General features: G+C 63.3%; 59 protein-coding genes, 2 tRNA genes, 2 pseudogenes and 1 CRISPR repeat array (1 of these 64 only partly in view). Of the genes and pseudogenes, 28 read left to right on the forward strand and 35 right to left on the reverse strand.

Going from position 1 to position 54,648, the window contains the following annotated elements:
* The first annotated feature begins 35 nt into the window (after positions 1-35).
* A CRISPR array of direct repeats spans positions 36-349; the repeat unit is 36 nt; unit sequence GTCTTAATCCCCTCGAAAGCGGGTCTCAATGCGGAC.
* A 297-nt stretch (positions 350-646) separates the two neighbouring features.
* The 11 genes from GJ668_RS09405 to GJ668_RS09455 all read right to left on the reverse strand — a co-directional run bounded on the left by GJ668_RS09405 (position 647) and on the right by GJ668_RS09455 (position 12,469).
* Positions 647-1,027: a hypothetical protein gene (locus GJ668_RS09405; RefSeq protein ID WP_155449906.1), complete on the reverse strand. Its 381-nt coding sequence runs from the start codon at positions 1,025-1,027 to the stop codon at positions 647-649.
* Positions 1,028-1,084: 57 nt separating this feature from the next.
* Complete coding sequence (gene csm6, locus GJ668_RS09410; RefSeq protein WP_155449907.1) at positions 1,085-2,200, reverse strand: CRISPR-associated ring nuclease Csm6; 1,116 nt, start codon at positions 2,198-2,200, stop codon at positions 1,085-1,087.
* A gap of 62 nt (positions 2,201-2,262) precedes the next feature.
* Positions 2,263-2,502, reverse strand: coding sequence for a hypothetical protein (locus GJ668_RS09415; RefSeq protein ID WP_155449908.1), 240 nt, complete (start codon positions 2,500-2,502; stop codon positions 2,263-2,265).
* A 100-nt stretch (positions 2,503-2,602) separates the two neighbouring features.
* The gene (locus GJ668_RS09420) at positions 2,603-3,787 is read right to left on the reverse strand and encodes a Card1-like endonuclease domain-containing protein (protein ID WP_186343003.1); all 1,185 of its coding nucleotides are present in this window, start codon (positions 3,785-3,787) and stop codon (positions 2,603-2,605) included.
* A gap of 24 nt (positions 3,788-3,811) precedes the next feature.
* On the reverse strand, positions 3,812-5,494 hold the full coding sequence (locus GJ668_RS09425; RefSeq protein ID WP_155449910.1) for an RAMP superfamily CRISPR-associated protein: 1,683 nt from the start codon (positions 5,492-5,494) through the stop codon (positions 3,812-3,814).
* Positions 5,491-6,471 (reverse strand): type III-A CRISPR-associated RAMP protein Csm4, encoded by a 981-nt coding sequence (gene csm4, locus GJ668_RS09430; protein WP_155449911.1) that lies wholly within the window; start codon positions 6,469-6,471, stop codon positions 5,491-5,493. The genes GJ668_RS09425 and csm4 overlap by 4 nt, the downstream gene beginning before the upstream one ends.
* A gap of 14 nt (positions 6,472-6,485) precedes the next feature.
* Entirely contained in the window at positions 6,486-7,202 is a 717-nt protein-coding gene (gene csm3 / locus GJ668_RS09435) for a type III-A CRISPR-associated RAMP protein Csm3 (protein ID WP_155449912.1), read from the reverse strand.
* Positions 7,203-7,242: 40 nt separating this feature from the next.
* Complete coding sequence (gene csm2 / locus GJ668_RS09440; protein WP_155449913.1) at positions 7,243-7,713, reverse strand: type III-A CRISPR-associated protein Csm2; 471 nt, start codon at positions 7,711-7,713, stop codon at positions 7,243-7,245.
* An 11-nt stretch (positions 7,714-7,724) separates the two neighbouring features.
* Positions 7,725-10,424 carry a type III-A CRISPR-associated protein Cas10/Csm1 gene (gene cas10, locus GJ668_RS09445; RefSeq protein ID WP_246194761.1) on the reverse strand — a complete coding sequence of 900 codons (2,700 nt, stop codon included), beginning with the start codon at positions 10,422-10,424 and terminating at the stop codon, positions 7,725-7,727.
* Between the two features lie 48 nt (positions 10,425-10,472).
* On the reverse strand, positions 10,473-11,522 hold the full coding sequence (gene cas6 / locus GJ668_RS09450) for a CRISPR system precrRNA processing endoribonuclease RAMP protein Cas6 (RefSeq protein WP_155449915.1): 1,050 nt from the start codon (positions 11,520-11,522) through the stop codon (positions 10,473-10,475).
* A 422-nt stretch (positions 11,523-11,944) separates the two neighbouring features.
* Positions 11,945-12,469: a P-loop NTPase family protein gene (locus GJ668_RS09455; protein WP_155449916.1), complete on the reverse strand. Its 525-nt coding sequence runs from the start codon at positions 12,467-12,469 to the stop codon at positions 11,945-11,947.
* Between GJ668_RS09455 and GJ668_RS09460 the strand changes: the two genes are divergently transcribed.
* Complete coding sequence (locus tag GJ668_RS09460; RefSeq protein WP_155449917.1) at positions 12,452-13,936, forward strand: transposase; 1,485 nt, start codon at positions 12,452-12,454, stop codon at positions 13,934-13,936. The genes GJ668_RS09455 and GJ668_RS09460 overlap by 18 nt on opposite strands.
* Before the next feature lie 83 nt (positions 13,937-14,019).
* Here the strand turns inward: GJ668_RS09460 and GJ668_RS09465 are convergent, their stop codons facing one another.
* Positions 14,020-14,340 carry a hypothetical protein gene (locus GJ668_RS09465; protein ID WP_186343004.1) on the reverse strand — a complete coding sequence of 107 codons (321 nt, stop codon included), beginning with the start codon at positions 14,338-14,340 and terminating at the stop codon, positions 14,020-14,022.
* Positions 14,341-14,457: 117 nt separating this feature from the next.
* Complete coding sequence (locus GJ668_RS09470) at positions 14,458-14,769, reverse strand: DUF134 domain-containing protein (protein WP_155449918.1); 312 nt, start codon at positions 14,767-14,769, stop codon at positions 14,458-14,460.
* A gap of 278 nt (positions 14,770-15,047) precedes the next feature.
* Between GJ668_RS09470 and GJ668_RS09475 the strand changes: the two genes are divergently transcribed.
* From GJ668_RS09475 to GJ668_RS09505, 7 genes are read left to right on the forward strand one after another with little or no spacing between them, the layout of a single operon-like run.
* Positions 15,048-15,290, forward strand: coding sequence for a hypothetical protein (locus GJ668_RS09475; RefSeq protein WP_186343005.1), 243 nt, complete (start codon positions 15,048-15,050; stop codon positions 15,288-15,290).
* Positions 15,287-15,661 carry a NifB/NifX family molybdenum-iron cluster-binding protein gene (locus tag GJ668_RS09480; protein ID WP_155449920.1) on the forward strand — a complete coding sequence of 125 codons (375 nt, stop codon included), beginning with the start codon at positions 15,287-15,289 and terminating at the stop codon, positions 15,659-15,661. Before GJ668_RS09475 ends, GJ668_RS09480 begins: the two co-directional genes overlap by 4 nt.
* 5 nt (positions 15,662-15,666) lie before the next feature.
* On the forward strand, positions 15,667-16,551 hold the full coding sequence (locus GJ668_RS09485) for a 4Fe-4S binding protein (protein WP_155449921.1): 885 nt from the start codon (positions 15,667-15,669) through the stop codon (positions 16,549-16,551).
* Positions 16,548-17,453, forward strand: a complete 906-nt coding sequence (locus GJ668_RS09490; RefSeq protein ID WP_155449922.1) for a nucleotide-binding protein — start codon at positions 16,548-16,550, stop codon at positions 17,451-17,453. Before GJ668_RS09485 ends, GJ668_RS09490 begins: the two co-directional genes overlap by 4 nt.
* A 32-nt stretch (positions 17,454-17,485) precedes the next feature.
* Positions 17,486-17,857 carry a NifB/NifX family molybdenum-iron cluster-binding protein gene (locus GJ668_RS09495; protein ID WP_155449923.1) on the forward strand — a complete coding sequence of 124 codons (372 nt, stop codon included), beginning with the start codon at positions 17,486-17,488 and terminating at the stop codon, positions 17,855-17,857.
* Complete coding sequence (locus GJ668_RS09500; RefSeq protein WP_246194762.1) at positions 17,850-18,260, forward strand: formylglycine-generating enzyme family protein; 411 nt, start codon at positions 17,850-17,852, stop codon at positions 18,258-18,260. The genes GJ668_RS09495 and GJ668_RS09500 overlap by 8 nt, the downstream gene beginning before the upstream one ends.
* Positions 18,261-18,279: 19 nt before the next feature.
* Positions 18,280-19,266 carry a hydrolase gene (locus GJ668_RS09505; protein ID WP_155449924.1) on the forward strand — a complete coding sequence of 329 codons (987 nt, stop codon included), beginning with the start codon at positions 18,280-18,282 and terminating at the stop codon, positions 19,264-19,266.
* Positions 19,267-19,382: 116 nt separating this feature from the next.
* Here the strand turns inward: GJ668_RS09505 and GJ668_RS09510 are convergent, their stop codons facing one another.
* The 3 genes and pseudogenes from GJ668_RS09510 to GJ668_RS09520 all read right to left on the reverse strand — a co-directional run bounded on the left by GJ668_RS09510 (position 19,383) and on the right by GJ668_RS09520 (position 21,063).
* Entirely contained in the window at positions 19,383-20,036 is a 654-nt protein-coding gene (locus tag GJ668_RS09510; RefSeq protein ID WP_155449925.1) for a peroxiredoxin, read from the reverse strand.
* 181 nt (positions 20,037-20,217) lie between these two features.
* Positions 20,218-20,621: pseudogene (locus GJ668_RS21235) on the reverse strand (hypothetical protein).
* Positions 20,622-20,625: 4 nt separating this feature from the next.
* Positions 20,626-21,063 (reverse strand): CoA-binding protein, encoded by a 438-nt coding sequence (locus GJ668_RS09520; protein WP_155449927.1) that lies wholly within the window; start codon positions 21,061-21,063, stop codon positions 20,626-20,628.
* Between the two features lie 465 nt (positions 21,064-21,528).
* Between GJ668_RS09520 and GJ668_RS21240 the strand changes: the two genes are divergently transcribed.
* The gene (locus GJ668_RS21240; RefSeq protein WP_222930770.1) at positions 21,529-21,681 is read left to right on the forward strand and encodes a hypothetical protein; all 153 of its coding nucleotides are present in this window, start codon (positions 21,529-21,531) and stop codon (positions 21,679-21,681) included.
* The gene (locus GJ668_RS21245; protein WP_425482484.1) at positions 21,627-21,767 is read left to right on the forward strand and encodes a PhnA domain-containing protein; all 141 of its coding nucleotides are present in this window, start codon (positions 21,627-21,629) and stop codon (positions 21,765-21,767) included. The genes GJ668_RS21240 and GJ668_RS21245 overlap by 55 nt, the downstream gene beginning before the upstream one ends.
* A gap of 64 nt (positions 21,768-21,831) precedes the next feature.
* On the opposite strand, the gene GJ668_RS09530 is transcribed toward GJ668_RS21245, so the two are convergent.
* The 7 genes and pseudogenes from GJ668_RS09530 to GJ668_RS09560 form a co-directional block, all read right to left on the reverse strand.
* Complete coding sequence (locus GJ668_RS09530) at positions 21,832-22,293, reverse strand: hypothetical protein (protein ID WP_155449928.1); 462 nt, start codon at positions 22,291-22,293, stop codon at positions 21,832-21,834.
* A gap of 73 nt (positions 22,294-22,366) precedes the next feature.
* A complete protein-coding gene (locus GJ668_RS20570) occupies positions 22,367-22,792 on the reverse strand; it encodes a M48 family metallopeptidase (RefSeq protein ID WP_155449929.1) in 426 nt (141 codons plus the stop codon).
* 65 nt (positions 22,793-22,857) lie between these two features.
* Positions 22,858-24,126 (reverse strand): annotated as a pseudogene (locus tag GJ668_RS09540) (type I restriction endonuclease); the annotation flags it as partial.
* Positions 24,023-24,949 carry an Abi family protein gene (locus GJ668_RS09545; protein ID WP_155449931.1) on the reverse strand — a complete coding sequence of 309 codons (927 nt, stop codon included), beginning with the start codon at positions 24,947-24,949 and terminating at the stop codon, positions 24,023-24,025. The gene GJ668_RS09545 and the pseudogene GJ668_RS09540, both read right to left, overlap by 104 nt.
* A 369-nt stretch (positions 24,950-25,318) precedes the next feature.
* Positions 25,319-25,789 (reverse strand): Fic family protein, encoded by a 471-nt coding sequence (locus tag GJ668_RS09550; protein WP_222930771.1) that lies wholly within the window; start codon positions 25,787-25,789, stop codon positions 25,319-25,321.
* A gap of 42 nt (positions 25,790-25,831) precedes the next feature.
* On the reverse strand, positions 25,832-26,161 hold the full coding sequence (locus GJ668_RS09555; protein ID WP_343032198.1) for a WGR domain-containing protein: 330 nt from the start codon (positions 26,159-26,161) through the stop codon (positions 25,832-25,834).
* Positions 26,151-26,948 (reverse strand): SDR family NAD(P)-dependent oxidoreductase, encoded by a 798-nt coding sequence (locus GJ668_RS09560; protein ID WP_155449932.1) that lies wholly within the window; start codon positions 26,946-26,948, stop codon positions 26,151-26,153. The genes GJ668_RS09555 and GJ668_RS09560 overlap by 11 nt, the downstream gene beginning before the upstream one ends.
* A 220-nt stretch (positions 26,949-27,168) precedes the next feature.
* Here GJ668_RS09560 and GJ668_RS09565 point away from each other — a divergent pair, with 220 nt between their 5' ends.
* Positions 27,169-27,942, forward strand: a complete 774-nt coding sequence (locus GJ668_RS09565; protein WP_155449933.1) for a M15 family metallopeptidase — start codon at positions 27,169-27,171, stop codon at positions 27,940-27,942.
* 77 nt (positions 27,943-28,019) lie between these two features.
* Here the strand turns inward: GJ668_RS09565 and GJ668_RS09570 are convergent, their stop codons facing one another.
* From GJ668_RS09570 to GJ668_RS09575, 3 genes are read right to left on the reverse strand one after another with little or no spacing between them, the layout of a single operon-like run.
* A complete protein-coding gene (locus GJ668_RS09570; protein ID WP_425482486.1) occupies positions 28,020-28,304 on the reverse strand; it encodes a YchJ family protein in 285 nt (94 codons plus the stop codon).
* A 24-nt stretch (positions 28,305-28,328) separates the two neighbouring features.
* Positions 28,329-28,418: an SEC-C metal-binding domain-containing protein gene (locus GJ668_RS21250; protein WP_425482485.1), complete on the reverse strand. Its 90-nt coding sequence runs from the start codon at positions 28,416-28,418 to the stop codon at positions 28,329-28,331.
* Complete coding sequence (locus GJ668_RS09575; protein ID WP_155449934.1) at positions 28,415-29,014, reverse strand: DUF938 domain-containing protein; 600 nt, start codon at positions 29,012-29,014, stop codon at positions 28,415-28,417. The genes GJ668_RS21250 and GJ668_RS09575 overlap by 4 nt, the downstream gene beginning before the upstream one ends.
* Positions 29,015-29,139: 125 nt before the next feature.
* Between GJ668_RS09575 and GJ668_RS09580 the strand changes: the two genes are divergently transcribed.
* The 3 genes from GJ668_RS09580 (at position 29,140) to GJ668_RS09590 (ending at position 31,522) form a co-directional block, all read left to right on the forward strand.
* Positions 29,140-30,222, forward strand: coding sequence for a replication-associated recombination protein A (locus GJ668_RS09580; RefSeq protein WP_246194763.1), 1,083 nt, complete (start codon positions 29,140-29,142; stop codon positions 30,220-30,222).
* Between the two features lie 29 nt (positions 30,223-30,251).
* A complete protein-coding gene (locus tag GJ668_RS09585) occupies positions 30,252-30,650 on the forward strand; it encodes an HIT domain-containing protein (RefSeq protein ID WP_155449935.1) in 399 nt (132 codons plus the stop codon).
* 152 nt (positions 30,651-30,802) lie between these two features.
* On the forward strand, positions 30,803-31,522 hold the full coding sequence (locus GJ668_RS09590) for a site-specific integrase (RefSeq protein WP_343032199.1): 720 nt from the start codon (positions 30,803-30,805) through the stop codon (positions 31,520-31,522).
* Positions 31,523-31,535: 13 nt separating this feature from the next.
* Here the strand turns inward: GJ668_RS09590 and GJ668_RS09595 are convergent.
* Both GJ668_RS09595 and GJ668_RS09600 read right to left on the reverse strand, forming a co-directional pair.
* Positions 31,536-31,611 (reverse strand) — tRNA-Lys (locus GJ668_RS09595).
* Positions 31,612-32,448: a cytochrome C assembly family protein gene (locus tag GJ668_RS09600; protein WP_155449937.1), complete on the reverse strand. Its 837-nt coding sequence runs from the start codon at positions 32,446-32,448 to the stop codon at positions 31,612-31,614.
* Positions 32,449-32,632: 184 nt separating this feature from the next.
* Here GJ668_RS09600 and ffh point away from each other — a divergent pair, with 184 nt between their 5' ends.
* From ffh to GJ668_RS09635, 7 genes are all read left to right on the forward strand, one after another.
* On the forward strand, positions 32,633-34,042 hold the full coding sequence (gene ffh, locus GJ668_RS09605; protein ID WP_155449938.1) for a signal recognition particle protein: 1,410 nt from the start codon (positions 32,633-32,635) through the stop codon (positions 34,040-34,042).
* A gap of 77 nt (positions 34,043-34,119) precedes the next feature.
* Positions 34,120-34,929, forward strand: a complete 810-nt coding sequence (gene mepA / locus GJ668_RS09610; RefSeq protein WP_343032201.1) for a penicillin-insensitive murein endopeptidase — start codon at positions 34,120-34,122, stop codon at positions 34,927-34,929.
* A gap of 39 nt (positions 34,930-34,968) precedes the next feature.
* The gene (locus GJ668_RS09615; RefSeq protein ID WP_186343007.1) at positions 34,969-37,578 is read left to right on the forward strand and encodes a PAS domain S-box protein; all 2,610 of its coding nucleotides are present in this window, start codon (positions 34,969-34,971) and stop codon (positions 37,576-37,578) included.
* Positions 37,578-38,519: a diguanylate cyclase domain-containing protein gene (locus GJ668_RS09620; protein WP_155449941.1), complete on the forward strand. Its 942-nt coding sequence runs from the start codon at positions 37,578-37,580 to the stop codon at positions 38,517-38,519. The genes GJ668_RS09615 and GJ668_RS09620 overlap by 1 nt, the downstream gene beginning before the upstream one ends.
* A gap of 4 nt (positions 38,520-38,523) precedes the next feature.
* A complete protein-coding gene (locus GJ668_RS09625) occupies positions 38,524-39,060 on the forward strand; it encodes a TRAP transporter small permease subunit (RefSeq protein ID WP_155449942.1) in 537 nt (178 codons plus the stop codon).
* A gap of 1 nt (position 39,061) precedes the next feature.
* Entirely contained in the window at positions 39,062-40,513 is a 1,452-nt protein-coding gene (locus tag GJ668_RS09630; RefSeq protein WP_186343008.1) for a TRAP transporter large permease subunit, read from the forward strand.
* A gap of 47 nt (positions 40,514-40,560) precedes the next feature.
* A complete protein-coding gene (locus tag GJ668_RS09635; RefSeq protein WP_155449943.1) occupies positions 40,561-41,460 on the forward strand; it encodes a CPBP family intramembrane glutamic endopeptidase in 900 nt (299 codons plus the stop codon).
* A 31-nt stretch (positions 41,461-41,491) separates the two neighbouring features.
* Here GJ668_RS09635 and GJ668_RS09640 read toward each other — a convergent pair whose 3' ends face one another.
* Both GJ668_RS09640 and GJ668_RS09645 read right to left on the reverse strand, forming a co-directional pair.
* Positions 41,492-41,968: a LytTR family DNA-binding domain-containing protein gene (locus GJ668_RS09640; RefSeq protein ID WP_155449944.1), complete on the reverse strand. Its 477-nt coding sequence runs from the start codon at positions 41,966-41,968 to the stop codon at positions 41,492-41,494.
* A 283-nt stretch (positions 41,969-42,251) separates the two neighbouring features.
* The gene (locus GJ668_RS09645) at positions 42,252-42,662 is read right to left on the reverse strand and encodes a hypothetical protein (RefSeq protein ID WP_155449945.1); all 411 of its coding nucleotides are present in this window, start codon (positions 42,660-42,662) and stop codon (positions 42,252-42,254) included.
* Between the two features lie 81 nt (positions 42,663-42,743).
* On the opposite strand from GJ668_RS09645, the gene GJ668_RS09650 reads away from it, so the two are divergent.
* Complete coding sequence (locus tag GJ668_RS09650) at positions 42,744-43,508, forward strand: lysophospholipid acyltransferase family protein (RefSeq protein WP_246194766.1); 765 nt, start codon at positions 42,744-42,746, stop codon at positions 43,506-43,508.
* A 3-nt stretch (positions 43,509-43,511) separates the two neighbouring features.
* Here GJ668_RS09650 and prmC read toward each other — a convergent pair whose 3' ends face one another.
* The 3 genes from prmC to hemA are packed head-to-tail and all read right to left on the reverse strand — an operon-like array spanning position 43,512 to position 46,724.
* Positions 43,512-44,381, reverse strand: coding sequence for a peptide chain release factor N(5)-glutamine methyltransferase (gene prmC / locus GJ668_RS09655; protein ID WP_155449947.1), 870 nt, complete (start codon positions 44,379-44,381; stop codon positions 43,512-43,514).
* A complete protein-coding gene (gene prfA / locus GJ668_RS09660) occupies positions 44,374-45,453 on the reverse strand; it encodes a peptide chain release factor 1 (protein ID WP_155449948.1) in 1,080 nt (359 codons plus the stop codon). Before prfA ends, prmC begins: the two co-directional genes overlap by 8 nt.
* On the reverse strand, positions 45,450-46,724 hold the full coding sequence (gene hemA / locus GJ668_RS09665; protein ID WP_155449949.1) for a glutamyl-tRNA reductase: 1,275 nt from the start codon (positions 46,722-46,724) through the stop codon (positions 45,450-45,452). Before hemA ends, prfA begins: the two co-directional genes overlap by 4 nt.
* A gap of 166 nt (positions 46,725-46,890) precedes the next feature.
* On the opposite strand from hemA, the gene GJ668_RS09670 reads away from it, so the two are divergent.
* From GJ668_RS09670 to pth, 6 genes are all read left to right on the forward strand, one after another.
* On the forward strand, positions 46,891-48,663 hold the full coding sequence (locus GJ668_RS09670; RefSeq protein ID WP_155449950.1) for a tetratricopeptide repeat protein: 1,773 nt from the start codon (positions 46,891-46,893) through the stop codon (positions 48,661-48,663).
* Between the two features lie 40 nt (positions 48,664-48,703).
* Positions 48,704-49,558, forward strand: coding sequence for a 4-(cytidine 5'-diphospho)-2-C-methyl-D-erythritol kinase (gene ispE / locus GJ668_RS09675; protein WP_155449951.1), 855 nt, complete (start codon positions 48,704-48,706; stop codon positions 49,556-49,558).
* 43 nt (positions 49,559-49,601) lie between these two features.
* A tRNA-Gln gene (locus GJ668_RS09680) sits at positions 49,602-49,676 on the forward strand.
* Positions 49,677-49,718: 42 nt separating this feature from the next.
* Positions 49,719-50,672, forward strand: a complete 954-nt coding sequence (locus GJ668_RS09685; protein ID WP_343032200.1) for a ribose-phosphate diphosphokinase — start codon at positions 49,719-49,721, stop codon at positions 50,670-50,672.
* 114 nt (positions 50,673-50,786) lie between these two features.
* Positions 50,787-51,398: a 50S ribosomal protein L25/general stress protein Ctc gene (locus tag GJ668_RS09690; protein WP_155449952.1), complete on the forward strand. Its 612-nt coding sequence runs from the start codon at positions 50,787-50,789 to the stop codon at positions 51,396-51,398.
* 78 nt (positions 51,399-51,476) lie between these two features.
* Positions 51,477-52,061 (forward strand): aminoacyl-tRNA hydrolase, encoded by a 585-nt coding sequence (gene pth / locus GJ668_RS09695; RefSeq protein ID WP_155449953.1) that lies wholly within the window; start codon positions 51,477-51,479, stop codon positions 52,059-52,061.
* An 88-nt stretch (positions 52,062-52,149) separates the two neighbouring features.
* Here pth and GJ668_RS09700 read toward each other — a convergent pair whose 3' ends face one another.
* Both GJ668_RS09700 and GJ668_RS09705 read right to left on the reverse strand, forming a co-directional pair.
* Positions 52,150-53,505 carry an OmpP1/FadL family transporter gene (locus GJ668_RS09700; protein ID WP_155449954.1) on the reverse strand — a complete coding sequence of 452 codons (1,356 nt, stop codon included), beginning with the start codon at positions 53,503-53,505 and terminating at the stop codon, positions 52,150-52,152.
* 195 nt (positions 53,506-53,700) lie between these two features.
* Positions 53,701-54,648, reverse strand: partial view of a UDP-glucose dehydrogenase family protein gene (locus tag GJ668_RS09705; protein ID WP_155449955.1) — the 3' portion only. The gene runs 390 nt beyond the window's last position; 948 of the gene's 1,338 nt are visible here — the last part of the coding sequence; its start codon lies beyond the right edge, outside the window; its stop codon occupies positions 53,701-53,703.

Here is a 54,648-nt window from a genome sequence, read left to right on the forward strand (position 1 = left end):
CCCACCCTCCACTCCGCCATCGATAAGCTCGCCATGTCTAAATCCCCTCTAAAGAGCGTCTCAATGCGGACCCACGCGCCCCGCCCTCATCTTAACGTTCCAGTTGTCTTAATCCCCTCGAAAGCGGGTCTCAATGCGGACAGTACTGGATCGACGGTCCATGGAGTGAATACTGGTCTTAATCCCCTCGAAAGCGGGTCTCAATGCGGACCCAGCAACCGGACTCACGAGGAAAGCACTGGCGTCTTAATCCCCTCGAAAGCGGGTCTCAATGCGGACTCGAGCGTCACTTGACAGCCCTCGTCGACGATCAGTCTTAATCCCCTCGAAAGCGGGTCTCAATGCGGACTCCCTGTGGATAACTTTTGCTTGAAAAATCAGTTTGATAGACAAGCTCTAGCATACACATAGAGTCAGCAAAAAAGTTAGGTCAAGTTTTGACCAAAAATACAACAGATTTCGGGATCAGAGTGGCCTTGTCAGCCAAGCTCGATAGTATCGAACTTGGCGCTTGGATCAAGTGCTTTTAACGCTGACATCCTGACGTCTCTTTCAGAACTCCAGGCTGAATTCATCGCCCTGGCTGCATTGGCTGGCCATGAGCGGCTTGAGGGGTCGCCCGATACGAGCGACCGTTGAGGGCGGGTTAGGCGAGGGACGTCCGGCGCGCACGCCGGGTCACGAGCGCGGTCTGACCGGCGCGCAGCGTATCGATGGACGCCTTGGTGACGACCGTGGCCGTACCCACGGCACCCACGGTGGTGGCCACCGATGCGGCGCTGGCCGTCGTGCCTGCCACAACGGCGGCAGCCGACCCGACCGCCCCCGTTGTGGCACCAATGGCCGCCCCCATCGTACCGGCGGCTGCCGCTCCAGTAGCGGCCCCCGCCGCCGCCGCACTGAGGACGGTGGTCGCCCCGCTGACGAGGCCGGACACGACCGGGGTGAGAAATGCAATCAGGAAAAGCATAGGATTTTTCCGCTGTTGGAAGGTGGATGTCATCAGGTCGGCGCAATGATCCGGCATTTCACTCCATCTCCGGGTTCTCACAAGCTTGTGAGAACCGGCCTGCTTGGAGGCGCGTTAGCCACCAAGAATCTCGATCTGCTCCGGAATCAGGGGAAAGGCATTGTCATTACCGCGGCCAATCACATAACGCTCCGCCGGGCGCGGACCCAGCAGCTTGAGGATTTTGTTGTTGATCGTGCATTTCTTCGGCTCGAAGTACTTGGCGACCTTCAGCGGAAAATAGTCATGAGACTCGAAGCTGGCCTTGATCCGATCATGTTCACCATCCATGGGATTGGAAAAAACCCGTTTCACGCGATCAAGAAACGCTTCCGCCATCGCCCGTGTTGACCAGTCGGTAACTGAAGCGCCGTTACGCGCCCGCTCGGCCAGCCACAGCAAGACCACAAACTCCGTTTTGGTTAACCCCAGTTCTTCATCATCGATCCAAACCCGACGTTGGGCGACATCCATGATCAAACGCGCCGGTTGTAGGCCACGGTTGGCTGTGAACACCGCGCGGGTGAAGCTCGCCTGCCCGGTGCGCAGCCGCTCCGGCAGACCGTCGCGCAGCAGCACGAAGGGGATATCCGCCAGATCCACGCGCGCGTTGTGCGCATCAACCGTGACTTCCTTGTCACCCCGACGGCTGTGGATCGGATGCTCATAGGGGGTCGGATAGTAGAAATCGCGGTTGGTCTCATAGGGGTCAGAGACCAGCACATGCGACAGCCGATCCTGGGGACGTCCGTAGAGCGAGAGCGCATAGCCCAGGTAATAGCCCATGGTCTTGCGCCCGCCGGCGATGGAGACATGGATCTCGGTGTCGGGATCTTCGGTCAAGCCGCGTAGGGTTTCGGTGATGAAGTCGGCGGCCAGGGTGTTGTCGGCCTGGGTGCGGATGTCATCGAGCGGGCGGCCCTCGGCGTCCTCGAGCACATGGATATACTCGGGATTGAAGGCGATCGGCGGCAGACCATAGTCGCCGCACAGCCGATGAAACCAGCGTTCACCGGCCAGCAGATTGAGCCGCGCGTTGTCGGCGCCGGTGGCGGTGGTGATCAGATGGACCTCGTGCGGAATCCAGGGATCTGAGCGGTTGCAGGCCAGCGCATAGAGCGTCTCGGTGACGATCTGTGGGGTCAGGCCGGTGACGGCCAGCAGGATACGGCGGGGGGGAGACTGAGTCATAAGTGGTCCTTGAGCAGTCGGTCGAGCCGGCGGTGGCCGCCGGCGCGACGGTCGTTCGGCGATCAGATGTGTTTCCAGCGCACCTTGCCGGTGTCGCGTGCTTCCACCCAGCCTTCACGCCAGCGTTCCTGGTAGATGACCGGCTTTCGAATCACCTGCCTGGCCAACGCCTGGTTGATCGGGATGATCCCTTCCATGACATCCACCACATAGATGAAGCCCTCGGGGCGGTCACGTTGCAGGTAGGCGTCCTGACAGCGCATCAGAAACAGCAGCCAGTCTTCCGTCCAGAGTGTGGGCATGCGGCTTCGCTTCTCCAAGTTGCGCTGGGTGGAGCGTCATTATCCCGAAGCCGTTGGCGAGCGGTTGGCGCTACAAGCTTGCAGCCGTCGACGGTCCCACTCAGTCTCGACCCGAAAGCCAATCGAGCACCAGTTCGCGTAAATTGGCCAGCTCATCGGGGCCAATCAGTCTGAAACGGGCCTGTTTGGCCCGTTCGATCAGCACATCCGAGGGCTGACGTGCCGACAGCAACCAGGTATCGCCAAACAAGCCTCCCGCATCCTGACTCAAGCTTTTTAGCTTGTAGGCGATGTCGTTCTCATTGTTGGGACCGATGCGCGGCGTCTTGCATTCGATGAAAAGCAGCTGATTGATGTGGCAGGCCAGAACATCGAATTCGTTGATGGTCTTCCGGGTGTCGGCCCAGACCCCCTCGACACTGAGTCGCGTATCGAAGGCACCGGCATCCTTGACCGTGTGCCAGGCGTACTCCTCCAGCCAGCCACCCCGCACGAAGCGCGCGGCCTCGACGCTGGTAAAGGTGACGTCCGGCGAGCCGTCCTGCCAGGTAATCAGCGCCGCCTTTACCAGCTCGCCCAGCGCCTTGGCCCAGATTCCGAAGGGCACGGTCTCAAAGGCTTGGTCGGGCGCGACCAGCCGGTCTTCATAAGTGCCCGGAATGTTTTCCAACGCCCGGTCGACCAGGCGGTTCATTGCGCCAATGAAATTTTGCAAATGGGGATCGGCGATATGCTTGCCGAGAAACTTGCAGGTGGCCTTACGCTGGCTCACCGCCTCACGCCAGCTGACCTCATCGGACGCTGCCCGGCGGAACCGAAACCCCTGGGCTGCCAGATACAGCGGCACATCGAGCACGTTACCCATCGGCGTGGGTTCAGGCAGCAACGCCTGCGCGTTGGGCAGATACTCGATGCGCCGGTGGGCCGTGTCGGTGTAGAGGATGTGACCGGCAATCCCACGAAACGCCTCTACGAATCCAAACGACATCAGCTTGGTGCCGCCGGTGGCATTGAGGACAATTTCAGCGTCCGCCTGCTCCTCGATGAGCCGATTGGCCAGCGTATCGGCATACGCCTTGATCTCGCGCAATCCGGCATCGGGCACATCCAAGAACAGTTCCACCCCAATGCCCTGCTCCTTGAGTAGCTTTTCGAGACGCCGGTCGAGACGACGCGCCGCCATCTCGGGGGTGACCATCAGGAGTACCCGATCCGGCCGCTCCATGAGGATGGGGATCAGATTGGGAAGGATCTGAGCGGAAACCAGTGCAATATGGATTTTCATGACGGTCATCCTGAATTGAGCGCATCAAGAACGCTGCCGCAGAGCCTGGATCTGTGCCTGACGTTCGCGTTTCTTCTTGCTTGTCGGCCAGCCGATGTAGCCGTAGATCTCCTCGGCTAGATCGGCCAGGGCCACACAGTCCTCTGCCGGCCAGGACTCGGCCGCCTCTTTGAGCACGGCCACCAGCCGATTGGCCAGTTCGCCCCCGGCTTGCCGGAGATTGGCACGCCGATCCTGTTCCAGCCGCGTGCGCAGCCCTTCCAGTTGACGTCCCTGTTCAGAGAGCGTGGCCAGCCGCGCCGCCCGCTCAGCCTCTTCGCGCACCTGACGTTCAGTCGCTTCGCGCTGGGCCTGGTCACGCGCGCGCTCGGCGTCGAGACGCTCGCGCAATTCGCGGCGACGGGTCTCGATGCCACCTCGCCAGTTCGCCTCGTCAGAGGCTTCGTTCACCCCCTGCTCAGTCAGCCCAACGGGCCAATCGGCGAACGCCTGATCGTGCGGGATAGCTTCGACCAGCACCCAGCCAAAGGGAACCAGATCACGGCGTTGCTGGATGTCCTGAGCTGCTAGCCAGACGGTCTTGGTGACGGGCAAATCCTCGTAGCGCGTGCGGCCGGTCTGAGGGTCACGCCCCATGTTGATCTTGATCGAGCGCACGCCGTTGAGTGTCACTGACTCGGCCCCGCTATGGAAACCGACCCGCAACAGAAACGCACGCCGGGCACTGAATGCGTGTTCCTGGGCCTCCAGAATTTGTCGGATCGCCGCACGCCAGCCAGCGTCCAGATACCCGCGTGATCCCAGTTCCTGAAGTTCGCGCTCCAGGATCGGGCGATAGAACGCCTGGCAGGCTTCGGCCAGTTCCTCGAACGTCCAGCGCAACTCGGGTGCGGGCAGCTTGGGACCGGTCAGTCCTCCAAGCTCTTGCAGCGAAAGCTGCCCCTGAAAAGCGCGCGGACGCAGTAACGGGATGCACTCGACGACTTGGCGCAGATTTTCGGCCTGCGCGGCGATCTCGCGCCCATCCTTGGTGACCGGCTGACGCTTGCGGTTGACGGCATAGCGGATCTCGGTGCCGAGCGTCTCGGACGGGCGCACGTCGGCGGCATCTCCCAGCTGCACCAGGCGCATGGGGTCTTGATCGAAATTGTCATAGCCGAACAGGTGCTTCTGCAGCGGGACGTTGCGCTTGTGTTCCGGCAGGCGCTTGATATCCGGCGGCAGCGAGGCACCGCCATTGACCCGATCGAGCAGCGCGGTACGGATTGCTCCCTTGAGGCTGGAGCCGGGCAGGATTGGGCGGCGGGTGGCTGCATCACCATAGGTACGCATGATGCGTAGCTGGTTGATGATGTCGCGCTCGCGCTCTCTCTGCGCGGTCTTTCCGACCCGTTCGGCGTACTCGGCGGCGATGGTCGGCAGCACCGGAATGACATGCTCGGCTTCGGGGATCAGCCGTTCGGCCTGACGATGGAAGAACGCCTGCACCTGCTTGAGCAACTCGACCGTGGGCGGACCGTTCAGAATACGCAACAAGTCGGCGCGGGCCGCCTCTGGTAGCGCCCGCAAGGCCGCTTCGGGACTGAAGCTGTAGAGCCCATCCCCATCGATAACGTACTGAGTCGGCTCATAGTCCTCCCCCGTGCCGATATGCACCGGCGAGAGCGGCGTGATGGCCAGTTGCCAGGTCGAGAATCCGTGACTCATGCGGCCACCTCCAGCAGCGGCAGATGGATCGGAATGCAGGGGGCATAGCCCTGGTGGACGGTCTCGGGGATGACCTTCGAGAGCGCGCCGTCGCCCCCGAGTCCCTGCCCGATGAAGGGCGCCTCGGGCATCTGGCGCGGGGTCAGAATCGCCCCGGCGCGCGCAAGCAACAGCGGGGTCTTGAACGGATTGCCCTCATGAACCGCCAGATCGCCATGCCGCCCGAAGCGGGTGAAAACCTCGTAGAAGCAGCGACCGGCGTCCCACGCCAGCCCCTGGGGCGCACAGGGAGCCAGAGTCAGGCAGGCGTTGGCGTTGTACTGGTGCGGCCAGGGGGCGTCAGGGATCGCCTCGACGTCGAATTTGCCCAGTCCGATGCTCGCGTCACGCCCAAAGCCCGAGGCTCCGATGTCGGCGAACAGTTGTGCGATCTCATCGGCAGACAGACGCGCCGGATCGAAGACCACGCGACAGACGAGCGCCACTTCGGGAGCGTGCCAGCGCTGCATCTGGGTGTAGGGCGCAAACTCACCGCGCCCCGTAGTTCCCGTCAGCCGGTTGAGGCTGTTGTGGGGTTGGGGATGCGTGATCGACAGCGATCGCGACGGGGCCGTATCCGAGTGCTGGGCCGCGAGCAATTCCGCATCGCTCTGGGCCTGCCCGAGCCAGTCGAGCAGCGGCGTGGACAAGACCGACAGCGGGATCCAATGCCGGCGCTTGGCCTGCTTGCGATCAGCGCCGGGGATTGCGTGGAACAGCGACAACGGCAAGGCCGGACGCGGCAACATGCCTTCGGGGAAGGCGTCGGAGACGACCGCGAAGGGGCGTCCTGCCGTATAACCGGTGAGCAGATCCGCGAGGCGCCCGGTCCCGAACCGATGGCGGGCCGCCCAGCACAGTTGCCCAAACAGCGTGTCGCCCAGCAGCGGCGACCCGAAGGCCGTCAGCGGTCGCAGACGCAGTGCAAGAGTCTCCATCCAGCGGCTCCCGCTCAGTCGAGCGTCAGTTGATCCAGACGGGCCTGAAGTGCGTTCTGGCCCAGGGTCAGACCCGTGAAGCGGATCTTGCCGTAGCCGCGCGACCCCGAGCCGCCGAGTCCGGTCAGCTCCAGGAGCTTCAGGCCCACTAGCAACTCATCGAGCAGATCCTCGTCATCGTGCACCTTGAGGGTGAGTTGGAACGCGAAGCGCGCCCCCGCCGGCACGCGCTCGGTGTTGCGCGGATGCTCAGCCACGCCCCGGATGCGGTCGATGGCGTTCTCGGTCTTGTGCTCGGTCAGGAGCAGGTTGCGGTCAAGCATCTCCGCGACCCACGCCGGATCGAGATTGCAGTCCCAGAACGCCAGCCGCGTCGGGCCGATTTCGCGCACCAGTTCCAGATCTGGATCGCCCTCTGGTGCGCCGCCGAAGAGTGTCAGGATGACCTTGGCCGCTCGTTGTTGCTCAGACGACAGCTCGGGCTTGGCGACATCACGGAAACCCACCGGCTTGCCATCGGTGATCCCGACCAGGCCGGCGCGCCATTCGAGCAGACTGCGCATCTTGCCCTTGAGACTGGAGCCGGGAATGTAGGGCTGATTGGTGACGGGATTCTTGATCACCGGGTTGTCGGTACCGCCGATGTGCATCTCGGTGCTGCTGCCGCCGATGTGTAGTCCACTGACAAGTTCGATCTGGCCGACGAGCTTCTGGATCTGGGTCAGTTGCATGAGGGTCTCCTTGAAAAACGGGGTTCGAGCCGTGCTGGTCCTAGTTCTCGCGCGGGCGCTCGGCCTTGTAGAAGCCCAGAAAGGCTTCCAGGAACAGCTTCACCTGGCCCAGCGTCTTAGCATCCTCGGCCTGGCGCAGACAGTGAGCGAGCAGCGCCACGAAGTTAGCGTCGACCAGATCGCGCCCTTTGGCATAGGCCGCTTTGGCATTGAGCATCAGGATGAAGGGCTGGTACTCCTCGAAGCGCTCGGGGGTTTGCTCGACCTTGGCCACCCACATCAACAGCTCATCGTAGAAGCGGCGCAGCTGACTCGGTTTGTTGCTGCGCTGGTTGCTCTCGCTGATGGTCTTGGCACAGTGCTGAGCCACCTCGTTGAACAGCTGTGCCTCCAGGTCGGCCCCAAACCGAACCCGGCTCAGATCAATGTCCGGTTCATCGCGGCGCTGTTGGCGGTCGTCACGGCCTCGATACGGGCCGCGTTGGGATGGGTTGTAACGTCCTTCGGCCATGGGATGAATCCTCAGTCGCGGGTCTGATAGAGATGGGTGAACAGCGCCAAGCGATAGTCGCCGCCGAAACGCTCGATGCCCTGCTGGGCGATGACCTGGGCCAGACGCTGCATCACACGCCGACGTTCCGGCTCCAGATCGCGACCGCGCAAGCGCTGCTCCAGCATCCGATAGGTGCGATAGGCAAACTGGCTGTGCCAGATGGCGTCTTCTGGGCGCGATGTCTTGGAATTCTGGAAACGCTCGGCCTTGTCGATGAGTTCCAGCAGTCCATAGAGATACCCTGTACTCAGACCGATTTCGGTTGCCAGCCCTTCCAGTTCGGTGCGTGCCTTGTCCAGTTCATCGAAGGTTGTCCAGGGCACCGTTTGGCCAAAGCCGGTCACGCTGTCTTTCTCGGGACGGTGCGTTTTGGCCGCCTCCAGGGCCTGTTCGCCCAGCTCGCCCAGATGTCGCACCGGCAGCCCCGGCTTGGTCGTCGAGAGTCCAGCTGAGAAATGGATGCCGGGGTTCTCGGCGACATAGCGGTGAAACTCGGCGCGCAGTTCACGCGCCAAATCCATCTGCGTCTTCCAGGGTCCGATCAGGAAGAAGTCATCCCCGCCGGCAAACACGGTATAGGCGTTTGGGTAGCGGGTCCGGCACAGCCACGGCAGATAGAGGGCGAAGAAGGCGTTCATCTGGCGCGAGAGCGCCGCCATCTTGGCGAAGGTCGGGGCCTCCAGTCCGCGCTGGAAAATGGCGCCGAGGTTATCCACATCGCCCTTGAGCGTGGTCAGGGCGCGAATACCGACCCAGCGCCCGCGCTCATCGAGGCGCTGATCCTCACAGGCCAGATGGTTGAAGGTCTTGGGTTCTTCGGGGCCGGCGTCGAACGGATCCTCGGGATCGGCCCGACCATACTTGTCCTCGAACCAGACATTCCCGGACTCATCGCCCAGAAAGCGCGGGATGTAGGCGTTGATCGCGCGGCGCGCGTAGCCGTTCCATAACGGGCGGCGGCCGTCTTCATCCGGCAGACTGAAATCCCAGACCCGCAACAGGTTGTCGCGGTAGACCTCGGGGCCAAAGCGCCCGCTGGCTTCCTCGTCGCCGGTGAAGCCGACGCAATAGCCGAACAGGTCGATGTCGAGCGTGTCGCGGACGATTGGGGAGCGGCTCACCAGCAGCCGTTCGTGGCGGGTCAGCCAGTTGCCCAAGTCGATCTGGTCCTTGGCCAGACGCCCGAGATGGATGGTGCGACCGGCTTCCGTGAGTTGCGTCACTGCCGGCGAACGTCCGTCGATCTGGCAGACACCACGGGTGTTATCGAAGCGATCGAGGAACCCGGTGAAGGCCGCCGTGGGGGCCGACTCGCCACAGAGCCCGAAGCGCTGAGCTTTGGCCTGTTCGAGCTGGGCGAACAGTCGTTTCATCAGCGCGCCGAAGCGACCATGAGCGTTAGGCGCGTCCGAATCACTCAGAAAGTCGTTGCACGAGGCCGCCATCCAGGCCAGACCCACACCGGACTGCCCGCGACTGTGTTCCAGACACCAGGCATCGATGTCGCGACGCACGCGCTCGAGCGCCTCCAGGGTCTCGGCGGTATTGGGCGCCACGATCAGAAATTTGCCGGCGGCGTTGATGATCTGGCTGGTCGCAGGCAAGGCCAGCGCATCGAGCACGCGCATAGCCGCGCATTCGGTCAGGAGGCCGACGTAGAACGAGCGTCCGCGCAACAGCTTGGCGGCGCGGCGGTTGGTCTCTCCGCCACTGGCGAAGATGAACTCCTGGATGCCGAAGAGATCGCCCTGGATCAGTAGCAACTTCGACTCATCCCAGTCGAGGCGGTCGCGCTGCGCCTGAGCCACGGCCTTTGGATCGTCGCCGCGTTCGTGATGGTAACGCCACAACGCCACGGCCAGCGCGGCCACGGCCTTGGAGTGGTCGTAGAGCGAGACCTCCGGCCGGACGCCAAAGGCGGTGGCTGAGGGGATGGCGTGGGTGAAGGTCAGCCACAGGGTCTCGAAGTGATCGAGCCAGAGGTCGAGCCGCGCGCGGTGTGAGGCCGGGATCGCGGTCAGCGCCCCAAGAAAGCCGTCCCAGAGCCGGCGATAGTCGGCCTGAGCCTGGGCCGCCTGGGTGGTTTCGACCTCCTTGGCCGGCACCGGGAAGAGCGTCAACGGCGCCAGGGGCTGGAGCGGATAGCGTTTGGTCAGTGCGCCCGGTTTGGCGGCGGCCTCGTCCAGACGGATCTGCTCGAACAGCGTCAGTTGCCGGGACGTGATGTGGTTGAGCTTGGTGCTGGTCTGCTCCTCACTGTCGTTGTAGCGGTCGAAGGTCTCGCGTTCGAAGCCCGAAGCCACGCGGTCGGCGGTGGCGATGATCCACTGCATGAACGTGGTCGGTTTGTGGTGACAGGCGGCGGCATTGATGAGCGAGTCATCGGCATCGCGATCCTTCCAGGCCGCAAAGGGCGTCATGTCCTGGCCGACGAGGCGCGGCAGGTGCGGTTCCAGTTGGTCGATCGCCAGCGCCGTATAGGCCGCATGGCGATGGCTGTACCAGTGTCGACCGCCTTTCTCCTGGCGGCGGGCATAGAGCTGAAGATGCGTCTCCAGCGCCTCGGTGTCGATCATAAGCCCCGCGCGTTCGGCGAACTTGCCGACATCATGCAGCAGGCCCGCGAGCGCGACCCGGCAGGAGGCGGCCAAGCGGTCATCGTGTGTCATCGGTTTCTCCATGCGGCGTATTCTCCAACCGTTTCCCGATCTTTCGGTCTATTGCAAGCTTGCAAGCCGATAGCGCCCCAACCCAAAGGCCGTGCCCTGCCCGACATGCGTCCACTGCCCGAACCAGAGCGCCGGCCACAGGTCGGCAAGCGCCGGGCCATCAAGGCTGACCTCACCGATCAGCCCGCCCAGCTGCATCAGCGCGTCCTGACGCGAGGAATAGCGCGTCCAGTCGTGCCAGCGCAACCAGTCGACTTCCAGTTGGAGGGCGGTGGGATCGGTCGGCAACCGGCGATGATCGAAGCGGTCAGGATCGCCGCCATGTGCGACCGCCAGGGTGCGCAGTCGGCGATAGAGGGCATGGGCGACGTCGAATGCGGTCAGCTCGCGCGCGCCGATGCGCCGTCCGTCGCGCTTGAGCCGCCAGGGGGTGAGCAGATGCAGGTGGGCACGCGCCGGGGCCGGCGGCATCACGGGCGCGGCGGTCTCCAGCGGCTCATAGCGTCCGACGGTGGCGTCATAGACCGTCCGCCAGTCCTCAGCGCCCAGCGTGACTTCGCGCTCAACGGCGGTCAGGGTGAAGCGTCCACCCGAGCGCCCGAATCCGCGCGTGCCGGCCAAGCCAAAGGCATGAATCAGATAGGGCATCTGCTGGATACCAGCGCCCAGCAACTGGAGATCGAGGTGAAAGGCAGCGTCCGGCTCCAGCGCACGCGGGGCGCGCGGATCGACGGCCAGGATAAAGGGATGCGGGGATCCGCCCGGCTGACCCTCGGCGTCCGGGGTCTCGAACAGGGTCGAGTAGACACAATGGTGGATGAGCAGGCAGCCCGTACAGGTCGGCTGGCGGGTGACACAGGCGGTGCGGCGCAGCCCATGGCCGAGCAGTCCCCGCCAGGCCGAGCCGCTGTATTCGGGCAACCGGATCGGCTCCTGAGCCGTGAAGTGAACGCGGAAGCGGGTCAGTGGTAGAACGGACTCGACCATCGGCACACTGACCAACGGCTCCGTGTCGGTGTGTTCCGACGTGCCTGCAATCCCCAGATTCGCTGTGACCGCCTGTAACGGCCCGGCCTCGATCGGCGCTGTCCAACCCATGGTGTCTGTCCCCTCAAGCGTTCAGTCCAATGAAATCTGTGCGCCGTGGCCTCCATGCCTCCCTGGCTTCGGACGAGCCACCGGCGCGGAGCCCATCGTCTCAGCTTCGGTTGATCATCGCTGGTGATGCAAGCTTGCGCCAGTTCGCATGGCAAGCTCGCACTCGGTAGGCACCCGAGAGTATTGCTGCAAGCGTGGCTGACACCAATGATCCAGGTCAATTAACACCTTATTTTTAGTCGAAGCGTGGATTCAAATGTTGTAGCCCAGTGCACTGGACAGGTGATCGTGGACGCAATACATAATGAATGCTGGTTTAATCGTGGCTCTGTCTGACTGATCAGCCGGTGTGGCTTGCACGTCATTCTGAAGGACAGATTTGCCGATGTTCACGACGCCGAGGCCGTCGTTCGACACGACACTCACAGCACCCGCCATACCAGCCGCTCCAGCCCGATGGCCACCACCGCGAGGATGCGCAGGTCGGTCAGGTCGTAACGCTTACGCAGGGTCGCGCCATAACGGCGTGCTTGTTCCGCCGCCTCGTCCAGCCGTGCGGCCACCGCCGGACGGGCAGCCAGGTCTCGCGCAGGCGTTCGACATAGAGGGCGCGGGCGACCGACCTCCTGGAGCGCCTTGAGGAAGTAGAGCGTCAGGGTTGGATTGTAAACCGAGGTCTCGGCGTCTTCGCTGAAACGATAGCCGTTGTAAAACGTGCGCATGGTGTTCAGAGCATCGGCGGGCGTCCAGGCCGAGGCGCCGGCACCCTCCGCCGCCAGCCGTTCCAGCACCGTCGTGACCTCGGATTCGGTGAAGCCGCAGAGCGTGTTGAATTTCGGCTCCAGATAGAGGGTTGCAACTGTTGCCTCATACCATAGCCAGACATAGATGAATGGGCTAATCTCTTCGGCATGAAGCGTCCAGCCAAAGTGCAGCGTACCTATCATACCCGGATCAGCGATCCCGACGAGAGGCTGGATGAGGTTCTGGACGGCTATGCGGAGGTGTATGGTCGCGCCGAGCGCGCGCTGTTGGCCGACCTGGCCCGTGGCGGCGATCCGGCGGCACTGAAGTCGGACTATCTGATTCGTTTCGGGCTGACGGCGCGGCAGTTCAATGCGATGGCGATCAACCTGAAAGGCAAGATCGCGTCGATCCAGGAACGGCGCGCGGGGCTGCTTGAGGAAGCCAGGGCACGGATCAAGAAAGCCGAGCAGGTGGTCGCCAAGCTCGATCAAGTGCTGTCCCAGCCGCTGGAGGCGGCCGAACGCCGCCGTCGCCTGAACACACGCCACCAGAAACAGCGCCGGCTGGCCCGGTTGCGCGCGCGTCTGGCCCAGCTCGAAGCCGACCGTGCCGATGATCGCGTGCGCCTGTGCTTTGGCGGTCGCAAGCGGTTTCACGCCCAGTTCGACCTGCACGCTAATGGCTACGACTCCCACGACGCCTGGCGAGCGGACTGGTGCCGCGCTCGCGCCAGCCAGTTCGTGGTGCTGGGGTCCAAGGACGAGACGGGCGGCTGTCAGGGCTGTGTGGCGGAGTATCTCGGTGAGCAGTGCTTTGCCCTGCGCCTGCGGCTTCCCAACGTACTCTGTCAGGAGGGCGACAAATACGTTCGCTTCGACATCCGGCTCCCTTACGGCACCGAGGCCCTGGTCGCGGCCCTGACCCTGGAGCAGGCCATCAGCTACCGCTTCCAGCGTGATGCCCAGGGCTGGCGGGTATTCATCACCACCCAGGCGCGCCCCTTCGAGCAGCGCAGCGACCGGCAACTCGGGGCGATCGGGGTCGATCTCAACGCCGATCATCTGGCCGTCTGCGAGACCGACCGTCATGGCAATCCCATCGCCTCACTCACCATTCCGCTCGTCACCTACGGCCTCGACCGCCACCAGACCCAGGCGCGCATTGGCGAGGCGATCAAGACCCTGATGGACTTCGCCCGTGACCGGGGGAAGCCGCTGGCCATCGAGAAACTCGACTTTTCAGCCAAGAAAGCGGCGCTTGAAGCCGAGGGCGGGCGCTATGCCCGGATGCTCTCGGCCCTGGCCTATGATCGGATCGTCGCCACGCTCAAAGCGCGTGCCCATGACGCCGGGCTTGAAGTCTTCAGCCGCCACCCGGCCTACACTTCGCTGATCGGTCGGGAGAAATTCGCCGAGCGCTACGGCCTCGGTCCCCATCACGCCGCCGCGCTGGTCATCGCGCGGCGCGCCTTGAACCTCTCGGAGCGACCCAATCGCCGCGCCGGAACCGCCCGCCCCCTACCCGTGAGGAATCGGGGGCGGCACGTCTGGGCGTTTTGGAGGCAGGTCGCCCGTGAGCAGCGACGGATGTACCGTACGGGCGGCCGGTCTACGGACCGATCCCGTGCGCCACCGACCCCTCGGGGCACGGCGCGCACGGCGACCTGATCGCCCGTGGCCGGCGCGATTCCGGCCCGCCAATCGTCGGCAGCACTGTTCGGCTGGCGTCCATGGAATGTTTTTCTATGGTTTCAGGAACGGTTCAGATAGGCGATTCCGATCCAGCCGCGCGGCTTGAGACCCTGATCCGGCGCCTCCGGGCCGGCGAGGCGGGAGCGCACGCGGATGCTGTCGCCCGGCTTCACTCGGATGCTGGAGCGCAACACCGAGATGACCTCCATCCGGTAGAGGGCTTCGTTGCCCGTTGTTGGCTGAACCTCCAACACCTTGACCTCCAGCGTGGCCGCCGCTCCCTTCGACGGTGAGGACTCAGCCCAGACTGCTCCCCACAGGACCGACAGCGCGCCGAGAGCGGCGATGGTCGCGATCCGAATCGCATCGAGTTTGAACATGACGGAATCCTCATCGGAGTGGATGTCGACCCGTGCGGCCTTGACCAGACCGTAACGGATTCCAGTCGCAGTCTAGTCGAGACGACGCGGAGGCGCGCTCGCTGGCCGCTTCACTGTCTACTCCTGATCCTGATCAATGGCTGATGACGAAGAACGCGGTTCGAGCACGAGCCGCCGGCCACCGATCAAGGCAGCGACGACAGTGTGCCGCGCCCGCGCCAGGGTGCGCGACAGCGTGGTGCGCGACACCCCCAGCCGTTCGGCCGCCTCTTCCTGGTACAACCCCTCGAGATCCATCAGACGCAGGGCTTCGAGCTCATCCGGGCGCAGCGTGAGGGTTTCGAGCTGACGTCCGCGTCGTCCGCAGGGTTTGAAGCAGAGTTCGCCGGGATCGAATCCAATCCGGCGTGTGCGGCGATGTCTGGGCATGAACAGGGACTCCTGGGTGGATGAACAACGATTGGACAGATTCTACTGAAACGCACATATGTGCGCTTGTTATTGCGAAATGTCAGGGTAAATGAATCAGGAATCGGCCGATACTTCCAGCACGGATGGCGATCCTATCGCGGTCCTGGAGTTTGGGTGGTTCCGATCCGATGTCGGACACCGAGACGTGAATTGATTCAGGTGGATAGGGCGTCGGGCCGATGCAATCACCGGCGTTCACGGCCTATCCGCCACCGACGAGGAGTCGAACAATGCCGATGCAAGATGGAACAGGTCCGCGTGGAGCCGGACGGGGTCAGGGTCGCGGTCAGTGTCAAGGACGTGGACGCGGTCCCTGTGGCGGCGGTCGACGCGCCATGGCCAGTCAGGGGTTCGGTCGCCTGGGGCGTTCGGAACCCGGTGTTTCTGCGGCCGCCAGGCCGTTGAGTGAAGAGATCGCCCAGCTGCGTGTGCGGCTGGAACAGTTGGAACATGGTGTCCTGTCGGAGTCGGCGCGATGAAACTGGCGCTCTCAATGGCTGGTGATACGCTCGATGCGGCCTTCGATGCCCGTTTTGGGCGCGCGCCCTTCTTCGTTCTGGTCGACAGCGAAAGCGGCGAGTGGACACGTCTCCCCAATCCGGCGTTGGAGGCCGACGGCGGTGCGGGCGTGCGCGCGGCGCAGTTCCTCGCCGCTCAGGGCGCAGAAGTCGTGGTCAGCGGCGCCTATGGGCCGAAAGCCTGGACCACGCTGCACGCCGCCGGCCTCCGCGCCTTACTGGCACCTGAAGGTCAGAATGCCCTGATCGGACGTCAGCTGCTGGACCAGTTTCGCGCCGGAACCCTGCGCGAGGCCGAGGCGGCCAGTCACGACGGTCATCACGGAGGCTGACGCCGATGCGTGTGGTGGTAGCCAGCGGTAAGGGCGGCACAGGTAAGACGACGCTTGCGACCGCACTGGCCCAGGTCGCAGCTGAAACCCAGGCGGTGCGCGTGCTCGACTGTGACGTGGAAGCACCGAACGCGGCACTGTTTCTACATCCGCAGTGGTCGAGCGGGGCCGAGGTCACGCGGCCCGTGCCGCGCGTGGACGCCGAGCGTTGCACCGCCTGCGGGCGCTGTGCCGAGGTCTGTCAGTTCAACGCTCTGGCTGTCGTCGCCGGCGCGGTGCTGGTGTTCGACGAACTCTGCCATGGCTGCGGACGCTGCACCTGGATCTGTCCCGAACAGGCCATTCACGAAGAGCCGCTGACGGTTGGTCAGATCGAAGCCGGCCGGACGCTTGAGGGCATCGATCTGGCGCAGGGTCTGCTGCGTATCGGTCAGCCGATGGGTCTGCCGGTGTTGCGCGCCCTGAAGCACTGGCCGCCCACGACCGCGTCCGCGTCGGTATCCGCCAGTCCGTTGCCCTGGATCGAGATCCGCGACGCTCCACCCGGCGCTTCCTGCCCCGTGGTCGAGACCCTGCGCGGGGCCGATGCCGTGGTGCTGGTGACTGAGCCGACCGCCTTTGGTCTGCATGATCTGCGGCAGGTGGTGGGCATCGTCCAGGAGCTGGGGTTGCCGGCCTGGGTGGTGATCAATCGCGACGGCATCGGCGAGGCCCCGATCGACGCCTATTGCGCTGAGCAAGGGCTACCGATTGCGCTCCGCCTCCCGTTGGAGCGGCGACTGGCCGAGGCCTTGGCGCGCGGCCAGTCGCTGCCGGAGGCCGCGCCCGAGTATCGCCCCGCGATACGCCATCTGTTGGAGCGTCTGCGGTACGAGGTGGGTGGATCATGAAAGAGATCGTGATACTCAGCGGCAAGGGTGGCACCGGCAAGACCAGTGTCACCGCCGCGCTGGCCCATCAGGCGTCGCTGACTCAACCGGGGCGCTGGCTACTGGCCGATGCCGACGTCGACGCCGCCAATCTGGCCCTGCTACTGGAGGCGCGCGCCACGGTGGCCGAGCCCTTCGTCAGCGGTGCGGTGGCGGTCATCGACCGCGACGCGTGTAGTGACTGTGGCGCCTGTGAAACGGCCTGCCGTTACGAGGCGCTGGCGCAGATCGATGGGCACTGGCAGGTCGATCCGATCGCCTGCGAAGGTTGCGGCGCCTGTCTCGATCGCTGTCCCAGCGGCGACCTGTCATTGGTGGCACAGACGGTCGGTACCTGTCGGCGTTCCGAGACGCCCTATGGTCCACTGCAACATGCCCATCTGAATCCGGGCCAGGAGAACTCGGGTAAGCTGGTCACAGCCGTCAAGCGTCGGGCGCAGGCTGAGGCTGAGGCCGGGGGCTGTGGGGGTCTCCTCGTCGATGGTCCGCCGGGTATCGGCTGTCCGGTGATCGCCGCCGTGTCCGGGGCCAGTCTGGCGTTGCTGGTGACTGAGCCGACGGTCTCGGGGCGCGAGGATCTGGAGCGCGCCCTGGCGACGGTGCGGCATTTCGGGGTACCGGCGCGGATCTGTATCAACAAGGCCGATCTCTATCCCGAGGGCGCACGCGCCATCGAGGAACTGGGCACAGCGCTGGGTGTGGCCACGATCGCCCGGTTGCCGTTCGACCTGAGCATGGCCGAGGCGCTGGCCGCTGGACGGCCGGTGACGGCCCACCGTCCCGAGGCACCGGTGAGCCTGGCGCTCGCCGAACTCTGGACAACCTTAGAAGCCCATCTCGCTGCCGAGGCTGGATCGGCTTGAGCACTGTTTCAATCCATTTGGAGCCTGACTGTATGAAAATCGCCATAACCGCTGAAACCGATCAGGGACTCGACAGTGCTGTGGCCCAGCATTTCGGGCACGCCCCCTATTTCGTGCTGGCCGAGTTGGAGGAGGGGGCCGTGCGGACCGCTGAGGTGGTGGCCAATCCCTTCGCTGAAGCGCATGAGCCGGGACAGATTCCCGCGTTCATTCACCAGCAGGGCGCCCAGGTGATGATCAGCGGCGGCATGGGCGGGCGTGCCATCGCCTTTTTTCATGAAGCCGGTGTCGAGACGGCCACCGGAGCGGCTGGAACGGTCGGCGAGGCGCTGCACGCCTATATGGCCGGGCGGCTGACGGGCGCGGCGCCCTGTGCCGAAAGCGTCGCGCATGGGCATGGGTGAGCGTCACCATCGCTTCGGACTGGCGTGCCTGCTGGCGATGGTCGGCGGGTTGCCGGCCAGCGTCGTCAGTGGTACGGCATCGGCCGATCCGGCGCCGACCCTGACCAATGCGCTCGGCATGAACTTCCGCCTGATCCCCGGCGGGAGTTTTCAGATGGGTTGCGATCCAGTGACGGCATCCACCGAAACCTGTCACAGCAGTGAGCAGCCGACCCATCGCGTCACTCTGGCCCCCTTCTATCTGGCCGAGACCGAAGTGACCCAGCGCCAGTGGACAGCAGTGATGGGCCGCAATCCGGCGCACTTCCAGGATCCCGACCGCCCGGTCGAACAGGTCTCCTGGGAGGATGCGCAAGCCTTCGTGCAGGCACTCAACCAGCGCCCGGAGCTGGGCGGCGGCTAAGGGACCGGCGTACTGACAGATGCACGATCACATCACAACGAGCCGCTTCCGCCCCGCCTGGTGGCTGCCCGGTCCTCATCTCCAGACCCTCTGGCCCAGTCTGATGCGCCGGCGTCCGCGCCTGGCGCTGACGCGACGCCGGATTGAGCTGGCCGATGGCGATTTCATTGATCTGGCCCTGGGCGCGCCATCCGGTCCACGGATACTGGTGATCCATGGGCTCGAAGGCAATCTGGAGTCGCACTATGCGGGCGGTTTGATGCAGGCGCTCTCACATGGCGGCTTCCAGCCGATATTCCTGTTTCTGCGCGGGTGCTCGGAGGAACCGAACCGGCTCGACCGTGCCTATCACTCGGGTGCGAGCGCGGATCTGGCCGAGGTGCTGGAGGTCTTGAGCCATGATCCCGAGGGCGCGCCGCTGGCCGCGATCGGCTTCTCGCTCGGGGCCAATTTGCTGCTCAAATATCTGGGCGAGACCCGCGCGCCACGGCTGCAACGGGCGGTAGCGGTGTCCGTGCCCTTCGTGCTGCGCGATGCCATGCTGCGGCTGGATCTGGGCGGCTCGCGTCTCTACCGACGCTATCTGCTGGGCAAGCTCAAGGCCAGTCTGCGGCGCAAGTTCGCCGAGCGCCCCTTTCCGTTGGATGTGGATCTGGACGCGATCCGCGACTTCAACCAGTTCGACGACCAAATCACCGCACCGCTCAACGGCTTCGCGGGCGTGTTCGACTATTACACCCGTGCCAGTTGTCGGCCCTTTCTGGCCGGCATCCACACGCCCACGCTCATCCTCCAGGCGGCGGATGATCCCTTCATGTTCCCCACGACGGTTCCTTGGCCGCACGAACTCGGTCCCGGCGTGACGCTCGAACTGGCCGCGCACGGCGGGCATGTCGGGTTCGTCGCCGGCCCCCGGCCCTGGAAGCCGCACTACTGGCTCGAAACCCGTGTGCTGGAGTATTTGCGAATCCAGGATCTGTCGTGTATCCAAAGGGCGCAACCGTGAACGGCTATACTGTCCTGAAGCTCGAACTGTCTGAGGACGTTCAAGCCAGCGCATAGACCAAGGCCCCGCTCACGGAGCTGGGGCCTTGGTTTCAGTCACACCCGTGGGTCAGGCGGTCAGAGCGACTTTTGGCAGAAGTACCAGTCGACGCACTCGTATTCGCCGCTAACGGCGCGCGCATTGGCCTCCTCCACACTGCCCGGCGGCGGGACGATGACCTTGTCGCCCGGCTGCCAGTTCTCGGGCGTGGCGACCTTGTTGGCATCCGAAGTCTGCATGGCTTTGACTAAGCGCAGAATCTCGTCGATCGAGCGGCCATTGCTCATGGGGTAGTAGAGCATGGCGCGCAGCACGCCTTGCGGATCGATGACGAAGGTGGCGCGAACCGCCGAGGTGTCGCTCGCGCCCGGCTGGATCATGCCGTAGGCATTGGCCACGGCCATCGACAGATCCGCGATGATCGGGAAGCCGATCTCAACGTCGAACTTCTCCTTGATGTTGCGCACCCAGGCGACATGGCTGTAGTGGCTGTCGATCGAGAGTCCGAGCAGTTCACAGCCGATGGCCTGGAAGTCGGCGTGACGGCGCGCAAAGCCCATGAACTCGGTGGTGCAGACCGGGGTGAAGTCGGCCGGGTGCGAGAAGAGCACCAGCCATTTCCCGCGATAGTCCTCCAGCGTCTTGCGGCCGTGGGTGGTCGGGGCGTCGAAGGCCGGTGCGGGTTCGTTCAGGCGCGGCATGCTGGGGGCCATCGTGGTGTCGTTGTTCATTGATTTGTCTCTCAAAACGTTGGAAGTGCGTGGATTGCGTCTTCTCTCGAGGCTGGGGTTAGCCTAGCGATCGCTCATGGATCTCGGAAGTTGTGTGTCGCGATGAAGAATGCCAACCACTCGGCAACTGTCGCCAGCAATCGGAGTGCCGCCGTGTCAACACTCACAGTCCGCCTTCAAGTCAGTTCAAGGACTTCAAGAGGGCGGCGACCGCCTGGAGTTCAGGCGCGTCGGGTGCCCAAGGCTCGGCCCCCAGTGCTTTCTGACGGCATTGATTGATCCGCTCTTCCAGCGTCACTTCGCGACCTAGAGAGGCGATGTACTTCGGGAAGGTCGCCGCGCGCCGCGCATCGTTGCTTCGATGGGTGTGTGGCAACTGGCGCACGAATAGCCGGCCGGGCCTTCAACGTGCTCCCAGAGAGCCTGGCCATCGGCGGGCGAAGCGGCCTGCGTCGGCGGCCCGACGAAACCCAGTGCGAGCGCGAGCAAGGCAGCGGGTGGAATGGTAGCTTTGAACACGGTCAGATTCCTGATTGAGGTCTTGATAACGCGGTGGTCGCCTCGCCTCGGGCGTGGCCGAAGCATCGACTCAATACTTTCCCGCCAACTTCATGATCGCCTTGTGGAGGCTGTGATAGGTCAGTCCGGGAGTCACATACATGACGGCACAGGTACCCGTGCGCAGGTTGATACCGGACTCCTTGGCGAGGGTGACCGCTTCCGGGGTGTCGTGTGCCATGTGGATCCAGACATCGCGCACTCCAGCCTGTGCGGCGGCGGCCACCCAATCGCGCGTCTCGCCCTTCGGCGCCTCAATGATCAGCGCCTCGACCGCTTCCGGCAGGTCCGCCAAGCTGGGATAGGCCGGATCTCCATCGATCTCCCGGGCGCTGGGATCGATGGCGTAGATGGTCTTGCCGAGCCGCTTGAGTCCACGATAGCTCAGGAGCGGAAAGGGCTTGGCTTCCGAGCGGCCAACGAGGGCGAAGCGCTGGTGGTCGAAGAAAGTCTCGTAATTCGATGGCATCAATAAAACTCCGAAGGTTTGGTAAGACTGGCTAGATATCGGTGTCTGGATCACTGTTCGCGGTGGGCGTCGGTGTTGAGCGCGAGCGGCTGCCAACCGATGCGGGGCACTGTGATCCGGAATTGAATCCAATCCAGGAGGACGCGGCGGCGGCTGGGCAGGCAGGAGCTCCTCTGGGTGGCGGGTGGCACGTGAATGGCCTCTATTGAAGCGCACATATGCGCGCTTTGCATTGCGAAATATCAGGGTATTGAAGTCGGAAATAGATTGACACTGTCGTGGTGCTCAGTGCCTGAGGCGGTGATCTGGGTCCGAGTGTTCTGGGCCGTGTCAGACGCCGTGGACCCGATGCACCGCCGCTGGCCAGCCTGCTTAGCTTTCGTGTCAGAGTGGACTGATCCGGTGTGATGCGCCCCCTTTCAAGACCAACCGATGACCACACCTCCACCCTGTCCCCGCTGCTCGATGGACAACACCTATCTCGACGGGGATCTCTACATCTGTGCCGATTGTGGCCATGAGTGGCCGCAACAGGGCGGTGACGAGGCGACGCGGACGCCATCGTGGTCAAGGACGCCAACGGGCAGATTCTTAGTGACGGCGATAGCGTGGTGCTGATCAAGGATCTCAAGATCAAGGGCATCCGGCAGGTGGGTGTCGATCATGGCCGAGCAGGGCCCCGTGATAGCAGGCGCGGAGCGTGAGCGCTCCTGGATGGGTGTCGGTGGGCATGGAGGATGCCCTCGATGGTCCGGTCAGCCGGATCGGCTAGCGATAGAACAGCGACATGATCGTCTGGCCCGGTGTGCCGGAGCCGCCGGGGACATAGTGGAGCGAGGCGGCACGATACTCTGGCCAGTCCCAGCCATAGACCGACTGGCGTCGATCCTGACTGTGCGGTGCTCCGAGTACGCGCGAGACGGTCGGGAGCAGGGCGCGGGTCTGATCCGGGCCGGGGATCCGGAGCAGGAGCGAGGCCACTCGCGGACTGTCGGGATGGGTCTCGACCTGGAGGGTGACGGCGCCATACTGACCCTCGAAGAGCGCGCATCCGGGATTCATGGGCGCGACAGGGTGCAGATAGTCCAGGCGCGGCACCGGTCGATCCTGGCGAATGTCGTCGAGGATCCGCTCGACCTCGGCGATGGGATCGGCCTGAACGGTCCCGAACGTCAGGAGCATGAGCAGCAGGCTCCACAGCGCCCCGCGTAACAGTGTTGTGAATGGCATAGCTCTGTGCTCCAGTGTTTGTACCGTGATCGTGTTCGCAATGTCTCAGCCACCCGTCGGACGTCTCCGTTGATTACTGCGCTGCAATGCGATTCAGAAGCGCCCGCTTGAGGCGATAGTCCGGCATGAGTTTTTCCAGCAGTGTCCAGAACCGAGGTCCATGATGGGGTTCTTTCAGGTGGCAAAGCTCGTGTGTGATGACATAGTCGATGCAGTCCTTCGGGGCTTGGATCAGCTCCAGGTTCAGGGTGATGCTTCCATCCGCCGCACAGCTTCCCCAACGTTTCTGCATCCGTCTGATCTTTAGGGCCGGGCGTGCAATTCCCTCGCGCTCAGCGCGTGCCAGACAGAGGGCGAACCGCTCCTGGAAAACCACTTCGGCACGCTCCCGAAACCATGCCTCAAGCCGTTTTCCGACCAAGATGGGGGTTGGTTCCTGGCAGGTCGTGATGTGAAAGTAACCGCGCAGACACTTGACGCTGTTCTCGTGACCCTGCAAGGCACGTAGCCGGTACTACCGCCCCAGGTAGCGATGGGTTTCGCCATTGATATAGCGTCGCGGCGGCCACAGGCCTGGAAGGTGCCCCACAGCTGTTTGTCGAGATCGATGCGGTCAGTGACCAGCACGATGCGGACGTTGGCCAGGGCCGGATGCAAGGCGAGCGCCTTGGCCAGCATCACCATGGTCAGTGATTTGCCGCTACCCGTGGTGTGCCAGATCACCCCTCCCAGGCGCCGTCCCTCGCGCAGCACGATGATGCGCCGCAGGGTTTCGTGGACGGCGAAGAACTGCTGATAGCGTGCCACCTTGCGCACGCCGGCATCGAACAGCACGTAACCATAGACATAGTCGAGTAGCCGGGCCGGACGCAGCATGGCCCACAGCACGCGATCCTGCTCTGTGGGCAGGCGCTCGCCGTCATCGAGCATGGCATTGAAATAGGGCAAGGCGGGATGCTCGCCGACCGCGCGTGCCGGAGTCAGAAAACGCGCACCGGCCTGCGGACTCAACGGATGATTGGCGGCAGCCTTGACGGCCGCCATCTCCTCGTCCTGCTCGCGCCAGTGTGCCCAGAATTTCTCCGGGGTACCGACGGTGCCGAACAGCACATCATTGACCGACGTGGCCAGGATCAGCTGGACATACTGGAACAGATGCGGGATTTGGTCGGGCTGCTGATAGTCGTCGAGCTGGCTGATGGCCACCTTGACCTGGGGTTTGCCGCCGACTTTGTCCTTGTCGCGGCGCTTGCATTCGATGACCACGAAGGGGAGGCCATTGATGAACAGCACCAGATCCGGTCGCCGGGTGGTCTTGGCTTTGCGGCGCTCCACGGCGAATTCATCGGTGACATGGAAGACATTGCGTTCCCAGTGCACCCAGTCGATGAAGGCAAGCGAGCGTCCCTTGCGTTCGCCCTGGATGGTTTCATCGAGACTGGTGCCGAGCGTCAACATTTTGTAGATCGTTTCGTTGGTATGGATCAGGCCATCGAAGGGGAGAGTGGTCAGGCGGCGTAGTGCCTCGTCGAGGCTGTAGGGCGAAAACGCATAGGTGTGGCCGCGCGTCTCGAAGCGGGCGTTTTTCTCCAACCAGGGCCGCAGGATACCGGTCAAGACCACCTGATCGAGTCGGCCGCCACGCAATTCCAGGGCCTCGTCCGGGGTCAGATAGGTCCAGCCGAGCGCTTCCAGAACCTGGATGGCGGGGATCTTGGAATCGAGGTCTTCAAGATACGGGTTCGCTTCCACGATGGTTCTCCGGTACAACGCGATCCCACAGGGGATGTGAGAGCCAAGTCGTTGGCAGGCCCATGGCGTGTTGAGCTGCACTGTTCAGATTGGCTGAAGTGATCAGGCGCGTAACACGTTGCTGCCAATGTTGTCCCTCGTGTTGACGGGCCATCATCTGGCGCAGCATGAGCAGTACGATAAAAACGCGGCGATTGGTCGGGGTAATTGGCGGAAGCCAGCGTGCATTATGTCGGGGCGATTCAGGTCCGACGGCCAGTTCGCGGTTCCACAGCCGCGCATGGTGTGCACAGAGGTTGCGAATGTAGTTCAGCGTCCGCAGCCATGAGCGCAGCACCGCATGGTGGACTCCGTACTCAGCCGCCACGGGGCGCTGCTGGTCAGGCAACATGCCTTCGTAAAGACGGGACAGGGCGCCAAATGGCAGGATTTCAGTGGCCATCCACAGCGGAAGATCAGGAAATTCGTCGTATCTGTCGCGAAAATGCGCGACAAAGATTTCACGAGAATTTTCGGCTTCTTGACGAACCTTGGCGAGCCATTCCGATTGTTTGAACGTATGACGGAAGTGTGCGGGATCGCAGTGGGCGAAGGGACCGAACGCCTGAGACAGGTGGTAAGTGATCGCGGTGCGTAGGGCGACTTCGACCCGCTCGATTGCATCCATGACCTGCAAGCGTAGATGACGGTCAAACTCGTAGAGTTGGACAGCGGCTGCAAACGAGGCGTCGGGCTTGAGGCTGTCGTCTGCGCGTTTGTATGGATGCCAGTAGGCACTGAGCCGATAGTAGCTGATCCGCGACAGAATCTCGGCTGCGGCGGCACGATCCTCGATGATCAGTCCTCGTGCGGCTAGTAATGTGACTTGCTCATCGAAGGTCAACGCGGGTTTAGCGTACTGCATGGGCGGCGTCCCAATCCTGTGGCCTAGACCACAGGCAATAAAAAACCCGCCATGGTTGCGCTGCCCAGTCGAAACCAAGCAAGCGTGGCGGGTGTGTTATGGAGAGTATAGGGCTTGGAAGTGTCAATTTCAATTGACACGAAATGACGTCAGCTGTGTCTACAAAAATAGACACCCAATGTTGCAATACCTTGGCGCGAGTAGACCGAGTGTCCCAGAAAAATACCCGCCAGGGTTGCGCGTCACGCAGCGGCAAGCCGGTGCGGAGAGGCGTGGCGGGTCTGTTACTAATCAGTATGGACGCGAGTGGCGTCTCGCGCAATCGGTGTTCCCAAGCACCAAGGGTGGTTGATCTGTGCGGGTTTCTGATCATGTCCGAATGTTGGCAAACGGCCGTGCCGGCGACTCACCCAACCGTTCCAGGCACTGACGGCCCTTGTCGGTTAGACGATAGTGCTGCAAGCGGCTATTGGGCTTGTCTGGAATCGTCATCTCGATCAGACCATCGCTCAGAGCAGGCTGGAGATAGCGCACGCGAAAGGACTTGCGGTCCCGCAGATCCAGAGCGGCTTGCAGTGTTTCGCGGGTCATTTCACCTCGGAGCGCCCGCAGTAGTGCGCCGACTTGGGGGCTGACTTGTGGTGCGACTTGGGGGCGAGTAGCGGCCAGGGCCTCGGCGAGCATTTGCAGCATGAAGGCGATGAAGGGCGCGCAATCCGTCTGGTCGGTGCTGTCCTGCAAGGCTTGGTAGTACGCGCTTTGATGCTCGAACACGAGACTTTCGACCGGCACGTCGGCGAACAGCGGATTCCAGTGCGCCAGAATCAGACTCTGCCACAACAGCGCAGCGATCCGGGTGATCCGCTGTTGTTCCGGCCAGCTTTATATTCGCTCCTGCTCCCGATAGCCATGCTGCCGGCGCCGTTTCCCGATCGCCATGATCTGCTGGAGTCCAGCCTCGCGCGACTCGACCCACACGAGGCGCTGTCCGCCCAGGTGTGAGCCGATCCCTCCCCAGCACTGGAGCAACGTCCAGTCGCCGAACAGGTCGCGGACCAGGGCGACGCTGTAGTAACGCTGCTTCTCCGGATGAATCCAGCGGCATTGAGACCGCTCGCCATCCGTGTGAGGACTGACCGGCCGACTCGGCGCTGTCTCCAGGCTCGGGCGACGTGTTGAATGGAGTGCGCCCATGTCGGCTTCACGCCGCATAGATCATGGTCCGGGTCATCCCGCCATCGACGATCAGGTTCTGGCCGGTGATGAATCCGGCCTGGTCGCCAGCCAGGAAGCGCACGGCGGCGACGATGTCTTCCGGCGCGCCGACCCGCCCGACGGCATGTTGGGCCTGATCGATCGGGCGATGGTGCGGGACGCGCCGATGGGCCGACTTCTGGAGCGGACCGGTCTCGATCCAGCCGGGGCTGATGGCGTTGACCCGGATCTCCGGTCCCAGACTGATCGCGGCGGCGTGGGTGAAGGCCAGCAGTCCGCCCTTGGCGGCGGCATAGGCTTCACACTGCGGTTCGGATTGCAGGGCGCGGGTCGAGGCGATGTTGACGATCGCACCACGGCGCTGGCGCAGTCCCGGAATGGCCGCGCGGGTGCAGAGAAAGGCGCCGGTCAGATGACTGTCCTGCCAGCGCCGCCAATCGGCCAGCGACAGCGTTTCGAACGGACCGCTCACCGGATCGGCCAGACCGGCGTTGTTGACCAGCAGATCCAGGCCGTCGGGTTGACCATCCTGAGCCTGCCAGGCCGCCAGTGCGGCGAAGGCGCGCTCGACGGCGGCTTCATCGCCGACATCGGCCTCCAGTCCGAGACAGGCGGAGGTCGCCCATTCAGCCGTCACCTCAGCCGTCACCTCAGCCAGCGCCTCGGCCTCCCGGTCGAGCACCGCCACGCGCCAGCCCTCGGCCAGGAATGCCTGAGCCAGAGCGCGACCGATCCCTTGGGCGCCGCCCGTGATGAGTGCCAGCGGTGTGTGGGTGTTCGACATCGTCGACAGGACTCCGGTATCGGTTTCGGACTTGGGCCGCCCACCGCCGCGCGGCGGGACTGGCCGACGGGGCTATACTCGCCCCCCATCCAATGGAGCTCACCATGATCGAGATCGCATACAGCGTCAAGGGCCGCTGGCTGGCGTCCAGTGTGGCCCTGGCACGGCTCGATCTTGGGTATCATGAGGACTCCTTCAGCATCTGATGGGGCATTCACGTATGTCATTGATCCGCGCCTGTCGCCTGTGGTCGGCGATCCTGATGGCCGCCGTCGCTGTTTCAGCCGCCGCCGAGCCACTGCCGGAGGGCTTCGTCCATCTCCAGACGCTGGCCCCGGAGATCGTGCAGGACATGCGTTATCACGGCGCCTATAACTTCATCGGCCAGCCCATCGATGGCTATCTGGCCCCCTCCTGCATCCTGACCCGTCAGGCGGCCGAGGCACTCCAGGCCGTCCAGACCGAGGTGTCTCAACAGGGCCTGCGGGTGAAGGTGTTCGACTGCTATCGCCCAACCCGTGCCGTGGCGCACTTCGTGCGCTGGAGTCAGGACGTCGCCGACCAGCGCATGAAGCTCGCCTTCTATCCGCGTGTCGACAAGGCCGACTTCTTCCGCCTGGGCTATGTGGCCGAACGCTCGGGGCATTCGCGCGGCAGCACGGTGGATCTGGTGCTGGAGCCGATCGAGGCGCCGGCTGATGTTTCTGCGATGCTCGACGAACGCCCGCTGGTCGACTGCACGGCCCCGCACGCCGACCGCTATCCGGACAGCGCCCTCGACTTCGGCACCGGCTTCGACTGCATGGATCCGCGCTCGCATCCGGATAACACCAAGGTTTCCGCCGCTGCCCAGGCCAATCGCGCCCGACTCACCGCCGTCATGGTCCGGCACGGCTTCCGGCCTCTGCCCGAGGAGTGGTGGCATTTCACGCTGGATGACGAACCCTTTCCCGACACCTATTTCGACTTTCCGGTGACGGACCCCGGCGACTGAAGCATGGGGAGCTGGCCCAAGCCGCCATCCCACTGTTGCACAAACGGGTGCGCAGTCTGCGCTTCCATCAACTCAACTCAACTCAACTCGCCCTCGACATAGAACCAGCGCCCGTGCTCGCGCACGAAGCGACTGCGCTCCTGGAGGCGTTGGGCGCGGCCTTGGAACTTGGAACGGGCGACGAACGTCATCCAGCTCTCCTGATCGGCCGCGCCCCCGGCTTCGGTACTCAGGATCTTGAGACCGAGCCAGCGCAGGCCCGGCTCCAGGGTCAGTGTGGCCGGGCGGGTCGTCGGATGCCAGGTGGCGAGCAGATAGTCGGTCTGCCCGGTAGCAAAGGCGCTGTAGCGCGAGCGCATCAGAGCTTCGACCGTTGGCGGGAGCGTCTAGCCGGACAGATAGGGATCGCAACAGTCGTCGAAGGGGCGACCGGAGTCGCAGGGACAGGATGCGTTGGACAGGGTTTGAACGTTCATATCCGCTCCCACACCAGGGTGAAGTTGTTTACGGGCATGGCGTGCTCGGCGACAGGTTGCAGACCATGCGCCGCCGCGAACGGCTCAAGCTGGCGCTGGTCGCGCACCCCCATCGCCGGATCCTGGTCGCGCAGCCAGGCATCGAAGCGGGCATTGCTCGGGCTGGTGTGTCGGCCATCACGACTGAAGGGACCATAGAGCGCGAACAGGCCGCCCGGTTCCAGATGGGCGCCGACACCGGCGAACATCGCCTCAACGGCGTCGAGCCCCATGATATGAGCGGTATTGGCGCTGAAGATGGCCTCGAAGCACTCGGTCGGCCAGGATTTCAGCACATCGAGTTCCAGCGGTGGCGGGAGGTTGCTCAGACCCGCCTCGGCGATCCAGAGGCGAATCCCTGGAAGCTGCTCGGCCCGATCGCTGCATTGCCAGGTCAGATGGGGGAGGGCGGCCCCAAAGTAGATCGCATGTTGTCCGGTGCCGCTGCCGATTTCGAGCAATCGGCGGCGCGGATGCAATAGGGGCGCGAGCACCGCCAGGATGGGATCGCGGTTCTGGTCGCAGGACTCGGCATAGGGCTTGTCGACGGGGGGCATGTGGTGCTCTCTCAATGTGGCTGGCCCCGCAATGATATCCTGCTCGCCCGTGACGCCCGACCATTATTCAGGCCAGAGACGACCTGGAAGGCGATCCGTCCCGGAGTGTTCACGGTGACGCTCTGATGTCTGTTTCTCCAAACCCCGACGATACCCAAGGCCGACGGACGATCCTGTTCGTCGATGAGATCCATCGCTTCAACAAGGCCCAGCAGGATGCGCTGTTGCCCTATGTCGAATCCGGCCGGGTGACGCTGATCGGCGCCACGACCGAGAATCCCTCGTTCGAAGTAAACGCGGCCTTGCTGTCGCGGGCGCAGGTCTATGTGTTGCAGTCGCTCACCGACGCCGAGTTACGGCAGCTGCTGACACGCGCCAGGGATCGGGTGCTGAATCATCTTCAATTCGATGAGGCCGCGATTGACACCCTGATCGGGTATGCCGACGGTGATGCCAGACGGTGCCTGAATCTGCTCGAACAGTGCCACATCGCGGCCGGGGCGGCGGATGTGACCTGTATCGATACCGGTTTCATCGAGAACGCCCTGACCCTCAACAGCCGACGCTTCGATCGGGGTGGCGACGGCTTCTATGACCAGATCTCGGCGCTCCACAAATCCGTCCGGGGTTCCAACCCGGATGCTGCACTCTACTGGCTCACCCGGATGCTGGACGGCGGAGCGGATCCCCACTACCTGTCACGACGGATCGTGCGCATGGCGTGGGAAGACATCGGACTGGCCGACCCCAGAGCCTTGCAGATCGCCAATGAGGCCGCGCTGGCCTATGAACGGCTGGGTTCGCCGGAGGGTGAATTGGCTCTGGCGCAAGCGGTCATCTATCTGGCGATCGCGGCCAAGAGCAACGCGGGCTACACCGCGTACAAGGCCGCGCGCGCCTTCGTCAAACAGGACAAAAGCCGCGAAGTTCCCAGACATCTGCGCAATGCCCCGACGCGGCTGATGAAGGACTTGGGCCACGGGCAGACCTATCGTTATCCGCATGACGAACCCCAGGGCTATGCCGCCGGCGAAACCTATCTTCCCGACGGGATGGCTGAGCCGCACTGGTATCGACCGGTGCCGCGAGGCTTGGAGATCAAAATCGTGGAAAAAATGGCGCGTCTGAAGCAACTCGATGAAGAGGCGCGGCATCGCCGACCGGCCGGTGACTCCGATACGCTCGACGCTGAACCGGTTCCACAGTGAACCGATCCATCCTTCAATTCGAGAGCCTCATGCCGCCCTTCGCCCTCCATCCACAGCTCATCGCGGATTGCCATGTCCTCGGGCGCCTGCCCGCCACCCATCTGCTGCTGCATCGTAACGGCGTCGTGCCCTGGTTCATCCTGGTTCCCGAAACCGATCTGGCCAACCTGCTGGATCTGCCGACCACGCACCGGGACGCGGTTCTGGCCGACTGCACGCGCGTTTCGGATGCTCTGCGCACCCTGGGCTATCCCAGGATCAATGTCGCCTGGATCGGCAATCTGGTGCCGCAACTCCATATCCATGTCATCGGGCGCCGCCCCGGCGATGCCTGTTGGCCGCGACCGGTGTGGGGACATCTGGAGGAGCGGCGCGACTGGGCCGAGTCGGAGATCGCGGCGCTTCGCGGGGCGGTTCTGGACGAGTGAGCCACCGGATCTCGTTTCCAGGTGAGAGCTATCCAGCGGTGCTGGCGCGCCTGAGCGGGCGCACCGTCATCAATGCCGGGGTGTCCGGCGAGGTGACGTAAGAGGGACGGGCGCGTTTCGGGGCGCTGATCGCGCAGGAACAACCCTATCTGGTGCTGTTGCTGGAGGGCGGTAACGACATCTTGCGCAACCTCGATCCCGAGCAGGCCCAGGCTAATCTGGCGGCGGGGTGGATCGACAAGTCGCCCGCCTTACGCCTGCTTCCAGAACCCAAACGACGCATTCGTTGGCTGACGCGAGAGGAGGCTCAGCGTTTGATTAACGAGTGTCCTGAGCATCTGGCCGATATGGTGCGCTTCAGTTTGGCGACGGGGCTACGTGAGGCTAACGTCACGGGGTTGCGATGGGATCAAGTCGACCTCGAACGTCGTGTCGCTTGGATACATGACGACGAGGCCAAGGCACGCCGTGGAATCGGTGTCCCGCTCAACCGCGATGCGGTGCTTGTGTTACGACGCTGGCAAGGTCGGCACTCCACGCGCGTGTTCTGCTATCCATTGAAGCGCAAGGGCGTGTCAGTTTGGACGCCGATCGAGAAGGCCGGAGCCGCCTGGAAAAAAGCCCTGAAACGTGCGGGCATCGAAAACTTTCGCTGGCATGACTTGAGGCACACTTGGGCTTCGTGGCATGTCCAGTCTGGAACGCCGCTGCACGTCTTGCAGGAGCTTGGTGGGTGGCAGTCTGTCGAGATGGTCAGACGCTATGCGCATCTGGCGCCGGAGCACTTGTCGGAACATGCCTCTCGTATCGAGATGCCGTTTCGCACATTTTTCGGCACACCCGAAAAAGAAAAAGCCGCCAGCGGCGGCTAAGTTCTTGAAAATATGGTGCGCCCTGTGCGACTCGAACGCACGACCACCTGATTAAAAGTCAGATGCTCTACCAACTGAGCTAAGGGCGCTTAAAGCCAGTCATTATAATAAAATCGGCTGCCATTCTGCAAGACGAATTGCAGCACCGCCTTACTGCCGAAGTAAGCCAGGATCAGGATCAAAAAGCCGCCGAGCGTCCAGACGATCGCCGTGCGTCCGCGCCACCCCTTGCGGAAACGTCCGACCAGCAACCCGCCGAACACCAGCCACGCCAAAACCGAGAGCACGGTCTTGTGCACCAGATGCTGAGCAAACATATTCTCCAGGAAGGCAAAACCGCTCAACAGCGCCAGCGTCAGCAATACGAAGCCGGCCGAGATCATCTCGAACAGCAAGCTCTCCATGGTCTGGAGTGGGGGCAGGGTGCGCACGAAACCGGTCGGATGCCGATTGCGCAGATGATGATCCTGCACCGCGAGCAGGATGGCTTGCACAGCCGCTAACGTCAGCAGGCTATAGGCCAGCATCGACAGCAGTACATGGATCTTGAGCGCCGCGCTAGCCGATTCACGCATGAAGCCGACATCGGCCAGATGCGCCTCCAGCAGCAGACTCAGCGCCGCCGCCGGCAACAGGATCAGCCCCAGATTGTCGACCGGCTTGTTCAGGCTGGAAATCAGCAGCAGTGCAACGATCGTCCAGGATGTGAGCGCCAGGGCGTGATAAAAACCGAGATTGATGCCGGCATGGCTGAAGACGCCATCCCAGAGTAACCAGCTATGCAGCAGCAGACCGCCGAAACCGATGGCAATCGCGAGCGCGCGGGGCGGAATCCATCCCTCCTTGCGGAACAGACGGATGCCGATGAAGGCGGCCGAGGCCAGATAGCAGAGCGTGGCAATGTAGGCAAGGAGGATATGGGTCATGGGTGATGGCTTGAAGCTCGAATGACGGTGGCTGGAAGTCGTCCCTAGTCGTATCGGGCGATGATGGCCCTGCATTATACTCACAAAGTCCTGTCGTAAACCGATGGCAACATTCGTATTCGACCATCCACACTCACGCTAGCCAAGGGTGTCTCGCGCGGGACGCCCGGATCGAGGTTCGATCATGTTCGAAAATCTCCAGGATCGCTTCGAAACGGTCCTGACCAATTTGCGCGGTCAGGGTCGTCTGACCGATGACAACATCAAGGACACCCTGCGCGAAGTGCGTATGGCCCTTCTGGAAGCCGATGTCGCGCTGCCGGTGGTGCGCCAGTTCATCGAGGACATCCGCGAGCAGGCGCTCGGCGAGGCGGTGACCAAAAGCCTGACGCCTGGCCAGGTGCTGATCAAAATCGTCAATGACGAACTGGTCAAGATCATGGGCGCGGCCAACGAGCAGCTGGATCTCGCCGCCCAGCCGCCAGCGGTCATCCTCATGGCCGGTCTGCAAGGCTCGGGTAAGACCACCAGTGTCGCCAAGCTCGCACGCTGGTTGCAGGAGAAGCAAAAAAAATCCGTGATGGTGGTCAGTTGCGACGTCTATCGTCCGGCGGCCATCGAACAACTGCGCACCGTCGCCGGTGAGGTCGGCGCCGAGTTTTGTCCCAGCCAGGGTGACGAAGACCCGCTGCATATCGCCCAGCGCGCGCTCGAAACGGCCCGCAAGCGCTTCAAGGACGTGCTGATCGTCGACACCGCCGGCCGGCTGCACGTTGACGCTGAGATGATGGATGAGATCAAACTCATCCACGCCGCCATCAAACCGGTCGAGACCCTGTTCGTGGTCGACTCCATGACCGGTCAGGATGCCGCCAACACCGCCAAGGCCTTCGACGAGGCGCTCCCGCTGACCGGTGTCATCCTGACCAAAACCGACGGTGACGCGCGCGGCGGCGCGGCACTCTCGATCCGCCAGATCACCGGCAAGCCGATCAAGTTCCTCGGCACCGGCGAGCGCACCACGGCGCTCGAACCCTTTCATCCTGACCGCGTGGCCTCACGTATCCTCGGCATGGGTGACGTGGTGTCGCTGGTCGAGGAGGTTCAGGCCAAGGTCGACAAGGATCAGGCCGAGAAGCTGGTCAAGAAGCTCAAAAAAGGCAAGGACTTCGATCTGGCCGACTTCAAGGAGCAGTTGGAGCAGATGAACAAGATGGGGGGCATGATGAGCCTGATGGAAAAGCTCCCCGGCATGAACCAGATCCCGGACCACGTCAAGAACAAGGCCAGCGACAAGGAGATGGGCAAGCTGGTGGCTATCATCAATTCGATGACGCCGCACGAGCGCCAGTTTCCGGCCGTCATCAAGGGTTCGCGCAAGCGCCGGATTGCCGCCGGCTCGGGCACCCAGGTGCAGGACGTCAATCAGCTGCTCAAGCAGTTCATGCAGATGCAAAAGATGATGAAGAAGATGAAAGGCGGCGGCATGGCCAAGATGATGCGTTCGCTGCAAGGGCGACTGCCGCCGGGGATGCTGCCGCCGGGCGGTGGCTTTCCTCCGGGTGGGATGCCGCCGGGCGGATTTCCGATGTAATGGGGGAGGGCGCCGAGATGTCTGTTTTCAGTCACCACCGCACAGGTTCACAGGTTCCCGTCAGACTCAGTTTGATTGTGACCTTGTGTCTGCTGAGCGCACCGCTGCTGGCTACGCCCTGGGGCGAGGTCCAACGCCCGTCGTCCGGTATGACGCAAGTCATCGGCGGCGCGGCCAATGGCTGTATCGGCGGGGCTGACGCCCTGCCCGAGACCGGTCCCGGCTATGTCAGCATCCGCCGCTATCGCAATCGCTATTACGGCCATCCGGATCTGATCCGTTTCGTCAATGACCTGGGAGGCACGCAGCAACAGCGCGGTGGTCAGTTCGTCATGATCGGTGATCTCAGCCAGCCGCGCGGCGGGCGCATGTCGTCCTCGCACCGCAGTCATCAGAACGGGCTGGATGTGGATGTCTGGTTCACGCTGGCCAACTCGCCGACGGCGGCCCGGCAGTTGATGGACAATCGTTCCGATCCGCGCAGCATGGTCGCTCCGGGTGGGCGCCGGGTGAGTCAGTCGTGGGGACCGGGTCAATTGGCTCTGATTGAGTCGGCGGCACGGAACCCGCGCGTCGATCGCATCTTTGTCAACGCCGCAATCAAACAGGAACTCTGCCAGAGCGCACGCGGCGATCGTACCTGGTTGCGCAAGGTCCGTCCCTGGTGGGGGCACGATGCGCACTTCCATGTGCGTCTGACCTGTCCCGCCGACAGTCCGAGCTGCCAATCTCAGTCACCTGTCCCGCCCGGCGAGGGCTGCGGCGAGGATCTGGCCTGGTGGCTGAGCGACGAGGTGTTGAGCGGCAAGGCCCGAGGCAAGGGATCGGCCAAACGCGCCGAACCCGAGATGCCCTTCGCCTGCCGGGCCGTGCTGACGGATTCCTAAAGAGCACGCAGCGATGAATTCTTGGCAGGCCGGCCATCCGTGAAAGACTATTCTGCTGGCAACAGTGATACACCCAGCTCTGAGGCACGCCTGCGCGCGCTTTTCGAGCTGGCGCCCCTGGGGATCGTCATTATCGATCCCGAGACCATGCAGCCCCTGGAGTTCAATCGCGCGGCGCACGAACAGCTCGGCTACAGTGCCGAGGAGTTCGCGCGTCTGCGCATCGCCGACTATGAAGCAAGCGAGGATCTGGAGGATGTGCAGCGTCATATCCAGACGCTGCTGATACAGGGATATGATGACTTCGAGACCCGTCATCGCTGCCGGGATGGAAACATCCGCCATGTCCATGTCTCGGTGCAGGTGTTGCCAGTCGACGGGCGGCAGATGTTCTATGCCATCTACCGCGACATCAACGAGTCATGTCTAGCCGAGGAGCGTTTACGCCGTAGCGAGGCCACGTTTCGGGCCGCCTTCGAGATCGCCCCGCACGGAATGGCACTGGTTGCGCCCGATGGGCACTGGCTGCAGGTCAATCAGGCGCTGTGCCGTATCCTTGGCTATTGTGAATCCGAGCTGCTGGCGCTGAATTTTCAGTCGATCTCGCACCCCGACGACCTGGCCGCCGATCTGGTCTATCTGGACCGGCTCGTCTCGGGCGCGACCGACCAGATTCAGTTCGAGAAACGCTATCTGCACCGCCATGGGCATCCGATTCCCGTCATGCTGAGCGCCTCGGTCGTTAGGGATGAGCGGGGCGCGCTCTCCTACATGGTCGTCCATATCCTCGATCTGACCGAGCGCAAGTCCAGCGAGTCGGCCATGCGTCGGGCCATGGAAACGGCCGAGATCGCTAATCGGGCCAAGAGCGAATTCCTGGCCAACATGAGCCATGAGATCCGCACCCCGCTCAATGCCATCATTGGCCTTGGTCAACTGCTGCTCGACTCCAAGCTCGACTCGCGCCAGCGCGACTACATGAACAAGATCCGTCAGGGCTCGGATGCCTTGCTGCGCATCCTCAACGACGTGCTCGACTATTCCAAGATCGAGGCCGGTCAGATCCAGCTCGACATCGTCGATTTCAGGATCGAGGCGGTACTCGATCAGCTCACGGCACTCTTCTCGCTGGCCGCCGAATCCAAGGGGCTGGCGCTCTACTATCATCTCGATCCGCGCACCCCGCAGATCCTGCGCGGCGACCCCATGCGTCTGGGACAGGTGCTGAACAATCTGGTCGGTAACGCCGTGAAGTTCACTGAGCGCGGCTTCATCGAATTACGCATTCGCGCGTTGCACGAAGGGGCTGGGCGTATCCAGTTGGCCTTCAGTGTGCGTGATACCGGCATCGGCATGGACCAGGCCAGTGTTGAGCGGCTCTTCCAATCCTTCACCCAGGCCGATTGTTCCATTACACGCCGTTATGGCGGCACGGGGCTGGGGTTGTCTATCTCGCGTCAACTGGCGCGACTCATGGGGGGGGATATCCGTGTCAGGAGTCGGATCGGGATCGGCAGTATCTTCCGGTTCAAGGCCGATTTTCTGATCTCCGAATCCCAACTGGAACGCATCGGTTCGCCGCCCCGCGTGCTGGGGCGGCGCCGTGTGCTCATCGTCGCCGAGAATTGTCTCGCGCGCCGCGCGCCGCGCGCGACCCTGGAGGCCTGGGGGATGGAGATCGCCGAGGCGCGTTCGCTGGCTCAGGCGCGCGCGATCCTGTCGGCGGTCGCCGACAGTCGGCGCGAGCCGTTCGACTGGGTGTTGCTCGACCGTCATCCCGAGCGCGCTGTCGAGCCGCCATCCCCAACCTTCGGTGATCCACCCTGTCCAGCCATCTGGATGGTGACCGTGACCGAGCGCGAACGGCTGCTCGCCGAGTCCGGGCCGAACGCTGGGATGCGCCTGCTGGCCAAGCCCGTTACGCCCTCCGCGCTCTTCGATGCCATCGTGGATCTCGTCGGCGATTACACGCTGCCCACGGAGCGCCCAGCACGCGATCTCGCGGCCGAGATCGCCCCTTTGCGCGGCGCGCGCCTGCTGCTGGTCGAGGACAATGTCACCAATCAGCAGGTGGCACGCGATCTACTGGAGCGGATCGGGTGCCGGGTGACGACGGCCAACGACGGCCAGCAGGCGGTCGAGCTCGTGGGGCGTCAGGACTTCGAGGCGGTGCTGATGGACGTGCAGATGCCCGTCATGGATGGTCTGAGCGCCACGCGCGCGATTCGTGCCTGGCATCCGCGCTTGCCCATCATCGCCTTGACGGCGGCCGCTTTGTCCGAGGATCGTGAACGCTGTCTGGCGGCCGGGATGAACGATCATCTGAGCAAACCGATCATCCTCGAATTATTGATCGAGGTTCTGCGGCGCTGGTTGGCTCCCACGCGCGTTCCGAGTGCGCCGCAACGCGAGGCGTCAGCGTCGATCCAGACGACGCTGGAGTATCTCGCGCCTCTGCGACGGTTGCTCGAACAACAGGATCTGGTCGATGCAAGCCTGCTCGATGGACTGAGTGAACGGCTCGGTGATAGGCCCCACATCCGTGAGCAACTGTCTCGGCTTGGGATGGCCATCGAGTCTTTCGATTATGATACGGCCCTAGCCGAGATCGACTGTCTGTCACGTCTACTGAGCAAGCCGGAATCCTGATGTCCAGTCCAGACTCCGAAGACCTGTTGCCATCGGTTCTGATCGTCGACGATATGCCGGCCAACATTCGTGTTCTGGCCGACACGCTCAAGTCCGACTATCGGGTCCGGGTCGCCACCAGCGGGGTCAAGGCCCTGGAGGTCGCGGTGGCCGATCCGCCACCGGATCTCATCCTGCTGGACGTCATGATGCCCGGCATGGATGGGTATGAGGTCTGTCGACGCCTGAGGGACGATCCGCGCACCAGCGCCATTCCGGTCATCTTTGTCACCGCCAAGAACGAGGCCGAGGAGGAGGCGCACGGGCTGAGCCTGGGGGCGGTCGACTACATCACCAAACCCTTCCATCTGCCGATCGTGCGCGCGCGCGTGCGCACCCATGTCAATCTCAAGCGCAAGACCGATCTGCTCGACAGTCTCGCCTCGCTCGATGGTCTGACCCATATCCCCAATCGGCGCCGTTTCGATGAATGGTTGCAACAGGAATGGGCGCGTGCCGCGCGTGAGGGAACGTCGCTGGCCGTCGCCATGCTCGACGTCGACTCGTTCAAACCTTACAACGATCATTATGGGCATGGTCGTGGCGACGAGTGTCTGCGGCGGGTCGCTGATGCACTGCGCACACGTCTGCAACGTCCGGCTGATGTGGTGGCACGCTATGGTGGTGAGGAGTTCGTGTTGCTCCTGCCCGATACCGACGCTGAGGGGGCGCTGACCCTGGCCGATGCCTGCCGGGCGGCCGTGAGCGCCTTGCGCATCCCGCATGACTATTCGGGAGCCGCCGATCATGTGACCGTCAGCATCGGCGTGGCCGCCACCCGCCCGCCGAGCGACAGTCCAAGCCTGCTTCTGGCACGCGCCGACGAGGCGCTCTATCGCGCCAAGTCCGAGGGGCGTAATCGTGTCTGTGCCGCGTCTCATCCAGCACCGGAGTTACGCTGAATCTATGGAGTTTTTACTCGGTTTCTCAGCTCTCATCGACCGGCTCAATCGTCGTGTCGGTCAGATCACGCTGTGGCTGGTGCTGTTGAGCGTGCTGCTCAGCGCCCTGACGGCTACGCTGCGCTACCTGCTCGACTGGGGCTCGAACGCGATGATCGAGGGCCAGTGGTTCATGTTCGGATTGATCTTTCTGTTCTACGCCCCCCTGACGCTTCAGGAACGCGGCCATGTGCGGGTCGATATCCTCTACAACCGCCTGCCGCCGCGCGGACAGGTACTGGTCGAGATCTTCGGTGGACTGCTATTCCTGGTGCCAGTCTGTCTGCTGATCCTGGTCGACGCCTGGGGCTATTTCCTCATCGCCTTCCATCAGAACGAATCCTCGATCAATCCGGGCGGACTCATCTGGTGGCCGATGAAGCTGGCCATCCCGATCGGTTTTGCGCTGCTGGCCCTGCAGGGCGTCTCCGAGATCATCAAGGGGCTTGCCGCCCTGACCGGCCACCGCCCGCTGCCCACCGCGACGACCGGAGGACATTGAAGTGACAGCCTGGTTCGTGGCGAATATGGCGCCGGTGATGTTCGCCGCGCTGGTGCTCTTTCTGCTGATCGGTTATCCGGTTGCCTTCTCACTGGCGGCTGTTGGGATGCTGTTCGGCTGGATCGGGATCGAACTCGGGATGCTGACCCCGGCACTCCTGCAAGCCCTGCCGGATCGGGTGTTCGGCATCATGCGCAACGAGATCCTGCTGGCGATCCCGTTTTTCACCTTTATGGGTCTGATCCTGGAACGCAGCGGGCTGGCCGAGGAACTGCTCGACACCGTGGGTCAGATCTTCGGCGGGGTGCGCGGCGGGCTGGCCTATGCGGCGGTCTTTGTCGGGGCGCTGCTGGCGGCGACTACCGGCGTGGTCGCGGCGACCGTCATCGCCATGGGCCTGATCTCGCTGCCGATCATGCTGCGCTATGGCTATCATCCGCGCTTGGCCACGGGCGTCATCGCGGCCAGCGGGACGCTGGCGCAAATCATCCCGCCTTCGCTGGTGCTGATCGTGATGGCTGATGTGCTCGGGCGCTCGGTGGGCGATATGTACAAGGGCGCGCTGTTGCCGGGACTGATCCTGACCGGACTCTATGCGCTCTATGTCTTCGTCAATACGCAGATCTGGCCCGAGCGCGCCCCGGCTCTGCCACTGGAAGCGCGCACCCTGCATGGCCGCGCCCTGGTTAAACGGGTGGTGCTGGCGCTCATCCCGCCGCTGGCGCTGATCTTTCTGGTGCTCGGAACGATCTTTATCGGCTGGGCGACCCCGACCGAGGGCGGAGCCATGGGCGCGGTCGGCGCGCTGATTTTGGCCGGTCTCAAGGGTCGGCTCAAGCGCGTGATGCTCACCGAGTCCATGGCCTCGACCGCACGCATCACCAGTTTCGTGATCTTCATTCTGATCGGCGCGAGCGTCTTCAGTCTCACCTTTCGCGGCGTCGACGGTGATCTCTGGGTCGAGCACCTGCTGACCTCGCTGCCCGGTGGCGTGCTCGGCTTTCTGATCTTCGTCAATCTGCTGGTGTTTCTGCTGGCCTTTTTTCTCGATTTCTTCGAGATCTCGTTCATCATCTTACCGCTGCTGGCGCCTGTGGCCGCGAAGCTCGGCATCGATCTGGTGTGGTTCGGAGTGCTGATCGGGGTCAACATGCAGACCAGCTTCATGCATCCGCCCTTTGGCTTTGCGCTCTTCTATCTGCGCTCGGTCGCGCCGCCGAGTGTGCGCACGACGGATATCTATTGGGGCGCGGTCCCTTTCCTGGCCATCCAGCTGTTCATGGTGTTCCTCATCATCGCCTTCCCCGAGTTGGTGAACTGGGGGCTGGATGGAGCGACGACGCTGAGCGATCCGAGCGAGATCGTCCTGCCTGAGCAAGGCGGTTCCAGTCTGCTCGACAGCGGGGATTTCGAGGGCTTGTTCGGGCCGCCGCCAACGGGTTTGGAGCCTTGATGTGCGCATGAGCGAGCCGCGTCGAGCCTCTCTAACGGATTGAGTGCATGCGTACCACGCTATTGTTCTTTGTCTATCTGCTCGCCTGCCTGATCCTGGCCGCCCTGCTGACGCCGTCGTTGATGGCGACAGGCTGGATCGCGATCGAGCCGCATCGGGTCATGAGCCGCCTGGCTCAGGTGCTGATCCTGATCGGACTCTGGCCTTTTCTGCGCTGGCAGGGGCTAGCCAATCGCGAGGCGCTTGGGTTCGGTCCGGGCTGGCCTGTCATCAAGCGCGCGATCATCGGCGGCTGGGGGCTGGGGGTGCTGATCCTGCTGGCGCTGGCGCTGGCCCTGCTTGAACTGGGGGTCCGTCTGCCGGATCCGACGCCGGATTTCTGGACGCAGAGTGCCGCGCGTGTCGTGCAGGCGCTGATCGGCGGGTTGCTGATCGGACTGCTGGAAGAGACCTTCTTTCGCGGCGCGCTCTATTCAGCGATCCGCCGGCGTGACGGCGTGCGTTCAGCCATGCTCTGGAGTGCGGCGCTCTATGCCATGCTGCATTTCATGAAGCCGGGTTCCTTGCCCGAATCGATGGCGTTCGATGGGGCCGGGGCGCTGTGGATGTTCACCCATGTTTTCATCGATGTCTTCCAGTGGTCGCATCTGGATTCACTGGTCGCGCTGTTCATGGTCGGGCTGTTCCTGGCCCTGGTGCGCGAGCAGACTGGGCACATCGGCTGGTGTATCGGACTACACGCGGGCTGGGTGCTGGTGATCCAGGTCAACCGCCGGCTGACCGACGGCAATGACGACTCGCCACTGTCCTTCCTGGCGGGTGACTATGACGGCACCATCGGCTGGCTCGCCGCGCTCTGGATCGGGCTGCTGATGGCACTCTACTGGGCGGGGTCGGCGGGTCTGCGAGCCTGGCACGGACGATCGGGTGAACGGCCGCCGGGATAGTGGCCTGATGCCGTCTATCACGCGCGGCGTGTCAGTTCGGCCTGTGGTTCGAGTCGCGCGTCTCGCGCAGCCAGCATCGAACGTCGCTGAGATGACGACGGCTAACGACAGGTCTGTCCGCACAGCCGGTCAGGAGGGCGAGCGTCGAGCCGTCAGGCTGCTTGTCGAGTCCGCATAAACGCGAACGCGCGACCAGGGTGTTGCGGTGGATGCGTAGCAGCAGATCCGGAAAGTCGAGCTCGAAGGCCCGTAGTGAACGGTCGACGAGTAACACGCCATCCAGATGGCGGACACTCACATATTTCTGATCCGCACGCAAATAGATGACATCCGTGAGCGAGATCGTCTGCTGTTGGCCGCGATAGTAGGCGCGGACCTCCAGGTTGCGTTCACGTGCGTCGTGGAGGCGGACCGTCCGGCTCTCTGGCGAATCATCCAGCCCGCTGGCGGGAATCAACCAGGTGCGTTCGTCTCCTGACCTACCGTCCGCCGCCTCTAGCGTCTTCATGTCCTGCCCTCAAATCCATGGCACCCGAGTGCTCGTCTCGGTTGCATCGAACCCCTATGCTCGGCCGCTCCAGGACTCGTGACTCTGTCCTAGCGGCACGTCAGTACATTCGAGCCCGAGTCTAAGCATTTCAATGTTTGCGTACTGTGAAATAGTACCGATTTTCGAAATTTCGACCGGATCGCTTGCAGACAGGCGCAAACCTGAGCCCGAAGCCGATGGCTGGAAGAGGAGGCGGGAACCCGCGGAGAGGAAGACGGAGACGGTACGGCGCGACCGGGAGCTAGAGATAACGGCGCCAGTGCTCAGGGCGCTCGTCGCGGCAGCCGTGCTCGATCAGCGCATAGCGCTTGGCAAACAGCTTCTGGGTCGAGTTGAGCTCGTCGAGCGCGAGGCCGCTGTTGGCGCGGACGGTCTCCTCGGTGTAGTGGTGCAGGGCGCGGCGCAGACGGTTGAAGAGGCCGGTATCGAGGTGCAGGCCCAGTTCGCTCAAGGCATCCTCGATCTCGATCAAGGTGGTCTTGAGAACGTCGTAGCGGACATGCAACAGGAACGGCGAGGCCGGTTCGGCATGGAGGATGCCGTCCACCTCGATCAAAAACAGCGCCGCCGTTCGCGCTTGATGCGGATTCGGGTGAATCCGATGAAACACGATCTCGCGATGCTTGATGCGCTCGTCGTCGTCGATGTCCATAGTGTCTTTATGCTAATACGGAACCCGAAATAATCAAGCAGTTTAAACTCTTGGCTTGGAAGATCTATATTCGCTGGGTGAATGATGAAAGAAACCAATATTACGCCGGGCCTCTGGTTGCGCAGCCTGCTGTTTTTCATCCTCTACAATCTGATGGGCATCGTGCACAGTCTGCTGAGTCTGGCATTCGCGCCCTTTCAGACACGCCTGCAACGCCATCATTTCGTCAATCACTGGACGCGCGCGACCATGTGGCTGTTGCGTCACCTCAATGGCATCGAGATCGAGGTCGAGGGACGTGAACACCTGCCACAGGATGAGCCGGTGGTCATCATGGCCAATCATCAAAGTGAGTGGGAGACCTTCTATCTGCAACTGCTGGTCTCGCCGCAGGCTACGGTGCTCAAGCGCGAATTGCTGTGGGTGCCGTTTTTTGGCTGGGCGCTGGCCCTGCTCGAACCCATCGCCATCGATCGCGGCAAGCCGGTCAATGCGCTCAAGACCGTGTTGCGCGTGGGTACGCAGCGGCTCGATCAGGGCGTGAGCGTGGTGATCTATCCCGAGGGGACGCGCCAGCCGCCGGGGCAAGTCGGGCGCTTCAATGCCGGTGGCGCGCGTCTGGCCTGTCAGGCCGGGCGGCGCGTACTGCCCGTGGCCCACAATGCCGGCGACTGCTGGCCGGCGCGCTCGCTGCTGCGCCGACCGGGGCGCATCCGGCTGGTGATCGGCGCGCCGATGGATTGTGTGGGCGGGGTCGATGCACTCACGACGCAGGTCGAGCACTGGATTCGCGAAACAGCGACGGCGCTTATGGCCGAGACTTCGCGTGCCGAGTCGGAGCGCTGAGCGTTATCGATAGCCGAGGGTGACGCGGTCCAGTCCGGCCAGATCCGGTTGGGTCTCGACTGCGTGCAGTCCAGCCGACGTCAGGATCTGGCGCGCCGCGGCGCCCTGATCGAAGCCATGCTCGACGGCGAGCAGTCCGCCGGGACGCAGACAGCGTCCAGCCTCAGCCGCGATGGTGCGGATGGCGTGCAGGCCATCGCCGCCGGGCGTGAGTGCTGAACGCGGCTCGAAGCGCAGATCACCCCGGTCGAGATGCGGGTCGTGTCCGGCCACATAGGGCGGGTTGCTGAGGATGGCATCCAGGCTGTCTGGAGCCAGAGCCGCGAGCCAGTCCATCCGCAGACAGGCAATCCGCTCCAGACCCAGCGCCCAGAAATTCTCGCGCGCGACCGCCAGTGCCGGCGCCGAGCGGTCGGTCGCGATCAGCGACCAGCCGGGCCGTTCGCTCGCGACAGCCGCCGCGATCGCACCGCTGCCGGTCCCGAGATCAGCGAGCTGCCATGGGCGCCGGGCGTCGAGGCGCTCAAGCGTGATCTCGACCAACAATTCAGTTTCGGGACGGGGGATAAGTGTGTCGGGCGTGACCCGGAGTTCGAGCGTCCAGAACGCCTGCCGACCACGAATATAGGCGATCGGCTCGCCAGCCAGCCGGCGCGCGAGCAGCGCCTCGAAGGTCGCGACGGCCTCGGCGCTCGGCGCACGCTCCGGCCAGGCCAGCAGCGCGGTGCGCGTCCAGCCGGTCGCCTCGGTGAGCAATAGTTCCGCTTCCAGTCTCGGGCTTGCGTGCGGCAGAGCTTCGAGCGCGGCTGTCGCGCGGCCTAGGATGGCGTCAGTGCGAGTGTGCAACGTGCCGACTGACGCCGTCTCAGGCATCCATCATCGCTGCCAGTTGCTCAGCGCGATATTCGCTCAGCAGCGGTTCGACGACCTGATCGAGCTGTCCGGTCATGACTTCGTCGAGCTTGTAGAGCGTGAGGTTGATGCGATGATCGGTCAGCCGGTTCTGCGGAAAATTGTAGGTGCGGATGCGCTCGGAGCGATCTCCGCTGCCGACCTGGAGCTTGCGCGACTCGGACTGCTCGCTGGCCTGCGTCTCACGCGCACCCGCCAGCAGCTTGGCATGCAGCAGCGACATCGCCTTGGCGCGGTTCTTGTGCTGCGAGCGCTCTTCCTGACACTCGACCACGATGCCGCTGGGCAGATGGGTGATGCGGATGGCCGAATCGGTCTTATTGACGTGCTGACCACCGGCCCCCGACGAGCGATAGGTATCGATGCGCAAATCATTGGAGTTGATGTCGATGGCATCGATCGACTCGGCCTCGGGCAGTACCGCAACGGTACAGGCCGAGGTGTGGATACGGCCCTGCGACTCGGTTTCCGGCACGCGCTGGACGCGATGCGCGCCCGGCTCGAACTTCAGCCGCGAATACACCCCGCTGCCGCTGACGCGGATCACGACTTCCTTGTAACCGCCGAGTTCGCCCTCGCTGGCTGAGACCTGTTCGGTGCGCCAGCCGATGAGTTCGGCGTAACGCATGTACATACGCATCAGATCACCGGCGAACAGCGCCGCCTCAGCACCGCCGGTCCCGGCGCGGATTTCGAGGAAGGCGTTGCACTGATCGTTGGGGTCCGGCGGGATGAGCCGCGTTTGCAGCTCCGGCTCCAGCGCCTCCAGCCGTTCGCGCGCGGCCTCGATCTCGTCACGGGCCAGCGCGGCCATCTCGGGATCGGCGAGCAGCTCCTCGGCCGCCGCCAGATCACGCTCCGCGTCCTGGTAGCGCCCGTAGCACTCCATCAGTGGCTGGAGCTGGGCATATTCGCGGCTGAGATCGCGAAAACGCCCCTGGTTGGACTGGGTTTCAGGTTCGGCCAGGAGCGCCATGACCTCGCTGAAGCGCTCGGCGATGCGCTCCAGCTTGGCACGAATCGACGGGGTCATGAGTTGGATTGCAGCCGGTCTGGAGCCAGTTGAAACAGCTCGTTGGCTGCATCCAGGATGACGGCATCCCCATCGCGCGCGGCCTGACGCAGACGCGAGCTGGGCGCATGCAGCAGCTTGTTGGTGAGCGTGTGGGCGAGGAAGTTGAGCACCTCAGTCGGGGACTTGCCGGCGTCGAGCTGGCGCTGTGCACGCGCGAGCACCTCGTCGCGCAGTTCCTCGGAGCGCTGGCGGTAGTCCTGGATCAGACCGGCGGCATCGAGCGAACGCAACCAGGCCATGAACTCGCCGGAGTGGAAATCGATGATTTCCTCAGCCTGCACGGCCGCGGCCTGACGTGAGCGCAGACTCTCGTCGATGACGCTCTTCAGATCGTCGACCGTATAGAGATAGACGTCGCTCAGTTCGCCGACTTCCGGCTCGATGTCGCGCGGCACCGCGATGTCGACCATGAAGATCGGGCGATGCTTGCGCTTCTTGAGCGCGCGCTCGACCGTCCCCTTGCCGAGCACCGGCAGCGGGCTGGCCGTGGAGGCGATGACGATGTCGGCCTCGGGCAGATGGTTGGCGATCTCGGTCAACGAGATGGCGAAGCCCTCGAACTGGGCGGCGAGATCATGGGCACGCTCGACGGTGCGGTTGGCGACGATGATGCGCCCGATACCGTTGTTATGCAGATGGCGTGCGGCCAATTCGATCGTCTCGCCGGCACCGATCAGGAGCGCGGTCTGCTTGGAGAGATCCGAGAAGATCTGGCGCGCCAGATTGACAGCCGCAAAGGCCACCGACACTGGATTGGCGCCGATCGCCGTCTCGGTGCGTACCGTCTTGGACACCGAGAAGGTATGCTGGAACAACCGCCCCAGCAGCTTGCCGGTGGCCGAGCAGTCGTTGGCGGTCTGATAGGCTGTCTTGACCTGGCCGAGGATCTGCGGCTCGCCGAGCACCAGCGAATCCAGTCCGCTGGAGACGCGCAGCAGATGGACGACGGCACTGCGGTCGGCATGCGCATAGAGGAAGGGATCGACCCGTTCGTGCTCGATGCCGTGGAATCCGCTCAGCCAGTGCCTTAGAGTCTCCTCAGCGCCATCCTCGATGGCGCAATAGAGTTCGGTGCGGTTGCAGGTCGAGAGGATGACCCCTTCGAGGACGCCATCGCACCCGGTCAAGTCACGCAACGCACCGGCGATGATGTCCGGACCAAAGGCCAGTCGCTCACGGATGTCGACCGGGGCGGTCTTGTGGTTGAGTCCGAGGACAAGCAGCTTCATATTGAATTCGTGTCGCTCTGAATAGTGATGGTGAGACGCGGCGCAATGTTACCAATTTTTTTGTCGAAATGATGCCCGCGCGGTCGCTTCAGTCCGCGCGGGCTACTTGGCTATACTTGGCTTCCCGGCCGTTCATGTCCGTTGCTCATCCTTGGGACGATTCAACATGCTTGTTCAGCGCTCTCAGTCCATCTCCATCGCGCTCAGTCTGGCTCTGTGGTTGCAGGCAGGCGCCGTTTCGGCCCTGACCGAGACCCCGGCATCCGCCGCCGCGAGTCCGCCGGTCGTCACCAAACCGGTTGCACCCCGACCAATCGCGGGGCTGACACCGGATCAGATCTATCACGTCCTGGTTGCCGAGGTCGCCGGTCGTCGGGGCGACATGTCGCTCGCCTTTACCCATTATTTCAAGGCCGCCGAGCTGACCCGCTCGCCGGCCATGGCCGAGCTGGCGGTGCGCGCGGCCATTAGCGATGACAACGACGCGGCCGCCGGTGAGGCCATGGCGCTGTGGCTCACGCTGGCGCCGAATACGCCCGATGCCCATCAGGTCGCCGCCTTCCTGCGTATCAAGGCCGGGGATCACGAGGGCGCCTTGATCCATCTCCAGCGTCTGGTCGAGCTATCGGGGGAGGGCGGCGAGACGGCCTTTGCCAAGGCCGCTGCCATTATTGCGCGTCTACCGACCCCGGAATCACGCATCACGATGATGGAGGGGCTGGTCGAGCGTTTCCCCGAGAGCGCCGATGCCTATCAGGCGCTGGCTATGATAGCGGCCAGTGCATCGAACAACGCGGTCGCCGAGCGCGCCGCACGGCAGGCCATGGAACGACGTCCGGACTGGAGCGCCCCGCAGTTGTTCCTGGTGCGCCTGCTGCTTGCCGATGACAAAGACGCTGAGGCACGCACGCTGTTGGAAGGATTCGTTGCATCAAATCCGGGCGACCGGACGCTCAAAATGCTCTATGGCCAGCTTCTAGTCGATGAGCGTGAGTTTTCGACCGCCCGCGCCGTCTTCGAGCAGATGCTGCGCGATCATCCCAATGAGCCGGACGTGCTCTTCGCCGTCGGCATCCTCTCGCTCCAGCTCGAAGACCTGGCCGGTGCCCGGCTGCACTTCGGGCGGCTCTACGAGTCCGGACAGCGTCAGGACGAAGCGGCCTTCTATCTGGGGCAGACGGCCGAGCGGGCCGAGGATGTCGCCACCGCACTGACGTGGTATGCCAAAGTCAGCGGGACGAATGCCGACGATGCGCGCGTGCGTTTGGCCTTTCTGCGCGCCAAGCGCGGCGAGGTGGCACAGGCGCGTGAAATCCTGCAACGGATGCGCGATCAATCGGCAGACAATGCCATGGCGCTGTTCATGGTCGAGGCCGAAATCCTCGACGAAGTGGACCGACCCGATGATGCGCGAGCCGTCTACGACGAGGCGCTCGTCGCTTTTCCGGGCGACGATACGCTACTCTATGCGCGCGGCCTGCATGCCATGAAGCACGGCCAGATCGCACTGGGCGAGCGTGATCTGCGCCAGATCATCGAGGCCGATCCGGAACATGCCGATGCGCTGAATGCACTCGGCTATACGCTCGCCGACCAGACCACTCGATTCGCCGAGGCGCTCGAACTCATCGAACGCGCTCATGCGCTCAAGCCCGATGAACCGGCGATCCTCGACAGCCTGGGCTGGGTCCATTATCGTCTCGGCGATTTCGATCAGGCATTGGCCTATCTCCAGCAGGCCAACGATCAGCTCCAGGACGGCGAGATCGCTGCCCATCTGGGCGAAGTGCTCTGGGCGCTGGGTCGACGCGCTGACGCCTGGGCGGTGTGGGACAAGGCCGTTGAGGCCGATCCGGAGCACGCCTATCTGCAAGAGGTTGTCGGGCGTCATCGGCTCTCGCGCAGCGAGTCTGAGCGCAAGGGTGCGTCCTCGGACTGAATCGCACAGTGAATCCAATCCAAGTGAGTGAACGACTGAAATGACCGACCGGGATCGCGCGCGTGCCTGGCCCGCCCCAGCCAAACTGAATCTGATGCTGCGTGTCGTCGGGCGACGTCCCGACGGCTATCACGAGTTACAGACCGTCTTTCAGTTCATCGATCACAGCGACTGGCTGTGGTTCGATGTGCGCGAGGACGGCGCTGTGCGTCGTCTCGATGCGATCGCGGGCGTGGCCGAAGACGATGATCTGACGGTGCGGGCCGCGCGTGCGCTCCAGCGCGCCACCGGCTGCCGGCTCGGGGCTGACATCCGCTGTGAGAAGCACCTGCCCATGGGCGGTGGGCTGGGTGGCGGCAGCTCGGATGCCGCTACCACCCTGGTCGCCCTGAATCAACTCTGGGGCACGGGACTCGATGAGGAGGCATTGTCGGCGATCGCGCTTCCGCTCGGGGCCGACGTGCCGGTGTTCGTGCGCGGGCGTGCGGCCTGGGGGGAGGGCGTCGGTGAGCGCCTGGAACCGGTCGAGCTGCCCGAACCCTGGTATCTGGTCTTGGTGCCGCCCTGTTCGGTGGCGACGCGCGATGTTTTTTGTCATCCGGAATTGACACGCGACTCGCGACCCATCACACTAGCGGACTTTCTAAGCGGGGATGTCACGAACGACTGCTTGCCTGTCGTGCGGCGCGAGTATCCCGAAGTCGAATCGGCGCTCGATTGGCTCTCTGCTTGGGGTGGTGGTCGATTGACAGGCACTGGAGCCTGCGTGTTCGCCGTTTTTGACGACGAAGCGCGCGCACTGGAGGCATTCAGTCGATCACCGGCGCGAATGCAGGGTTTCGTCGCCAGAGGGCTCAATCGCTCGCCCGTGCTGGGCCGTCTGATCCAGGGCTGAGCCATCCAGCGTCACCCGTACCGTTCACGCCTGTTATATCCTTTGGGGTGTCGCCAAGAGGTAAGGCACCGGGTTTTGATCCCGGCATTCCCAGGTTCGAATCCTGGCACCCCAGCCATTTTCCGTTTTTTCTCGCATTCGCGCAGACAGGAATCCACCCGTGCCTGCAAGCCAACTCATGGTCTTCTCCGGGAACGCCAACCCGGGGCTGTCGGCTGAAATCACCGCTCATCTCAGTCTTCCGCTCGGCAAGGCCGTCGTCGGCCAGTTCAGCGACGGCGAGGTCATGGCCGAGATCCAGGAAAACGTCCGTGGTCGTGACGTCTTCGTGGTCCAGCCGACCTGTGCGCCGACCAACGACAATCTGATGGAACTGCTGGTGATGATCGATGCCCTGCGCTGGGCGTCGGCCAAGCGCATCACGGCGGTCGTGCCCTATTTTGGCTATGCACGCCAGGATCGACGCCCGCGCTCGGCGCGCGTGCCGATCACGGCGCGCCTGGTGGCCAAGATGATCAGTAAGTCGGGCGCCGACCGCGTGCTGACGGTCGATCTGCATGCCGACCAGATCCAGGGCTTCTTCGATATCCCGGTCGACAACGTCTATGCCTCGCCTCTGCTGCTCGGGGATGTCTGGCGTCAGAAGCACGACGATCTCATGGTGGTCTCGCCCGATGTCGGTGGCGTGGTGCGCGCCCGTGCCCTGGCCAAGCGGCTCGATGACGCGGATCTGGCCATCATCGACAAGCGTCGGCCGCGTGCCAACGAAGCGCAGGTGATGAATATCATCGGTGACGTCACGGGGCGCTCCTGCGTGCTGGTCGACGATCTGGTCGACACGGCCGGCACCCTCTGCCGCGCCGCTGAGGCACTCAAGGATCACGGTGCGAGCAAGGTGGTGGCCTACTGCACGCATCCGGTGCTCTCGGGGCCGGCGGTCGACAACATCTCCGGCTCGGTGCTCGACGAACTGGTGGTCACCAATACCATTCCCTTGACCGAACAGGCACGGGCCTGCGGCAAGATCCGGCAAGTGAGCATTGGCGAACTGTTGGCTGAGACCATGCGTCGCGTCTCGAACGAAGAGTCGGTCAGTTCGCTGTTCGTCGATTGACCGGCCAGGCTAGACCCGGCGGGCCGTCCTGGTCCGCCGCCAGAGCGCCGGGATCCTGGTCGCGGGATTCCGGCGTATTCGTTTATCGTCATCCTGAATGAGTGGAGAACGCCAATGAGCGTGAGTTTCGAAGTCAATGCACAGCCGCGCACGGGCGCCGGGAAGGGTGCGAGCCGCCGCCTGCGTCGTACGGGGCTGGTTCCGGCCATCGTCTATGGTGCGCACCAGGATCCTGAGATGGTGACGGTGTCGCACAACGAGCTGCTCAAGCATCTGGAGCATGAAGCCTTCTATTCGCATGTGCTCGATCTCAAGATCGGCGAGGCGATGACCCGGGTCGTGCTCAAGGACTTGCAGCGCCATCCGGCCAAGCCCTTCGTCCTGCATGTCGATTTCATGCGCGTCTCGCAGGACGAGAAGATCAAGATGATGGTGCCGCTGCACTTCCTCAACGAGGACTCCTGCAAGGGCGTCAAGCTCGGCGGTGTGGTTGCTCACACCCTCACCGAGCTGGAAATCGTCTGTCTGCCCAAGGATCTGCCCGAGTTCATCGCCATCGATATGGCTGAGCTGGAAATCGGCTCGGTCGTGCATCTGTCCGAGGTCGCGCTGCCCGAGGGCGTGGCTCTGGCGCATACGCCCGAGCAGGACGAGCCTGTGGTCGCAATCCACGGCGCGCGCACGGGCGGCGAGGATGACGGCGAGGGCGAGGAAACCGCTGCCTGATGGCGTGGTGTTTCCATCCAGGCTCCCAGGCTGCGGCCTGGGGGTCGAACGTCGTATCCCTGAGTTCGATCGAGCACCATGGCTGAGGCGGGCATTCAACTGATCGTGGGTCTGGGCAATCCAGGCGCCCAATACGAGGCGACGCGCCACAATGTCGGCTTCTGGTGGGTCGAGGCCATTGCCAATGCCCAGCATGAATCCTTTCGCGCCGAGCCGAAATTTCTCGGTGAGCTGGCGCGCGTGCGTATCGCCGGCCAGGATGTGCGTCTGCTCAAGCCGTCCACCTACATGAATCGCAGTGGCCAGTCCGTCGTGGCTGTGGCACGTTATTTCGATATCCCCCCTGAGCGCATCCTGATCGCCCACGACGAACTCGACCTGCCGGTCGGCGTGGCGCGCATCAAGCAGGGCGGGGGACATGCCGGTCACAATGGCCTGCGCGACAGCATTGCGGCGCTTGGCGCGCGTGAATTCTGGCGTCTGCGCATCGGCATCGCTCATCCGGGTGATCGGACCCTGGTCACGGGCTATGTCCTGGGCCGTCCTTCGCGCGATGACGAGTCGCGTATCCGCGAATCGCTCGATGACGCCGAGCGTCGGCTGCCCGAGCTTGTCGAGGGGCAATTCCAGATGGCCATGAATCGACTCCACGGCCAGGGCTGAGTACGCTCAGCGTCAGAAGAAGCGCCATCCTTGGGTTGTGAGTGGCCCGCTGGAGCCAACCAGGCGGGCCTCCTTCAGACGCTAGGCGTTAGAAGCGCAGACCAACGCTCAGTTCCAGCTCCCATTGATCCATCGCGATATTGATGGATTCGGGGCCGCCAGAAAGCGGCAGCGAGCAGCCGCAATCCAGATCGTTCTTCGGTGCATACATGGCCGCCAGATTGATCTCGGTGCGCTTGTTCAACTCCTTGGTCAGTCCTGCCGTGAAGTGGTGCTCGATGACGGCGGGTGCAATGACGTTGAAGAGCACGCTATCGGACGGAACGGGCTGCTTGCCGTAGCTATAGCCGGCGCGCAGCGTCAGATCCGGGCGCATGGCCCATTGGACGCCGAACTTGTAGACGGTCATGTCACGCCAGCCGAACCCGACGCCCTGGCTGCCGCCCAGGCAGTGGTCCGTGTAGCCCTGCATGCACAGCATGACGTTGTTCGTCGTGTTGTTGCTGAGCGCATCGACGTCGCCATACCAGATGTGCTGAATGTCGAAGACGAGCGTCAGATCGGGGCGTGCTTGGAACGCCAGGCCGATGTTGGCGAATGCCGGCGCATCCAGATCGCCATCCTCGGCGAAGAGATCCGAGTATTTGTCGAAGCGCTGGAAGTCGACCTGAGTCTGATAGGCCGCGCCGAGCGAGAGTCGTTCATTGAGCTTCCAGAGCGCGCCGACCTGAAGTCCCCAACCAAAGACCCCTTCGCGTCCGCGATTCGATAGATTGTCGGGATTACCATCGGCCGCCAGGCTGCCGAGCGTCGACAGACCTTTGGCCTTGAAGGATTGGTAAGCCAGGATCAGTCCGGCGCCAACCGAAAAATCGTCGTTCAGCTTGCGTGAATAGTTGAGATTCAGCGCCAGTTGGCTGAGGTCCACACCAGTGTTGGAATCCGAGGGCTGAGCCATGGCGCCGCCGTAGGTGCCCAGCCGCATGGTCGTATCCTCAGAGCGGTAGGTCGTGTTCATGCCGCCATTGCCGTAGAGCGAGGCACCAATGGCGCTGACGTCGTCGAGTGGTCGGCTGTAGGCAAAATGCGGGATCAGGAAAAAATCCTTGTCACTGTCCACGGTCCCCGTGAAATTGGCATCGCTGCCGATCGGAATCGGCGGATTGCCGGGTATGCCGGACTCTGAGGCATGCTGCGTATAGCTACGGTGCGGTACGAATAGCGAAGCGCCGATATCCAGGCGTGCCTCATTCAGCCACACCACGCCGGCGACGTTCGAGGCCGAGATCATGGCGTCCTGTGGCAGGGCCGATCCCGCGCCGGCCATGCCCTTACTCTTGGTTCCGAAGCCATGCGACATATAGCCATTGGTGGCCTGGGCGCCGAACGGCACGGCCATGGCCAGAATCAGGCCCTTGGCCAGTGTGGAACGATTGAAACGCATATCGTGTCCTCCTCGGTGATATTGTTCGTGACTCGTCGACGCGCTCGTGAGGCTCGACGGCGCGAATTTAGCACAAGCACCGGGCGTCGACTGCAATTCGATTGATGAATGTCAACCGACCGCACAAACGAAACGAACGGGGAGGGGAACGATCGGAGGCGCCCGAGTGCCGCGTGAGCACTCGGGCGCAGTGGGTCAGGCGGGCATGAGGGTGGCCCGGCCGATGGAGACATAGGTCAGGCCGGCCGCGCGAGCGAGTGGGCCGTCGAGGATATTACGGCCGTCGAAAATAACCGGGGTGCGCAGTCTGGCGCGGATCGCGTCGAAATTCGGGCTACGGAATTGCGACCACTCAGTCACCACCGCCAGGGCATCGGCCCCATCTAGCGCCGCGAGTGCGTCTGCGGCCAGGGTCAGGTCGGCGCGCTCGCCATAGAGACGCTGCGTCTCTTCCGTGGCGACCGGATCATAAGCCTGGACGCGCGCGCCAGCGTCCCACAGCGCCTCCATCAGCACCCGGCTGGACGCCTCACGCATGTCGTCGGTATTGGGTTTGAAGGACAGACCCCAGATGGCGATGGTCTTGCCCGCCAGGTCGCCGCCGAAATAGTCGCGGATCTTGCTGAAGAGCACCTCTTTCTGGCGGAAGTTCACCGCCTCGACAGCTTGCAGGAGCGCGGCCTCATAACCCAGCGCGCGCGCCGTGTGCTCAAGCGCGCGCACATCCTTGGGGAAACAGGAGCCGCCATAGCCACAGCCCGGATAGATGAACTGATAACCGATGCGCGGATCCGAACCGATGCCGACACGCACCTTCTCGATGTCGGCGCCGACGGCATCGGCGATGTTCGACAGCTCGTTCATGAAGCTGATCTTGGTCGCCAGCATGGCGTTGGCGGCATACTTGGTCAGCTCGGCTGAACGCACGTCCATCAGCATCAGCCGGTCGTGACTGCGGTTGAAGGGCGCATAGAGCGCACGCAGCAGCTCGGCCGTGCGTGGATTATCGGTGCCGACGACGATGCGATCCGGGCGCATGAAGTCATCGATCGCCGCTCCTTCTTTGAGGAACTCGGGGTTGGAAACGACGTCGAACTCGAGTTCGTGGCCACGGCTCGCCAGCACTTCGCGCACGGTATCGGA

Source organism: Allochromatium palmeri (genome assembly GCF_009720725.1).
GTDB lineage: Bacteria > Pseudomonadota > Gammaproteobacteria > Chromatiales > Chromatiaceae > Thermochromatium > Thermochromatium palmeri.

Excerpts from the sequence above, each read along its gene's own strand:
- GJ668_RS09405 (WP_155449906.1), bottom strand. The coding sequence starts at position 1,027 with ATGCCGGATCATTGCGCCGACCTGATGACATCCACCTTCCAACAGCGG.
- csm6 (WP_155449907.1), bottom strand. The coding sequence starts at position 2,200 with ATGACTCAGTCTCCCCCCCGCCGTATCCTGCTGGCCGTCACCGGCCTG.
- GJ668_RS09415 (WP_155449908.1), bottom strand. The coding sequence starts at position 2,502 with ATGCCCACACTCTGGACGGAAGACTGGCTGCTGTTTCTGATGCGCTGT.
- GJ668_RS09420 (WP_186343003.1), bottom strand. The coding sequence starts at position 3,787 with ATGAAAATCCATATTGCACTGGTTTCCGCTCAGATCCTTCCCAATCTG.
- GJ668_RS09425 (WP_155449910.1), bottom strand. The coding sequence starts at position 5,494 with ATGAGTCACGGATTCTCGACCTGGCAACTGGCCATCACGCCGCTCTCG.
- csm4 (WP_155449911.1), bottom strand. The coding sequence starts at position 6,471 with ATGGAGACTCTTGCACTGCGTCTGCGACCGCTGACGGCCTTCGGGTCG.
- csm3 (WP_155449912.1), bottom strand. The coding sequence starts at position 7,202 with ATGCAACTGACCCAGATCCAGAAGCTCGTCGGCCAGATCGAACTTGTC.
- csm2 (WP_155449913.1), bottom strand. The coding sequence starts at position 7,713 with ATGGCCGAAGGACGTTACAACCCATCCCAACGCGGCCCGTATCGAGGC.
- cas10 (WP_246194761.1), bottom strand. The coding sequence starts at position 10,424 with ATGACACACGATGACCGCTTGGCCGCCTCCTGCCGGGTCGCGCTCGCG.
- cas6 (WP_155449915.1), bottom strand. The coding sequence starts at position 11,522 with ATGGGTTGGACAGCGCCGATCGAGGCCGGGCCGTTACAGGCGGTCACA.
- GJ668_RS09455 (WP_155449916.1), bottom strand. The coding sequence starts at position 12,469 with ATGATAGGTACGCTGCACTTTGGCTGGACGCTTCATGCCGAAGAGATT.
- GJ668_RS09465 (WP_186343004.1), bottom strand. The coding sequence starts at position 14,340 with ATGTTCAAACTCGATGCGATTCGGATCGCGACCATCGCCGCTCTCGGC.
- GJ668_RS09470 (WP_155449918.1), bottom strand. The coding sequence starts at position 14,769 with ATGCCCAGACATCGCCGCACACGCCGGATTGGATTCGATCCCGGCGAA.
- GJ668_RS09475 (WP_186343005.1), top strand. The coding sequence starts at position 15,048 with ATGCAAGATGGAACAGGTCCGCGTGGAGCCGGACGGGGTCAGGGTCGC.
- GJ668_RS09480 (WP_155449920.1), top strand. The coding sequence starts at position 15,287 with ATGAAACTGGCGCTCTCAATGGCTGGTGATACGCTCGATGCGGCCTTC.
- GJ668_RS09485 (WP_155449921.1), top strand. The coding sequence starts at position 15,667 with ATGCGTGTGGTGGTAGCCAGCGGTAAGGGCGGCACAGGTAAGACGACG.
- GJ668_RS09490 (WP_155449922.1), top strand. The coding sequence starts at position 16,548 with ATGAAAGAGATCGTGATACTCAGCGGCAAGGGTGGCACCGGCAAGACC.
- GJ668_RS09495 (WP_155449923.1), top strand. The coding sequence starts at position 17,486 with ATGAAAATCGCCATAACCGCTGAAACCGATCAGGGACTCGACAGTGCT.
- GJ668_RS09500 (WP_246194762.1), top strand. The coding sequence starts at position 17,850 with ATGGGTGAGCGTCACCATCGCTTCGGACTGGCGTGCCTGCTGGCGATG.
- GJ668_RS09505 (WP_155449924.1), top strand. The coding sequence starts at position 18,280 with ATGCACGATCACATCACAACGAGCCGCTTCCGCCCCGCCTGGTGGCTG.
- GJ668_RS09510 (WP_155449925.1), bottom strand. The coding sequence starts at position 20,036 with ATGAACAACGACACCACGATGGCCCCCAGCATGCCGCGCCTGAACGAA.
- GJ668_RS09520 (WP_155449927.1), bottom strand. The coding sequence starts at position 21,063 with ATGCCATCGAATTACGAGACTTTCTTCGACCACCAGCGCTTCGCCCTC.
- GJ668_RS21240 (WP_222930770.1), top strand. The coding sequence starts at position 21,529 with ATGGACAACACCTATCTCGACGGGGATCTCTACATCTGTGCCGATTGT.
- GJ668_RS09530 (WP_155449928.1), bottom strand. The coding sequence starts at position 22,293 with ATGCCATTCACAACACTGTTACGCGGGGCGCTGTGGAGCCTGCTGCTC.
- GJ668_RS09545 (WP_155449931.1), bottom strand. The coding sequence starts at position 24,949 with ATGCAGTACGCTAAACCCGCGTTGACCTTCGATGAGCAAGTCACATTA.
- GJ668_RS09555 (WP_343032198.1), bottom strand. The coding sequence starts at position 26,161 with ATGCGGCGTGAAGCCGACATGGGCGCACTCCATTCAACACGTCGCCCG.
- GJ668_RS09560 (WP_155449932.1), bottom strand. The coding sequence starts at position 26,948 with ATGTCGAACACCCACACACCGCTGGCACTCATCACGGGCGGCGCCCAA.
- GJ668_RS09565 (WP_155449933.1), top strand. The coding sequence starts at position 27,169 with ATGTCATTGATCCGCGCCTGTCGCCTGTGGTCGGCGATCCTGATGGCC.
- GJ668_RS21250 (WP_425482485.1), bottom strand. The coding sequence starts at position 28,418 with ATGAACGTTCAAACCCTGTCCAACGCATCCTGTCCCTGCGACTCCGGT.
- GJ668_RS09575 (WP_155449934.1), bottom strand. The coding sequence starts at position 29,014 with ATGCCCCCCGTCGACAAGCCCTATGCCGAGTCCTGCGACCAGAACCGC.
- GJ668_RS09580 (WP_246194763.1), top strand. The coding sequence starts at position 29,140 with ATGTCTGTTTCTCCAAACCCCGACGATACCCAAGGCCGACGGACGATC.
- GJ668_RS09585 (WP_155449935.1), top strand. The coding sequence starts at position 30,252 with ATGCCGCCCTTCGCCCTCCATCCACAGCTCATCGCGGATTGCCATGTC.
- GJ668_RS09600 (WP_155449937.1), bottom strand. The coding sequence starts at position 32,448 with ATGACCCATATCCTCCTTGCCTACATTGCCACGCTCTGCTATCTGGCC.
- ffh (WP_155449938.1), top strand. The coding sequence starts at position 32,633 with ATGTTCGAAAATCTCCAGGATCGCTTCGAAACGGTCCTGACCAATTTG.
- GJ668_RS09620 (WP_155449941.1), top strand. The coding sequence starts at position 37,578 with ATGTCCAGTCCAGACTCCGAAGACCTGTTGCCATCGGTTCTGATCGTC.
- GJ668_RS09625 (WP_155449942.1), top strand. The coding sequence starts at position 38,524 with ATGGAGTTTTTACTCGGTTTCTCAGCTCTCATCGACCGGCTCAATCGT.
- GJ668_RS09635 (WP_155449943.1), top strand. The coding sequence starts at position 40,561 with ATGCGTACCACGCTATTGTTCTTTGTCTATCTGCTCGCCTGCCTGATC.
- GJ668_RS09640 (WP_155449944.1), bottom strand. The coding sequence starts at position 41,968 with ATGAAGACGCTAGAGGCGGCGGACGGTAGGTCAGGAGACGAACGCACC.
- GJ668_RS09645 (WP_155449945.1), bottom strand. The coding sequence starts at position 42,662 with ATGGACATCGACGACGACGAGCGCATCAAGCATCGCGAGATCGTGTTT.
- GJ668_RS09650 (WP_246194766.1), top strand. The coding sequence starts at position 42,744 with ATGATGAAAGAAACCAATATTACGCCGGGCCTCTGGTTGCGCAGCCTG.
- prmC (WP_155449947.1), bottom strand. The coding sequence starts at position 44,381 with ATGCCTGAGACGGCGTCAGTCGGCACGTTGCACACTCGCACTGACGCC.
- prfA (WP_155449948.1), bottom strand. The coding sequence starts at position 45,453 with ATGACCCCGTCGATTCGTGCCAAGCTGGAGCGCATCGCCGAGCGCTTC.
- hemA (WP_155449949.1), bottom strand. The coding sequence starts at position 46,724 with ATGAAGCTGCTTGTCCTCGGACTCAACCACAAGACCGCCCCGGTCGAC.
- GJ668_RS09670 (WP_155449950.1), top strand. The coding sequence starts at position 46,891 with ATGCTTGTTCAGCGCTCTCAGTCCATCTCCATCGCGCTCAGTCTGGCT.
- ispE (WP_155449951.1), top strand. The coding sequence starts at position 48,704 with ATGACCGACCGGGATCGCGCGCGTGCCTGGCCCGCCCCAGCCAAACTG.
- GJ668_RS09690 (WP_155449952.1), top strand. The coding sequence starts at position 50,787 with ATGAGCGTGAGTTTCGAAGTCAATGCACAGCCGCGCACGGGCGCCGGG.
- pth (WP_155449953.1), top strand. The coding sequence starts at position 51,477 with ATGGCTGAGGCGGGCATTCAACTGATCGTGGGTCTGGGCAATCCAGGC.
- GJ668_RS09700 (WP_155449954.1), bottom strand. The coding sequence starts at position 53,505 with ATGCGTTTCAATCGTTCCACACTGGCCAAGGGCCTGATTCTGGCCATG.